General features: G+C 61.6%; 51 protein-coding genes and 5 pseudogenes (2 of these 56 running past the window's edge). 26 read left to right on the forward strand and 30 right to left on the reverse strand.

Translation table 11 applies throughout. From position 1 onward, the window contains the following. The 4 genes from ACZZZP_RS04650 to ACZZZP_RS04665 form a co-directional block, all read right to left on the reverse strand. On the reverse strand, positions 1–253 hold the start of the coding sequence (locus ACZZZP_RS04650) for a gamma-glutamyltransferase family protein (protein WP_463536301.1). The gene continues 1358 nt to the left of window position 1, outside the view; only the first 253 of its 1611 coding nucleotides appear in the window; its start codon is at positions 251–253; its stop codon lies beyond the left edge, outside the window. Between the two features lie 35 nt (positions 254–288). Then, complete coding sequence (locus ACZZZP_RS04655; protein ID WP_463381948.1) at positions 289–1395, reverse strand: polyamine ABC transporter substrate-binding protein; 1107 nt, start codon at positions 1393–1395, stop codon at positions 289–291. 121 nt (positions 1396–1516) lie between these two features. Beyond that, a complete protein-coding gene (locus tag ACZZZP_RS04660; RefSeq protein ID WP_463381949.1) occupies positions 1517–2188 on the reverse strand; it encodes a GntR family transcriptional regulator in 672 nt (223 codons plus the stop codon). A gap of 251 nt (positions 2189–2439) precedes the next feature. Then, complete coding sequence (locus ACZZZP_RS04665) at positions 2440–3843, reverse strand: adenosylmethionine--8-amino-7-oxononanoate transaminase (RefSeq protein WP_463381950.1); 1404 nt, start codon at positions 3841–3843, stop codon at positions 2440–2442. Between the two features lie 226 nt (positions 3844–4069). Here ACZZZP_RS04665 and ACZZZP_RS04670 point away from each other — a divergent pair. From ACZZZP_RS04670 to ACZZZP_RS04690, 5 genes and pseudogenes are all read left to right on the forward strand, one after another. Next, positions 4070–5560 (forward strand): annotated as a pseudogene (locus tag ACZZZP_RS04670) (flavin monoamine oxidase family protein); the annotation flags it as partial. Positions 5561–5864: 304 nt separating this feature from the next. Next, a pseudogene (gene katG, locus ACZZZP_RS04675) lies at positions 5865–8131 on the forward strand (catalase/peroxidase HPI). Between the two features lie 247 nt (positions 8132–8378). Next, positions 8379–8744 (forward strand): type II toxin-antitoxin system RelE/ParE family toxin, encoded by a 366-nt coding sequence (locus ACZZZP_RS04680; protein WP_122492662.1) that lies wholly within the window; start codon positions 8379–8381, stop codon positions 8742–8744. After that, the gene (locus tag ACZZZP_RS04685; protein ID WP_122492661.1) at positions 8737–9069 is read left to right on the forward strand and encodes an XRE family transcriptional regulator; all 333 of its coding nucleotides are present in this window, start codon (positions 8737–8739) and stop codon (positions 9067–9069) included. Before ACZZZP_RS04680 ends, ACZZZP_RS04685 begins: the two co-directional genes overlap by 8 nt. A gap of 144 nt (positions 9070–9213) precedes the next feature. Then, positions 9214–9537, forward strand: coding sequence for a helix-turn-helix domain-containing protein (locus tag ACZZZP_RS04690; protein WP_122492660.1), 324 nt, complete (start codon positions 9214–9216; stop codon positions 9535–9537). A gap of 3 nt (positions 9538–9540) precedes the next feature. Here ACZZZP_RS04690 and ACZZZP_RS04695 read toward each other — a convergent pair whose 3' ends face one another. Then, entirely contained in the window at positions 9541–11280 is a 1740-nt protein-coding gene (locus tag ACZZZP_RS04695; RefSeq protein ID WP_463381954.1) for an N-acyl-D-amino-acid deacylase family protein, read from the reverse strand. Positions 11281–11410: 130 nt separating this feature from the next. On the opposite strand from ACZZZP_RS04695, the gene ACZZZP_RS04700 reads away from it, so the two are divergent. Continuing rightward, the gene (locus tag ACZZZP_RS04700) at positions 11411–12406 is read left to right on the forward strand and encodes an AraC family transcriptional regulator (protein ID WP_463536302.1); all 996 of its coding nucleotides are present in this window, start codon (positions 11411–11413) and stop codon (positions 12404–12406) included. 62 nt (positions 12407–12468) lie between these two features. Here the strand turns inward: ACZZZP_RS04700 and ACZZZP_RS04705 are convergent. Further along, positions 12469–13300 (reverse strand): annotated as a pseudogene (locus ACZZZP_RS04705) (LysR substrate-binding domain-containing protein); the annotation flags it as partial. A gap of 113 nt (positions 13301–13413) precedes the next feature. On the opposite strand from ACZZZP_RS04705, the gene phnD reads away from it, so the two are divergent. The 5 genes from phnD (at position 13414) to phnX (ending at position 17944) form a co-directional block, all read left to right on the forward strand. Then, the gene (gene phnD, locus ACZZZP_RS04710; protein ID WP_463381957.1) at positions 13414–14280 is read left to right on the forward strand and encodes a phosphonate ABC transporter substrate-binding protein; all 867 of its coding nucleotides are present in this window, start codon (positions 13414–13416) and stop codon (positions 14278–14280) included. Then, positions 14277–15062, forward strand: a complete 786-nt coding sequence (gene phnC, locus ACZZZP_RS04715; protein WP_122492655.1) for a phosphonate ABC transporter ATP-binding protein — start codon at positions 14277–14279, stop codon at positions 15060–15062. The genes phnD and phnC overlap by 4 nt, the downstream gene beginning before the upstream one ends. Positions 15063–15090: 28 nt before the next feature. Then, the gene (gene phnE, locus ACZZZP_RS04720) at positions 15091–15909 is read left to right on the forward strand and encodes a phosphonate ABC transporter, permease protein PhnE (RefSeq protein WP_463381958.1); all 819 of its coding nucleotides are present in this window, start codon (positions 15091–15093) and stop codon (positions 15907–15909) included. A gap of 80 nt (positions 15910–15989) precedes the next feature. Next, the gene (gene psrA / locus ACZZZP_RS04725; protein ID WP_463381959.1) at positions 15990–17084 is read left to right on the forward strand and encodes an iron-containing alcohol dehydrogenase PsrA; all 1095 of its coding nucleotides are present in this window, start codon (positions 15990–15992) and stop codon (positions 17082–17084) included. A gap of 32 nt (positions 17085–17116) precedes the next feature. Continuing rightward, positions 17117–17944, forward strand: coding sequence for a phosphonoacetaldehyde hydrolase (phnX, locus tag ACZZZP_RS04730; RefSeq protein ID WP_463381960.1), 828 nt, complete (start codon positions 17117–17119; stop codon positions 17942–17944). Between the two features lie 39 nt (positions 17945–17983). Here phnX and ACZZZP_RS04735 read toward each other — a convergent pair whose 3' ends face one another. Beyond that, positions 17984–18838: a sterol desaturase family protein gene (locus tag ACZZZP_RS04735; protein WP_463381961.1), complete on the reverse strand. Its 855-nt coding sequence runs from the start codon at positions 18836–18838 to the stop codon at positions 17984–17986. A 77-nt stretch (positions 18839–18915) separates the two neighbouring features. Between ACZZZP_RS04735 and ACZZZP_RS04740 the strand changes: the two genes are divergently transcribed. Then, complete coding sequence (locus tag ACZZZP_RS04740) at positions 18916–19872, forward strand: AraC family transcriptional regulator ligand-binding domain-containing protein (protein WP_463381962.1); 957 nt, start codon at positions 18916–18918, stop codon at positions 19870–19872. 33 nt (positions 19873–19905) lie between these two features. Here ACZZZP_RS04740 and ACZZZP_RS04745 read toward each other — a convergent pair whose 3' ends face one another. Then, positions 19906–21216, reverse strand: coding sequence for a pyridoxal phosphate-dependent decarboxylase family protein (locus ACZZZP_RS04745; protein ID WP_463536303.1), 1311 nt, complete (start codon positions 21214–21216; stop codon positions 19906–19908). A 341-nt stretch (positions 21217–21557) separates the two neighbouring features. Between ACZZZP_RS04745 and ACZZZP_RS04750 the strand changes: the two genes are divergently transcribed. The 4 genes from ACZZZP_RS04750 to ACZZZP_RS04765 all read left to right on the forward strand — a co-directional run bounded on the left by ACZZZP_RS04750 (position 21558) and on the right by ACZZZP_RS04765 (position 25814). After that, a complete protein-coding gene (locus ACZZZP_RS04750) occupies positions 21558–22286 on the forward strand; it encodes a TorF family putative porin (RefSeq protein ID WP_463381964.1) in 729 nt (242 codons plus the stop codon). 19 nt (positions 22287–22305) lie between these two features. Then, positions 22306–24171, forward strand: a complete 1866-nt coding sequence (locus tag ACZZZP_RS04755; protein ID WP_463381965.1) for a CocE/NonD family hydrolase — start codon at positions 22306–22308, stop codon at positions 24169–24171. 5 nt (positions 24172–24176) lie between these two features. Continuing rightward, positions 24177–24728 carry a DUF3237 domain-containing protein gene (locus tag ACZZZP_RS04760; RefSeq protein ID WP_463381966.1) on the forward strand — a complete coding sequence of 184 codons (552 nt, stop codon included), beginning with the start codon at positions 24177–24179 and terminating at the stop codon, positions 24726–24728. 93 nt (positions 24729–24821) lie between these two features. Next, positions 24822–25814, forward strand: a complete 993-nt coding sequence (locus tag ACZZZP_RS04765; RefSeq protein ID WP_463381967.1) for an alpha/beta fold hydrolase — start codon at positions 24822–24824, stop codon at positions 25812–25814. 6 nt (positions 25815–25820) lie between these two features. Here ACZZZP_RS04765 and ACZZZP_RS04770 read toward each other — a convergent pair. The 5 genes and pseudogenes from ACZZZP_RS04770 to ACZZZP_RS04790 form a co-directional block, all read right to left on the reverse strand. Continuing rightward, positions 25821–26973: pseudogene (locus ACZZZP_RS04770) on the reverse strand (TIGR03364 family FAD-dependent oxidoreductase). 138 nt (positions 26974–27111) lie between these two features. Then, positions 27112–28131: a putative 2-aminoethylphosphonate ABC transporter substrate-binding protein gene (locus ACZZZP_RS04775; protein WP_463381968.1), complete on the reverse strand. Its 1020-nt coding sequence runs from the start codon at positions 28129–28131 to the stop codon at positions 27112–27114. A gap of 39 nt (positions 28132–28170) precedes the next feature. Continuing rightward, complete coding sequence (locus ACZZZP_RS04780) at positions 28171–29910, reverse strand: putative 2-aminoethylphosphonate ABC transporter permease subunit (RefSeq protein ID WP_463381969.1); 1740 nt, start codon at positions 29908–29910, stop codon at positions 28171–28173. Beyond that, entirely contained in the window at positions 29910–30965 is a 1056-nt protein-coding gene (locus tag ACZZZP_RS04785) for a putative 2-aminoethylphosphonate ABC transporter ATP-binding protein (protein WP_463381970.1), read from the reverse strand. The genes ACZZZP_RS04780 and ACZZZP_RS04785 overlap by 1 nt, the downstream gene beginning before the upstream one ends. A gap of 120 nt (positions 30966–31085) precedes the next feature. Then, positions 31086–31949 carry a LysR family transcriptional regulator gene (locus ACZZZP_RS04790; protein WP_463381971.1) on the reverse strand — a complete coding sequence of 288 codons (864 nt, stop codon included), beginning with the start codon at positions 31947–31949 and terminating at the stop codon, positions 31086–31088. Between the two features lie 224 nt (positions 31950–32173). Between ACZZZP_RS04790 and ACZZZP_RS04795 the strand changes: the two genes are divergently transcribed. Next, on the forward strand, positions 32174–32809 hold the full coding sequence (locus tag ACZZZP_RS04795; protein ID WP_463381972.1) for a hypothetical protein: 636 nt from the start codon (positions 32174–32176) through the stop codon (positions 32807–32809). 49 nt (positions 32810–32858) lie between these two features. Here the strand turns inward: ACZZZP_RS04795 and ACZZZP_RS04800 are convergent, their stop codons facing one another. From ACZZZP_RS04800 to ACZZZP_RS04825, 6 genes are all read right to left on the reverse strand, one after another. Then, the gene (locus ACZZZP_RS04800) at positions 32859–33404 is read right to left on the reverse strand and encodes a hypothetical protein (RefSeq protein ID WP_463381973.1); all 546 of its coding nucleotides are present in this window, start codon (positions 33402–33404) and stop codon (positions 32859–32861) included. A 107-nt stretch (positions 33405–33511) separates the two neighbouring features. Next, entirely contained in the window at positions 33512–33820 is a 309-nt protein-coding gene (locus tag ACZZZP_RS04805; RefSeq protein WP_463381974.1) for a DUF6482 family protein, read from the reverse strand. A 250-nt stretch (positions 33821–34070) separates the two neighbouring features. Further along, a complete protein-coding gene (locus tag ACZZZP_RS04810) occupies positions 34071–34607 on the reverse strand; it encodes a GNAT family N-acetyltransferase (RefSeq protein WP_463381975.1) in 537 nt (178 codons plus the stop codon). 32 nt (positions 34608–34639) lie between these two features. Beyond that, on the reverse strand, positions 34640–34927 hold the full coding sequence (locus ACZZZP_RS04815; protein WP_122492637.1) for a HigA family addiction module antitoxin: 288 nt from the start codon (positions 34925–34927) through the stop codon (positions 34640–34642). Positions 34928–34942: 15 nt separating this feature from the next. Next, on the reverse strand, positions 34943–35221 hold the full coding sequence (locus ACZZZP_RS04820; protein WP_463381976.1) for a type II toxin-antitoxin system RelE/ParE family toxin: 279 nt from the start codon (positions 35219–35221) through the stop codon (positions 34943–34945). A gap of 214 nt (positions 35222–35435) precedes the next feature. After that, the gene (locus ACZZZP_RS04825) at positions 35436–36356 is read right to left on the reverse strand and encodes a LysR family transcriptional regulator (protein WP_122492635.1); all 921 of its coding nucleotides are present in this window, start codon (positions 36354–36356) and stop codon (positions 35436–35438) included. Between the two features lie 115 nt (positions 36357–36471). On the opposite strand from ACZZZP_RS04825, the gene ACZZZP_RS04830 reads away from it, so the two are divergent. After that, positions 36472–36915 (forward strand): carboxymuconolactone decarboxylase family protein, encoded by a 444-nt coding sequence (locus tag ACZZZP_RS04830; RefSeq protein ID WP_463381977.1) that lies wholly within the window; start codon positions 36472–36474, stop codon positions 36913–36915. Positions 36916–36917: 2 nt separating this feature from the next. Next, positions 36918–37334: a cupin domain-containing protein gene (locus ACZZZP_RS04835; protein ID WP_463381978.1), complete on the forward strand. Its 417-nt coding sequence runs from the start codon at positions 36918–36920 to the stop codon at positions 37332–37334. On the opposite strand, the gene ACZZZP_RS04840 is transcribed toward ACZZZP_RS04835, so the two are convergent. The 7 genes from ACZZZP_RS04840 to ACZZZP_RS04870 all read right to left on the reverse strand — a co-directional run bounded on the left by ACZZZP_RS04840 (position 37335) and on the right by ACZZZP_RS04870 (position 43975). Continuing rightward, entirely contained in the window at positions 37335–38552 is a 1218-nt protein-coding gene (locus ACZZZP_RS04840) for an MFS transporter (RefSeq protein WP_122492632.1), read from the reverse strand. Between the two features lie 83 nt (positions 38553–38635). Continuing rightward, positions 38636–39265: a substrate-binding periplasmic protein gene (locus ACZZZP_RS04845; RefSeq protein WP_463536304.1), complete on the reverse strand. Its 630-nt coding sequence runs from the start codon at positions 39263–39265 to the stop codon at positions 38636–38638. Between the two features lie 200 nt (positions 39266–39465). After that, complete coding sequence (locus ACZZZP_RS04850; protein ID WP_463381979.1) at positions 39466–40425, reverse strand: quinone oxidoreductase family protein; 960 nt, start codon at positions 40423–40425, stop codon at positions 39466–39468. Positions 40426–40460: 35 nt separating this feature from the next. Then, complete coding sequence (locus tag ACZZZP_RS04855) at positions 40461–40634, reverse strand: DUF1427 family protein (RefSeq protein WP_122451872.1); 174 nt, start codon at positions 40632–40634, stop codon at positions 40461–40463. A 103-nt stretch (positions 40635–40737) separates the two neighbouring features. Further along, positions 40738–41508 carry an AraC family transcriptional regulator gene (locus ACZZZP_RS04860; RefSeq protein WP_463381980.1) on the reverse strand — a complete coding sequence of 257 codons (771 nt, stop codon included), beginning with the start codon at positions 41506–41508 and terminating at the stop codon, positions 40738–40740. Positions 41509–41511: 3 nt separating this feature from the next. Beyond that, a complete protein-coding gene (locus ACZZZP_RS04865) occupies positions 41512–42120 on the reverse strand; it encodes a LysE family translocator (protein WP_463381981.1) in 609 nt (202 codons plus the stop codon). Positions 42121–42310: 190 nt separating this feature from the next. Then, complete coding sequence (locus tag ACZZZP_RS04870) at positions 42311–43975, reverse strand: FMN-binding glutamate synthase family protein (protein WP_463381982.1); 1665 nt, start codon at positions 43973–43975, stop codon at positions 42311–42313. A 325-nt stretch (positions 43976–44300) separates the two neighbouring features. On the opposite strand from ACZZZP_RS04870, the gene ACZZZP_RS04875 reads away from it, so the two are divergent. The 3 genes from ACZZZP_RS04875 to ACZZZP_RS04885 all read left to right on the forward strand — a co-directional run bounded on the left by ACZZZP_RS04875 (position 44301) and on the right by ACZZZP_RS04885 (position 46302). Then, entirely contained in the window at positions 44301–45002 is a 702-nt protein-coding gene (locus ACZZZP_RS04875; RefSeq protein ID WP_463381983.1) for a Crp/Fnr family transcriptional regulator, read from the forward strand. Between the two features lie 185 nt (positions 45003–45187). Then, positions 45188–46069 carry a hypothetical protein gene (locus ACZZZP_RS04880; RefSeq protein WP_463536305.1) on the forward strand — a complete coding sequence of 294 codons (882 nt, stop codon included), beginning with the start codon at positions 45188–45190 and terminating at the stop codon, positions 46067–46069. Continuing rightward, positions 46066–46302 (forward strand): hypothetical protein, encoded by a 237-nt coding sequence (locus ACZZZP_RS04885; protein WP_463536306.1) that lies wholly within the window; start codon positions 46066–46068, stop codon positions 46300–46302. The genes ACZZZP_RS04880 and ACZZZP_RS04885 overlap by 4 nt, the downstream gene beginning before the upstream one ends. A gap of 86 nt (positions 46303–46388) precedes the next feature. Here ACZZZP_RS04885 and metR read toward each other — a convergent pair whose 3' ends face one another. Next, positions 46389–47312: a transcriptional regulator MetR gene (gene metR, locus ACZZZP_RS04890; protein WP_122492624.1), complete on the reverse strand. Its 924-nt coding sequence runs from the start codon at positions 47310–47312 to the stop codon at positions 46389–46391. 146 nt (positions 47313–47458) lie between these two features. On the opposite strand from metR, the gene metE reads away from it, so the two are divergent. The 4 genes from metE (at position 47459) to ACZZZP_RS04910 (ending at position 54018) form a co-directional block, all read left to right on the forward strand. Further along, a complete protein-coding gene (metE, locus tag ACZZZP_RS04895) occupies positions 47459–49753 on the forward strand; it encodes a 5-methyltetrahydropteroyltriglutamate--homocysteine S-methyltransferase (protein WP_463381984.1) in 2295 nt (764 codons plus the stop codon). Between the two features lie 786 nt (positions 49754–50539). After that, positions 50540–51529 carry an alpha/beta fold hydrolase gene (locus tag ACZZZP_RS04900; RefSeq protein ID WP_122492623.1) on the forward strand — a complete coding sequence of 330 codons (990 nt, stop codon included), beginning with the start codon at positions 50540–50542 and terminating at the stop codon, positions 51527–51529. Positions 51530–51674: 145 nt separating this feature from the next. Beyond that, positions 51675–52571 (forward strand): EamA family transporter RarD, encoded by an 897-nt coding sequence (gene rarD, locus ACZZZP_RS04905; protein ID WP_463381985.1) that lies wholly within the window; start codon positions 51675–51677, stop codon positions 52569–52571. A 112-nt stretch (positions 52572–52683) separates the two neighbouring features. After that, positions 52684–54018 carry a DEAD/DEAH box helicase gene (locus tag ACZZZP_RS04910; RefSeq protein WP_162998689.1) on the forward strand — a complete coding sequence of 445 codons (1335 nt, stop codon included), beginning with the start codon at positions 52684–52686 and terminating at the stop codon, positions 54016–54018. Between the two features lie 239 nt (positions 54019–54257). Here ACZZZP_RS04910 and ACZZZP_RS04915 read toward each other — a convergent pair whose 3' ends face one another. From ACZZZP_RS04915 to ACZZZP_RS04925, 3 genes and pseudogenes are all read right to left on the reverse strand, one after another. Continuing rightward, the gene (locus ACZZZP_RS04915) at positions 54258–55076 is read right to left on the reverse strand and encodes a zinc-dependent alcohol dehydrogenase family protein (protein ID WP_463536307.1); all 819 of its coding nucleotides are present in this window, start codon (positions 55074–55076) and stop codon (positions 54258–54260) included. After that, positions 55004–55237 carry a hypothetical protein gene (locus ACZZZP_RS04920; RefSeq protein ID WP_463536308.1) on the reverse strand — a complete coding sequence of 78 codons (234 nt, stop codon included), beginning with the start codon at positions 55235–55237 and terminating at the stop codon, positions 55004–55006. The genes ACZZZP_RS04915 and ACZZZP_RS04920 overlap by 73 nt, the downstream gene beginning before the upstream one ends. 59 nt (positions 55238–55296) lie before the next feature. After that, positions 55297–55981, reverse strand: a pseudogene (locus ACZZZP_RS04925) (S8/S53 family peptidase) (it continues 1107 nt past the right edge of the window).

A 55981-nucleotide genomic window follows, 5' to 3' on the forward strand; every position in this document is an offset into this window, starting at 1 on the left:
CCAAGCCGTGCAGTTGGTTCTTCACCCACACCAGGGCAAAGGCGTCGCCGCCGATGCCGCAGCCAGTGGGTTCAACGACGGTGAGCGCCGCCGCCGTGGCGATGGCGGCGTCGATGGCGTTGCCGCCGCGACGGAGCATTTCAATCCCCGCTTCGGCGGCCAGTGGCTGCGAAGCGGCGACCATGCCGCGCTTGGCGAACACGCTCTGGCGTTGCGAGGCGTAGGGGTATTCATGGGCAGAAAATTTCAACATGGGCAGAACTCATAAAAGGTAAAAACGGCGTCCGCTTATTTGCCGGACTTGATTCGTGTCCACTCGCGAGTGATGACGCGCTGAATCGCAGGCGGCAAATCGGCCGACACGAATAGCTTGGCAATCACTTCATCGCTTGGGTAAATGCCAGGGTTGTCGCGCACGGCAGGGCTGAGCAGGGCGGTCGCGTCCTTGTTCGGGTTGGCGTAGCCGACGTAGTCGCTAACCGGCGCAATCACTTCCGGGCGCAGCAAGTAATTGATCAGTGCATGGGCGTTCTTGGCGTTGGTCGAGTCTTTGGGAATGGCGATCATGTCGAACCACAGGTTGGCGCCTTCCTTGGGAATCACGTAGCGGATGTCGACGTTTTTGCCGGCGTCCTTGGCGCGGGTTTGCGCCTGCATCACGTCGCCGGAATAGCCGATGGCCACGCAGATGTCGCCATTGGCCAGGTCCGTGGTGTATTTCGACGAGCTGAAGTAGGTCACCGACGGCCGCAGTTTTTGCAGCAGCGCCGACGCTCTTTTGTAGTCGTCCGCGTTGGTGCTGTTGGGGTTCATGCCCATGAAGTGCATGGCTTGCGGAATGATTTTTACCGGCGCATCGAGCATGGCCACACCGCAGCTTTTCAGCTTGACCAGGTTGGCCGGGTCGAACACCAGCGCCCAGGAATCCACTGGCGCATCGGCGCCCAGGGCAGCGCGTACTTTTTCCACGTTGTAGCCGATACCCAGCGTGCCCCACATGTACGGCACGGCGTACTTGTTGCCGGGGTCGGCTTCTTCAAGGCGCTGCATCAGGCGCGGGTCGAGGTGCTTCCAGTTGGTCAGCAATTCACGCTGCAACGGCTGGTAGGCACCGGCGCGAATTTGCTTGGGCAGGAACTGGCTCGAGGGCACAACCAGGTCGTAGCCGGAGTGCCCGGACAGCAGCTTGGCTTCGAGCATTTCGTTGGTGTCGAAGACGTCGTATTGCACCGGCACGCCGGTTTCTTTTTCGAAACTCTTCAGCGTGTCCGGGCCCATGTAATCGGACCAGTTGTAGAAGCGAATGGTCTGCTCCGCCGCCTGGGTGGCGGGCAGAATCGCCAGGGCGCAGAACGCGCCCAGCAGTGTGCGTGAAACGGAAAGGCGCAGGCTCATGCGGGTAATTCCTTCTGTTACGACGAGGAGAAAAGCGGGCCGTAGGAGCGAGCTTGCTCGCGAAAGACGTTGTGCGATTCGGTGAAGAGCCGCAGCGCCTGCTTCGCGAGCAAGCTCGCTCCTACAGTGGGTTCATCTGTTCCAGAAACCGCGCCAGTTCCGGCACGGTGCCTTCGATGTGTTCACGCAATACCCGCTCGGACAGCGCGGCGTCGCCGCTGCGGATGGCGTCGAGTATTTCGCTGTGTTCTTCGCGGGCGCTGGGCGCTTGTGCATGTTGCAGCCACAGGCGCATGGGCGGTTCGATGACCGAATACAGCGCGCTGATTTGGCGCATCAGCCGCGGCCGCTCGCTGAGGCTGCACAGGTATTCGTGGAACACGCGGTGCCGGCCGACCCACTCGGCGCTGTCGTCGCGGCACTCGTCCATTTCATCGAGCAGGCGCTCAAGCCGGTTCAAATGGCGCTCGGTAATTTTCGGCACCGCCACGCGCAGCGCTAAGCCTTCGAGGGCGCTGCGCATGTCGAACACTTCGTGTATCTCGTCCAGGTTCAAGCCGCTGACCACGGCGCCGCGGTTAGGGCGCATGGTCACCAAACCCTCGGCCGCCAGGCGACGAAACGCTTCGCGCACAGGCATGCGGCTCATGCCGATTTCACTGGCGATTTCTTCCGACACCAGACGGTCGCCGGTGCGGTAGTGGCCGGTGCAAATCGCATTGAGAAGAAAGCTGTAAGCCTCTTCTTCGGCGGTCATGGGTTTGCGTTCGGCGTAGGAGGGGACGATGTGCATCGCGGTGCTCGCATGGTTTTTTGGATCCAATTATCCATAAAGCCAGGAAATGCAGGATGCGGGCCAGTGCGGGCTATTATCTGTATCTGACTGATTATTAAGGGTTAAAGCGAGGATGGAGCCGGGCGGTAGGGGAAGAGAGGTGTCACGTTTTGGAGCGGAGCTCTACGGGAGTGCGCAGTTTAGAAGCCAAACCCTCCCCCGCGAGCGGGTAGAGGGGGCGGATTGATGGTGGGTAGAGAATCGAGTTATTAACCCGGATCGCGGAAGTTGGGGTGACGGCCGCTGACGGGCACGGAGGTTTTGGTGGCGGTGGCGATATCGATGCCTTCGCTGGCAACTTCGGCGAGAAAGTCGATCTGCTCCGGGGTAATCACGTACGGCGGCAAGAAATACACCACGCTGCCCAAAGGCCGCAGCAAGGCGCCGCGTTCCAGCGCGTGCTGGAACACTTTCAAACCCCGGCGCTCTTGCCACGGGTAAGGCGTTTTGCTGGCTTTGTCTTGCACCATTTCAATGGCCAGCACCATGCCGGTCTGGCGCACTTCGGCCACGTGCGGATGGTCCACCAGGTGTGCCGTGGCGCTGGCCATGCGGGCGCTGAGGGCGCGGTTGGCTTCGATCACGTTGTCTTGCTCGAAAATATCCAACGTGGCCAATGCCGCCGCGCAGGCTAGCGGGTTTCCGGTGTAGGTGTGGGAATGCAGGAAGGCGCGCAGGGTTTGGTAGTCGTCGTAAAAACCCTGGTAAATCGCCTCGCTGGTGAGCACGGCGGCCATCGGCAAGTAGCCGCCGGTGAGCGCTTTGGACAAACACAGAAAGTCCGGCGCGATGCCCGCCTGCTCACAGGCGAACAGGGTGCCGGTGCGGCCGAAGCCCACGGCAATTTCATCGTGAATCAGGTGCACACCGTAGCGGTCGCAAGCTTCGCGTAGCAGCTTTAGGTACACCGGGTGGTACATGCGCATACCGCCGGCGCCCTGGATCAGCGGCTCGATAATCACGGCGGCGACGTCCTGATGGTTTTCGGCCAGCGCCTGTTCCATATGGCCAAACATCACCCGCGAATGTTCTTCCCAACTCACGCCTTCCGGGCGCAGGTAGCAGTCGGGGCTGGGCACCTTGATGGTGTCCATCAACAGGGATTTGTAGGTTTCGGTGAACAGCGCCACGTCGCCCACCGACATCGCCGCGATGGTTTCGCCGTGGTAGCTGTTGGTCAGCGTGACGAAGCGTTTCTTGCGCTCCTGGCCGCTGTTGCGCCAGAAGTGGAAGCTCATTTTTAACGCCACTTCGATGCCGGATGAACCGTTGTCGGCGTAGAACACACGGTCCAGGCCCGCCGGCGTGAGCTTGACCAGGCGCTCGGATAATTCAATCACCGGCTGATGGCTGAAGCCCGCGAGAATCACGTGCTCCAGTTGGTCGACTTGGTCTTTGATGCGCTGGTTGATGCGCGGATTGGCATGGCCGAACACGTTTACCCACCAGGAGCTGACGGCGTCCAGGTAGCGCTTGCCATCGAAGTCCTCGAGCCACACGCCCTCGCCACGCTTGATCGGCACCAGCGGCAATTGCTCGTGGTCCTTCATCTGCGTGCAGGGGTGCCAGAGCACCGCCAGGTCGCGTTGCATCCACTGATTATTCAGGCTCATTCGAAACTCCAGGCAGTCAAGACGGCTGTACAGACGCGGCCAGGCAAACGCTGGGCACGCAAAGCAGGACAGCAGCCTATGCAATGGCGCGCCGGTGAACAACTGCAAACCGCCCACACGTTTTCAAGGCGACGGACTTGGCTGGTTCCTGGGCGGGGGCGGCGTATTCTGCGCGCCATCTAAGAGGCGTTCCCGCTGCCTGCGGAACGGATGTAAGGAGTCGTTTATGTTGCGAACCGGTTTGCGCGCCTTGGCGCTGCTGGCAATGGGTGTGTTCAGCGTGGCGGCCACTGCCGCCGACAAGCCAGCGGCCACCAAGCAGCCCACGGCCATTGTGGTGGGCGCCGGGTTGGCCGGTTTGACCGCCGCGTACGAGCTGCAACAAAAGGGCTGGCAGGTCACGCTGCTGGAAGCCAAACCGAGCATCGGCGGGCGTTCGGGGCTGGCCACCAGCGAGTGGATCGCGGGCAAGAAAGTGCAGCCCACGCTCAACGGTTACATCGACACCTTTAAGCTGCAGACCCTGCCGGCGCCGGAGTTCGTGCGTAACCCCAGCTACCTGATTAATGGCGACTACTTCACCGCCGCCGACCTGGCCACCAAACAGCCGGAAACCGCCGAAGGCCTCAAGCGTTTCGACAAAAGTCTGGACGACCTGGCAGCGTCCATTGCCGACCCGATGAACCCGGCCGCCAACAACACCCTGTTCGCGCTCGACCAGATCACCGTCGCCAAGTGGCTCGACAAACTCGCGCTGCCGACCACCGCGCGCTTGTTGGTCAACCAACGGATTCGCTCGCGCTACGACGAACCGTCGCGCCTGTCGCTGCTGTATCTCGCCCAGCAAACCCGCGTTTACCGTGGCGTAGACGACCGTGACCTGCGCGCCGCGCGCTTGCCCGGCGGCAGCCAGGTGCTGGCGGCGGCGTTTCTCAAGCAAATCAAAACCATCAAAACCAACGCCAAGGTCTCGGCCATCAGCCAGGACAAAGACGGCGCCACCGTGAAAGTGGGCAGCGTCGGTTACAGCGCCGACTACGTGGTGCTGGCCGTGCCGCTCAAAGCCCTGGCGCAAATTCAGCTGACCCCGGCATTGGACGCCGCGCACCAGAGCGCCATCAAAGGTACCAACTACGGCTGGCGCGACCAGATCATGCTCAAGTTCAAAACCCCGGTGTGGGAGAGCAAGGCGCGGCTGTCCGGTGAAATCTTCACCGACCAGGGCCTGGGCATGTTGTGGATCGAGCCCGCGGTAAAAGGCGGCGCCAATGTGGTGATCAACCTGTCGGGCGACAACGCCCGCGTGCTGCAGGCATTTGGCGACAAACAGATGGTCGATCAGGTGCTGATTCGCCTGCACGCGTTCTACCCGAAAGCGCGTGGCGCCTTCACCGGCTATGAAATCAAGCGCTACAGCACCGACCCCTCCACTGGCGGTTCGTACCTGGCCTACGGCCCGGGCCAACTGACGCGCAACTGGCGTTTGTGGGAACAACCGCTGCAACGGGTGGTGTTTGCCGGTGAGCACACCGATGCGCTGTACCCCGGAACATTGGAAGGCGCATTGCGCAGTGGCCAGCGCGCGGCTAGCCAGGCGCAGAGTCTGTTGGCCGGCACCTTTGTCGACCCCACCAAGCCGGTGGTGGCCCAGGCCGCGCCTGAGAAGAAGCCTGCCAAAGAGGGCGACGACAAGCCCGGCTTCTTCTCCAAACTGTTCAACTGATGCACATCGCCCGCGCAAGGCGGCGACGGTAGCTTTGTCGGTCGGCATTTAATGCGCCTGACAGAGCCACGCTATCAACACAGCACATACGCTCTATTAGACCTCCTCCCATAGACGGCTAGTCTTGCACTGCGCCGTTTCGTTGCGGCGCCGTTTCACTGATGAGGGGACTCAGAGCCCTCACCCGCGCAGAGCGGTAACGACCCCAGGCCCGCCCCGATCACACTGACCTGTGTATCAGCGTTCGTAGCCACGTTGGCTGAAGCCGGATTACTCGACCTTATTAAGGAAGAACACCATGTCGACTGAATCAAAATGCCCGTTCAACCACGCCGCTGGCGGCGGCATCCACTAACCGTGATTGGTGGCCCAACCAGTTGAACCTGAAAGTGCTGCATCAACACTCGGCAAAATCCGATCCGCTGGGGGAAGACTTCAACTACGCCAGCGCCTACAAAAACCTCGACTTCGCCGCGGTTAAACGCGACCTCGAAGCCGTGATGACCAACTCTCAAGACTGGTGGCCGGCCGACTTCGGCCATTACGGCCCGCTGTTCGTGCGCATGGCCTGGCACAGCGCCGGCACTTACCGTACCGGCGATGGCCGTGGCGGCGCGGGTTCCGGGCAGCAGCGCTTCGCCCCGCTCAATAGCTGGCCGGACAACGTCAGCCTCGACAAAGCGCGTCGGCTGATCTGGCCGGTGAAGCAAAAATACGGCAACGCCATTTCCTGGGCCGACCTGATCGTGCTCACCGGCAACGTCGCGCTGGAATCGATGGGCTTTAAGACCTTCGGCTTTTCGGGTGGTCGGGCCGATGTCTGGGAACCGGACGAAGACGTGTACTGGGGCACCGAAACCGTGTGGCTCGGTGGTGACAAACGCTACGGTAAAGCCAGTAAAGAAGTGGAAGAGCCGGGCCAAGGCGACCTGGTGGCCGAGCCGGAAAAACGTCCGGAGCAAGAAGGCCGTGAGCTGGAGCGCAACCTCGAGAACCCGCTGGCCGCTGTGCAAATGGGCTTGATCTATGTGAACCCGGAAGGGCCGGAAGGCAATCCCGACCCGGTCGCCTCGGCCCGCGACATTCGCGAAACCTTCGCCCGCATGGCCATGGACGACGAAGAAACCGTGGCGCTTATCGCGGGCGGTCACGCCTTCGGCAAAACCCACGGCGCCGGCCCCGCCGATAACGTGGAGCCGGAACCGGAAGCCGCTGGCCTGGAAGAACAAGGCTTGGGCTGGCGCAACGCATTCGGCAGCGGTAAAGGCGGCGACACCATCACCAGCGGTCTGGAAGTGACCTGGACGTCCACGCCAACGCGCTGGAGCAACGAGTACCTGGAAAATCTTTTCGGCTTCGAGTGGGAACTGACCAAGAGTCCTGCCGGCGCCCATCAGTGGCAACCCAAAGGCGGCGCAGGCGCGGGCAAGATTCCAGACGCCCACGACCCGAGCAAACGTCGCGCACCGTCCATGCTTACCTCTGACCTGGCGCTGCGTTTCGACCCGGCCTGAAAAAAATCTCCCGCCGCTTCCTGGCAAATCCACAGCAATTGGCCGACGCATTCGCCCGCGCCTGGTTCAAGTTGACCCACCGTGACATGGGCCCGCTGGCCCGTTATCTGGGGCCGGAAACACCGCGCGAAGAACTGCTGTGGCAAGACCCGATTCCCGCGGTGAATCATCCGCTGGTCGATGCCAGCGACGTGGCGGCGCTGAAAGACAAAGTGCTGGCCTCGGGCTTGAGCGTGGCGCAACTGGTCTCCACCGCCTTGGGCCGCCGCGTCGACCTTCCGTGGTTCGGACAAACGGGGCGGCGCCAACGGCGGACGCCTGCGTCTGGAACCGCAGAAATCCTGGGCCGTGAACCAGCCGGCGCAGTTGGCGCAGGTGTTGGGCACGCTGGAGCGCATTCAGGGCGAATTCAACGGCGGCCAGGTCGGCGGCAAACGAATTTCCTTGGCTGACCTTATCGTGCTGGCCGGTAACGCAGGCGTTGAGCAAGCAGCTAAGGCCGCCGGGCAAACCGTCAGCGTGCCGTTCGCACCCGGGCGCATGGACGCCTCGCAAGCGCAGACCGACGTCGAATCGTTCGGCTTCCTTGAGCCCATCGCCGACGGCTTCCGAAATTATCTGAAGGGCAAATACACCGTGTCGGCGGAAACGCTGCTGGTGGATAAAGCCCAGTTGCTGACGCTCACCGCGCCGGAAATGACCGTGTTGGTTGGCGGTTTGCGGGTACTCGGGGCCAACGTCGAAGGCGCCCAGCATGGCGTGCTCACCACGCGTCCGGGCGTACTGACCAACGACTTCTTCAGCAACCTGCTGGACATGGGCGTGGAATGGAAACCGGCGTCGGCCACCACCTTCGAAGCGCGCGAGCGCAAGACAGGGCAGGTGAAATGGACCGGTACGCGCGTTGATCTGGTGTTCGGCTCCCACGCGCAGCTGCGCGCGATTGCCGAGGTATATGCCAGTGCCGACGGCCAGGCCCGTTTCGTTAAGGACTTCCGTTGCGGCCTGGACGAAAGTGATGAATCTGGATCGCTTCGACCTGCATAGCTGATCAAGCCTCCGCACCACCCGGTGCCCCCTTTGCTCTCGCGGCAAAGGGGGGCGTTTTTTTTTGCGCGCGAATGGCTGAATTCTGGCGCTGCGTCAGACGATGGCGCGGCGGTCTTCCACCTGACTGCGCGCCCCAGGCGCTCGTTTTTTTGGCTGCGCTTTGTCCAGGCTCAATCGCAGCTTTTACTGGTTTTTACTCAATAGAAAATATTCCATTGACGGAATATAAATAAAGGTGGAAAGTCGCCATGGCTTGGGATGTTGAATACACGGATGAGTTCGGCGCGTGGTGGCAGGGGTTGTCGCAAAAGCAGCAGGAGTCGTTGGACGCCTCGATCGGTTTACTGGTTGAGTGCGGGCCGTTTCTGGGCTTCCCCCACAGCAGCGGTGTGTCGGGCTCGCGCCACAAACACATGCGCGAACTGCGTACACAACAAGGCGGCAGGCCACTGCGCAGCTTGTATGCATTTGATCCCAGGCGGTGCGTCATCCTCTTGGTTGGCGGTGACAAAACAGGTGATAACCGCTGGTACGCCACGAACATTCCGCTGGCGGATCGGCTTTACGACAAGCACCTGCTTACGGTGAAAAAGGAGACCGCAACACATGGCTAACAAATACTCAGAACTGCGTAAAAACATGTCGCCCGAGGCGCGCGCTCGCGCCGAGGCGAAAACGCGCGAAATGCTCGCGCAAATGCCGCTACACGAATTGCGCCAGGCGCGTGGGTTGTCCCAGCAGTCGCTCGCCGAGCTGTTGAATGTTCAGCAACCCTCCATCGCGAAAATGGAGCGGCGCACAGACATGTACATTTCCACCCTGCGCAACCACATCGAGGCCATGGGCGGACAGTTGGAAGTGATTGCGCGATTTCCCGAAGGAGCCGTGCGCATCAGCAACTTCGCTGATCTCGATGACGGCTCGCTTAACCAGGCGTAACCCAGAGACGTCTCGTACGAATGAGGCCAGTTCATACACGACGGGGGCAGTGTTCCCACCTCACTACCGTCCGCGTGCACTCATGTTGACCTAGGGCGATGGGCTAGGCTCGCCGATCAATTCATTTCGCCTCGAGCCCGCTTCATGACCAGCAAGTATTCCACCCGCAGAACCAAGCTGCTGCCGCCCTCCCAGGCACGCGCCGAGGCCACGGCCAAAGTGATGCTCGCCATTGGCCAGTCGCAGCAGTCACTTACGAAAAACCTCGGGCTGCCCCCGGCGGCCGTGAACAAAATGGAGCGTTACACCGACATTTACCTGGCTACGTTGCGCCAGCATATCGAGGCCATGGGTGGCCAGTTGCAGGTGATCGTGCGCTTCCCAGAAGGCGCGGTGCGGCTGAGCAATTTTATCGACTTGGAAAACGAGGCCTACCAACCCGATGAGTCGAACCTGTCGTTTGGCTGACTATCAGCGTGCTCCCAGGAATTGCCCGTAACCCGGCGCAGTTCCTAATTGCGCGACAACCGCTTCATCGTCCACCGCCAGCCGGCCATTTATGAGCACATGGGACACGCAACCCGGATTGCGGCAGACCATGCGCTGAATCCCGAAGCCTTGCATGTCATCCCAGGTTTCATTTTCCAGATCCTGCTGCAACCCGTGGGGGTCGAGCACCACGATATCGGCTCGGTCGCCTTCGCGGATACGCCCGGCATCGATACCTAACCAGTCCGCCTGTTCGCCAGTCAGCCGGTGAATGGCCTGCTCGACGGCCATGATCGGCCGGCCTTCGTTGTGACTCTCCTGCACCAGTTTCAACAAACGCAGCGGCAAGTTGTAGAACGCCATGTTGCGCAGGTGGGCGCCCGCGTCAGAAAAGGTGATGAGCGTGTTCGGGTTGCAGACCATCTTGCGCAGTACGTCTTTGCGGTGATTGCCGATCACGGTGAACCAACGCAGTTGCGTGCCGTAGGCCACCACCATGTCGAGGAACAAGTCGACCACATGCAGGCCGCGCTCTACGGCCACGTCGGCGAAGTTGCGGCCGATCAGCTTTTCGTCCGGGCAGCCGAGAATCACCGCGTCGCCGAAGTCGCGTTGCCACACACGGGGCGAGAGTTTCTCGGCGTAGAACTTGCGAAAGGTGCGGCGATAACTTTCATCTTTCAGCAGTGCGTTGCGTGCCACGGCGTCTTTAAGATTCAGCGCCATTTCGCCGGCACCGAATTCCTCGAACAGCACCACGTCGATGCCGTCTGCGTAAATTTTGAAAGGCGTTGGCAACAACTGCCAACGAAAATCACCGCCCATTAAATTGGTAAACCAGGCTGACAGCCGTGCCATGGGTGCGATGGTCTTGTTGCCCTTGAGATCGAGCATGGAAATCAGCGTCGTCTTCAGCGGTTTGCGCAGCACTCCCATGGCTTGCCCGAGGTACTGCAATACTTGCAACGGGTTGGCCGCGTTCGGCGCGCCCTGATGAACGCGGCCACGCTGGCGCAGCAGAGTATTCAGGCGGCGGATCTCGCTCCAGTGCGCATAAGTGCTGGGCAGGCTTTTCGACCATTCGCGGTCGCCGTCAATTTTGTCCCACTTCAGGCTCATGGTGGACAGGCCGAGAAAGCCGACATCCAGCGCCTCTTCCATTACCCGTTCCATCTCCTTCATTTCCGCTTCACTGGGCCGCACCTGGCGATCGGTGGCACGGTGCAAACCCATCACTGCCACGCGCAAGTCGCTATGACCGAGAAAGCTCACCACGTTTGGCCCCAATGGCAGCGTGCCCATGAATTCGACCCATTGGCGCGGCGTGTTCCAGGTTTTGTGCGCGCGCAGAATCGGCAGCACCTTGTCGCGCGGAACAGTTTCTACACGGGTGAAAATGTCTGAAGCATCTTCCGGCGCTGAGCAGACCATGCTTAGCGAGCAACTACCCACCAACACGGTGGTCACGCCGTGGCGCACCGACTCGCTGAGACTTGGCGCCACAATCAGTTCGGCATCGTAGTGGGTGTGGCTGTCGATAAAGCCCGGCGTCACCCATTTGCCGTGGGCGGCAATCACGCGTTCAGCGAGGCTTTGGTCAAACGGCGTTGCACTGACGGCCACCACTTTGCCGTCCTTCACCGCCACGCTGCGAATGGCTGACGGTGCGCCGGTGCCGTCGAAATAGCGGCCGCCTTGAATCACGATGTCGTACATAGCCATGGATCACCTCGTTGCTTGTTTTTGTAGTTTTTGGGGAAGTGGTGATGCGAGAGTAGGGCGCTGAATGCACGTTTCCTTGTCATAACACGACAATTTCGGCATCGTCTTTTCACCGTTGCGGGAGCCGCCGATGACCATCCGTTATGAATTGCGCAGCGCCAGCCTGCTTGGCTTCGAAGAGGAAGTGGCCGCGTTGGGCGGTGATCTGGCGTCGCTGCTGGCCGACGTTGGGCTCAGCGTGACGCAGTTGCGCGAAGCCGATCGGCTGATCGGCAGCGAGCAGGTTATTCACCTGCTGGCCACCGCTGCCGAGCGCTTGGGTTGCCCGGATCTGGGCCTGCGCGTCGCCAGTCATCAAGGCATCAGCATGTTGGGCTTGCTCGGCACGTTGCTATGCGCCGAGCCCAATGTGCAGGCGGCTTCTGCGGCCGCGCAGCGCTATATCGCCTTGCACAACAAGGCCGAGCATTGGCGGTTGCAGCAGCACGCCGGGCGCGTGTATGTGCAGCGCATCGAGCATTTCTATGGCGCCGAACACGCCCAGCAATACCGGGAAATGGCGGTCGCCGCGTGCGCGCGCCTGGCGCGGGAAATCTGTGCCGGCGGCGATGTGCGGCCGTTGCGTGTGGAGTTCAGCCATAGCCCGGTGGCGGCGGTGAAAACCTACCGGCAGCACTTTGGCTGCGAGGTGCTGTTCAACCAGGAGCGCGATTGCCTGGTATTTGCCGAAAGCATCATGGCGCTGCCGGTGAAACCTTTATCCACCCAGGCACAGGCGCGAATCGACACTTACTTGCGCGAGCTGGTGAACGATCTGGACAGCAACCTGGAAATGCAGGTCCGCACCCTCATTACCCAAACCGTCGGCCTGCATTTGCATACGCTCGACCACATCGCCGCCTTGCTCGGCCTGCATCCGCGCACTTTGCAGCGCCGCTTGCGTAGCGAGCAGCTGAGCTTCAAGCAATTGGTGCTGGCGGTGAAAATGCAGCTGGCCAGTTGGCATTTGCACGCCTCGACCATGGACCTCACGCGGCTCGCTGATGCCCTGGGTTACAACGATTTGGCCGCGTTCTCCCGCGCCTTCAAAATCCCATCACGGCATCGCGCCTTCGCAGTGGCGTGAGCAGCATCGTGCGGTGCGGGTGCCTTATGTCGGTGCGCGTTGAATCGCGTCGAAGAACTGACAGAAATCAACCGGCTGCTGCGCCGTTCCGCCAGGCAATACACGTAGGTTTCGGTAAACACCGGGTCGCCCTCGATACGCAGCGCGTGCAGGCGCGGGTCGGGAATAAATTCGGCTTCGAGACACCGTGCCAATACCGATGCCCCGCACCACTGCTTCGCGCAGCGCTTCACGGCTGCCGATTTCCATGGACTTGCGCGGCGTGACGCCGGCCTCGGCCAGTGCGCGCTCCAGGGCCGAACGGGTGGTCGAGCCGGTTTCGCGCTGCAGCAGCGGCTGGTCTTCGAGTAGCTGCAACGGCACGCTTTCGCGCTGGGCGAACGGGTGGTTGTGGTGCACGAACAGAATGATGGCGTGGCGGGCGTAGTGCACCGCGCTGAGACTGGGATCGTCGTGGCGGCCGGCGAGCACGGCGATGTCGGTGGCGTATTGCTCCAGATCGGCCAGCACCTGCGCCGAGTTGCCGACCCGAATCGACACGTCGATGCGCGGGTAACGCTGGCGATAGTGGTCGACCATCTCGATTACATGGAATGGCCCCACCGCGCCCAGCTTCAGCTGGCCGCTGTCGAGACGGCCAGAGTCATGCAGCAGGTTGTTCGCTTCCAGTTCCAACAACGCCATGCGTTGAGCGATGGGCAGCAATTGCTGGCCGACAGCGGACAATTCAATGCGCCGCCCTTTGCGGTGAAACAGCTCGACGTCGTACTGGCGCTCCAGTTGTTGCACCTGGGTGGTCAGCGTCGGCTGGCTCAGCCCCAGCGCGCGGGCGCCCGCGCTGAAACTGCCGTGCCGCGCCACAGCCAGAAACGCGCGAATTCGAGCGGTAGACATCCATAGCCTCCATCAATAGTTACCGGGAAAAACCCATATTGAATTGATCGTATGACTGTCACGTGACGCTTCTAGCCTGTGCTCACTTCCCAACCACACGTGCTGGAAATGCCATGACTTCTATCGCTTCGCTGTTGCGTATTGCCGGGTTTGCGTTGCTGCCGTTGCTCGGTGCAAATGCCCAGGCGGCTGAAAAGCTGACCATCGGTTTGATTCCGTCCGAAGACTCCCAAGCCATGATCGAGAGCAGCAAACAGGTGCTCGAAGGGCTGGAGAAACAACTGGGCATGCCAGTCGAGCCGTTCGTGGCCACCGACTATAACGGCATTATCGAAGCCCTGCGCGCCGGCAAGCTGGACGTCGCTTACCTCGGCCCGTTCTCCTATGTGTTGGCGGCCTCGGTGGCCGACGTGGAAGCCTTCGCCGTAGCGGTCACCAAAAAGACCGGGCAGAGCGCCTACAAGAGTTTGATTCTGGCGCGCAAAGGCAGCGGCATTAACGACCTGGCTGACCTCAAAGGCCACACGTTTGCCTTCGTCGACCCAAGCTCGGCCTCGGGCCATTTGTTTCCCAAGGCCGGTTTGGAGAAAGCCGGTTATGACCCGGAAAAACTGTTCTCCCGGGTAATTTTCTCCGGCTCGCACGACGCCAGCATCCTCGCCGTAGCCAACAACAAGGTCGACGCCGCTGCCGTTGCTGACCGCATTCTTGCTGGCGCAGTGGCCAAGGGCATCGTCAAGAACGAAGACTTCCAATTGGTCTGGACGTCGCAACCGATTCCCGAATCGCCGATGGTCTGGCGCAAGGCTCTGGACCCAGCGCTCAAGCAGAAAGTCGCAGCAGCGTTGGCGTCGATGAAAGACGTGCCATGGGGTGACCAGGGGCAATTGGACGGTTTCCAGAAAACCGACGACGCCGCCTACAACGTGGTGCGTGAGACCGCCAAGGTGCTGAACCTCGACCTCAAGGGCATGAAATGATCCGCGCCCGCCAATTGACCAAGCAGTACGGCAGCAATGCCGTGCTGCGTGGCATAGACCTGGAGATTCAGGCCGGCGAGTTCGTGGTGATTCTCGGCCAGTCGGGCGCCGGCAAATCGACCTTGTTGCGCTGCATGAATCGCCTGGTTCAGGCCGATGCCGGCGAGCTGAGCGTGGCCGGCATGGACGCCGTCACCTGTCGCGACACCCGCGCCTTGCGCCAGCAAGTAGCGATGATTTTTCAACACCACAACGTGGTGCCGCGGTTGTCGGTGCTGAAAAACGTACTGACCGGACGCTTGGGCGCGGTATCGACCCTGGCCTCGGTGCTGCAGTTGTTTCGCCGCGAAGACATCGACCTGGCCATGCAGTGTTTGCAACGGGTCGAGTTGGCGCACAAAGCGCAGCAGCGCTGTGATGCGTTGTCGGGCGGGCAAATGCAGCGCGTCGGCATTGCCCGAGCCCTGGCTCAGCGACCGCAAGTGATTTTGGCCGACGAACCGGTGGCCAGCCTCGACCCGAAAACCGCGCGCCTGGTGCTGCAATACCTGCGCGACGCGACCCGTGAACTGGGCATTACCGTGGTGTGCAACCTGCACCAAGTGGATTACGCCCGCGAATTTGGCGACCGCATCGTCGGCCTGGCCCATGGCCGCATGGTGTACGACGGGTGTCCGCACGGCATGACCGACGCCGATCTGCACCGCATCTACCCAGGCCAAGAGCCCGAGCAACCGGCCGACGAGGCTGGTCAGGCGTTGCGTGTGCGCTATGCCAACTAACCGTATACCAACTGATCGGAGCGACGTCATGCAGGCGCGTAAATACCAGTGGACCGTCGATACGCCGCAGAGCGCGCGCGGCTGGTTAGTCACCGCCGCGATGGTGTTGGTCGCCGTGCTGGTGCTGAACTGGAGCGCCGAAGGCGCGCAACTGAGCGTGGCCGAACTGGCCGCCGGTTTGCCGCAAATCGGCGACTTTCTTGGCCGTACTTTTCCGCCGGACTTGAGCATTTTGCCGCGTCTTTGGGCGCCGGCCCTGGAGACCCTGCAAATCGCCTTGTGGGGCACGCTGCTGGGCGTGGTGTTGGCGGTGCCGATCTCGTTTCTGGCCGCGCGCAACCTCAGCCGCAACCCGGTGCTGTATCACCTCACTCGCCAGTTTTTGAACATTACGCGCAGCATCAACGAGCTGATTCTGGCGCTGATTTTTGTCTCCGCCGTTGGTCTTGGGCCATTCCCTGGGGTGTTGGCGTTGGCGGTGCATGGCGTCGGCATGCTCGGGAAATTCTTCGCCGAAAGCATCGAGGAAATCGACCAAGGCCCGATCGAGGCGTTGCAGGCCACGGGTGCGCGGCCGTTGCAGATCATCGTGTTCGGCGTACTTCCGCAAGTCGTCACCGCCTGGATCGCCGTGGTGCTGTATCGCTTCGAGGTGAATCTGCGTTCGGCCACGGTGCTGGGCATGGTCGGCGCCGGCGGTCTGGGCTTTGAGCTGGTCAGCAGCCTCAAGCTGTTCAAGTACCCGGAAACCGCCACCTGCATCATCGTCATCACCGTCATGGTGGTCGCCGCCGACACCCTGTCCAGCCGCTTGCGCAACGCCATCCAGCGCGGCGCCAGTCACTGATCGTTAGCCCTTTTTTTCGCCCGGCGCAGGTCGGGCGGGGCGGTGCGTTGCCGCCACGTTCATCACCTTCAGGAGTTTGTATGGTTTCGCGCTTCCATAACCCGGTCGATACCCGCTTTGGCTGGGGCAGCCTCGAACTGCTTGCCAGCCTTACCGAAGGGCAAACCGTGGCCTTGGTGATTTTTCCCGAGGCCCGCCAGTTGGGCGTGCTCGCGCGCATTCAGGCGCTGCTGGGCGAGCGCCTGGTGTATGTGATGGAAGACGTGCAGCCCAATCCGGATGTGGCGCAACTGCGTCAGGTGTACGAGCGCTTCTGGCAACAAGCGGGTCACTGCGAAACGGTGATTGCCGTGGGCGGTGGCAGCGCCATCGACACCGCCAAGGCGCTGATCGTCGGCACCGAGCAAGGGCGCTTTGATGAGTTGCTGGCGCTGTTGGCCAGTGGTCAACCGTTCGAACCGGCGCGCAGCAAGCGCCTGATTGCCGTGCCGACCACCGCCGGCACCGGCAGCGAAGTGACGCCGTGGGCGACGATCTGGGACGCCGCCGAACAGAAGAAATATTCGCTGCACCTGCCGTGCACCTGGCCCAGCGTGGCGCTGATCGACCCGCAGTTGATGGTCAGCGTGCCGGCCAGCGTGACGGTTTCCACCGGCCTGGATGCCTTGTCCCATGCGCTGGAAGCCATTTGGAATCGCAACGCCAATCCGCTTTCCGACACCTTCGCCATCGCCGCCATTGAAGACATTCTCGAGTGCTTGCCGGCGCTGCAAAACGACTTGGGCAATCGCGAGTTGCGCTCGCGCATGGCGCTGGCGGCATTGAAAGCCGGCATGGCGTTTTCCAACACCAAGACCGCGCTGGCCCATTCCATCTCCTACGAAATGACCCTGCAACACGGGTTGCCACACGGCATCGCCTGCTCGTTCACCTTGCCGCTGGTGCTGGGCCTGGCCTGGGGCCAGGACGCCGAGCGCGACCGCACCTTGCAACGCATTTTTGGCCCTGATCTGGCCAGCGCCCAGGCGCGCTTGCGGGGCTTTTTGCACAGCCTGTCGGTGAAAACCGATTTTGCCGATTACGGCGTCAGCGACGAACAAGCCAAAACCCTGCTGGAGGCCGCCAGCAAAGGCGCCCGTGGGCAGAACTTCATCGGCTCGGCTGCGCTGAGCTGAGCCTTATTTCACCCGACACCGGAGATCTACCCATGCACTACCAATCGCCTCGCCAACTCGCCGCCGTGGTTCTCGACTGGGCCGGCACCGTGGTCGACTTCGGCTCGTTCGCGCCGACGCAAATCTTTGTTGAGGCCTTCGCTGAATTCGGCGTGCAGGTATCGCTGGAGGAAGCGCGCGGCCCAATGGGTATGGGCAAGTGGGACCACATCCGCACCCTATGCGATCAACCAGCCATTGCCGAGCGCTTCGTTCGCGCGTTGGGTAAGCGCCCCACGGACGACGACGTTACCGCTATCTACGAGCGTTTCATGCCGCTGCAAATCGAGAAAATCGGCCTGCACTCAGCCTTGATTCCTGGCGCGTTGGAAACCGTCGCGCACCTGCGCGAAGCGGGTCTGGCCATTGGCTCGTGCTCGGGCTACCCGGCCGTGGTGATGGCGAAAGTGGTAGAGCTGGCGCGCCAGAATGGCTTTGTGCCCGACCACGTAGTGGCCACCGATGAAGTACCTAACGGCCGCCCGCACCCGGCGCAGGCGCTGGCCAACGTCATCGCCCTGGGCATCAATGACGTCGCCGCGTGCGTGAAAGTGGACGACACCTGGCCGGGCATTCTCGAAGGCCGCAGCGCCGGTATGTGGACCGTGGCGCTCAGTTGTTCTGGCAATGCCCTGGGCCTGACGTATGCGCAGTACCAAGCCTTGCCTGCCGCCGAGCTGGACGCCCAGCGCCAGCGCATCGGCGAGCTGTTCGCGCCGAGCCGCCCGCACTACATCATCGACACCATCGCCGAACTGCCGGAGGTGGTGGCGGATATCAACCGTCGCTTGGCCAACGGTGAAATGCCGCAGAGCAGCTAAGCCGTCCGCCGCTCACGGCAAACGGCTGGCGACCGCGGCTTACCGAGCCAAGGTTTTGTCAGGCGTTTGCTGAGGGCTGGCCTGGGGTTTGCGCACCACCGGCCAGAACAGTTCTTCCTGCCAGGACACCGGATTGAGGTCTTCGATGCCGTAGGCCTGTGGACGGCGGCGGGTGATCTTGGCGGTGCCGAACAGCACGTCCCACAGGAACAGCAAATTGCCAAAGTTGCCCTTGTAGTGGGTCACGCCGTCGTTGGCGTTCAGGCCGTGGTGGGCCGAGTGGGTCGAGGGCGTGGAAATGGTGCGCTCCAGCAACCACATCAGCGGGCGCAGCGCTTTTATCTCGTAGAGCTTGGCATCCCAAAGCACGCTGCTGTGGGCGCCGAAAATCACCAGCATCTTGAGCACCAGGTACGGGTAATACACCGGCGCCAGGCCCATGTAGATGAGCATTCCCGACAACCACAAACCAGGCATCAGCAGGTAATAGAAACTGTTGTTGCGGTACACGATGCGAATGCTCATGTACGGCGCCGAATGGTGGGCGCGGTGCAGCGCATACAGAAATGGCACCCGGTGAGTGAGGCGATGCCACCAGTATTGGGTCATGTCGTCGAACAGCAGAAACAAGCCGAAGCCGGCCCACCAGGGCAGGTTGGCCAGGCTGTCTTTTAACTGCGGCGCGGTGTGGCTGAGCAGGGCGGCGCTTAAGAACATCACCAGCGGAAAGGTGACGCCCAGCAGCAAGCTCGAACCGATCCACTCGATCAGCACATCACGGCGGCTACCGGCGGGTTGGCGAAAACAGGCGAAGGCCAGCTCCAGGGCGATAAACACAAAGAAGATGGCAGCGACGACGGCGATAGGGTTATTGGCGGTCATTGTTATATCCATGGCAATCTTTCGTCTGGCCCGGAACGGGCAGTGCCACCCTATGAGAAACCATGACCTCACCTGACAACAGGCGCGAAATGGACAGAAAACTGACCGAACTGGCCAATGCGCCGCACGCCCCCGGCCAACGCTTTCACCGTGGCCCGTTAGGCGGCGTGCTGGAGCGGTTTCTCAACAGCAAGCGCCCCGCCAAAGCCGACTACAGCGCGTTGGCGTTGGAACAGTTGTGGGACGAAGCCGCGCACCATGACCCGGCTGTTGGCTTGCACTTGTTTGGCCTGTTCAGTTCGCAAGACCGCCATGTGATTGCCTTGATGGCGCAGTACGCGGACACCGTTTCACAGGCCACCCACAACTGGGTGCGCTATGCCGGCTTGGCTTCGGACATGGATCGCCTGACGCGCGTGGAAGACGCCAATGGCATTGGTGTACAGGTGACCATCGACGCGCCGGCGAACCTGGCGCGTTATCTGGTGGAACACTATTTCGTGATGGCCCTGACAGTGTGCAGCGAAGGCGCGGGCCAGCGCGTGCTGCCGACGCGGGTGCAATTGGCGCACCCGCGCCCGGCCTATCACGCAGAATATGCGGCCTGGTTTGGCGAGCACGTCAGCTTCGGTTGCGGCCATAACCGCCTGTACTTCAGCGCGGCCAGCCTGGCGCTCCCGATGCGCAACCGCCATCCCGGCATGCTCGCCGTGTTGTGTGCCGAATTGGATCGCTGTCTGGCACGCCAGCAACAGCTCAGCGGTTGGGCGGGGAAGGTGGCGCAGAGCATTCGTCACAGTTTTGCCCGTGGCCAAACGCCCAGTCTTGATAGCCAGGCCGAGCTGCTGCATCAAAGCCCGCGCACGTTACGCAGACGCCTGGACGACGAAGGCATGACCTTCCGCCAGTTGCTCGACCTGGTGCGCGCCGACCTTGAGCAAACCCTCGAACTGCAGGGCGAAAGCCGCGCCGACATTGCGGCGCAACTCGGCTACAGCGACCTCAGCGCCTACCTGCACGCGCGCAAGCGCTGGCGCAGCGAATAGCCGATCAGGCGTTGAGGCGCGCCACCAGATCGATCAGCGCCTCGATATCGTCATCCCCGTCCGCCACGACGACACGCTGATGCGCAAGGCCGGGCGGCCTTGCCACACGGTGCCGCCGAACCACGCTTGCCCTGACGCTTGCACCGCCTCGCGGGTGGCGATGGTTTGCGCATCGCTGTGCGCACGAAATAGCACCTGATTGAGCACTACACGGTTGAGCACCTCATAACCTGCCGCGCGCAAGCCCTCGGCGACCCGCTGGGCCTGACGGCAATGGCGTTCCACTTGCTGCGCCACGCCCTGTCTGCCCAGGCTGCGCAATGCGGCCCACACCGGAATGCCACGCGCTCGCCGGGAAAATTCCAGGGTGAGGTTTTTCTGCGCGTCGGCGCTCGCGCTGGAGTAGGCAGCGTCGCTGTTCATGGCGCTGGCGAGCGCGTCGGCATCGCGGCAGATGGCCATGGCGCAGTCGTAGGGCGTGTTCAGCCATTTGTGCGCATCGGTGGTCCAGCTGTCCGCCTGTTCGATGCCCGCCGTGAGCGGCGCCAAGGCCGATGCGCGCGCCCACAGGCCGAAGGCGCCGTCGACATGCACCCAGGCGCCGGCTGCATGTGCCTTGGGAATCAGTCGGGCGAACGGGTCGAACTCGCCGGTGTTCACCTCGCCGGCTTGCAGGCAAACAATGGTGTGCGCGTCCAGCGCCGGTAAGCGCTCCGGGTCGACCTGGCCGAGGGCGTTAACCGGCGCGTAGATGATCTTCGCGCTGCCAAAGCCCAGCACACGCAGGGCTTTTTTCACGGTGATATGCGCAAGCTCAGACGCCACCACTTTGATTTCCGGCGCGCCGATCAACCCGTCGCGGTCGAAGTCCCAGCCGTGGCGCGCCAACAGCGAACGACGTGCAGCGGCCAGGCAACTGAGCGTGCAGGCGGTGGCGCTGGTGCCGAAACCCACGGCGCTGTCACGCGGCAGATCCAGCGCCTCCAGCACCCAGTGCGCGGCCGTGGCTTCCACCGTGGCGGCCACGGGGGCGTTGTCGAAGGTCGAGGCGCATTGGTCCCAGGCCAGCATCAGGCGCTCAGCGGCCGCCGCCACCGGCAACGACGCACCGATCACGAAACCGAAATAGCGCGGCCCGTTGGACACCACCGTCGCTGCGGAACCGCGCTCATCCAGAAGCTGCAATGTTTGTGCGGCGGGCAGCCCGAGCGCGGGCAATGGCTCGTCAAAGGCAGCCAGGCCGGCCAGTGCCTCGGCATCCGGGTACACCCGGCGCGTGGCCAGGCTGGCGGTGTAATTCAGGCCGCGCGCATCGGCGTCGGCGAGTAGTTCGACTTCGTTCATACGTCTTCCAGGCGTTGGTGCGCTGCAGTGGCGCGGTGCAGAAAGTATTCACTGACGCCGCTGCGAAGCAGCCGTACAGCCGCCTATTTCCTAAGCGCAGCAGTGGCCGCGCGATTTTCACTGTGTGCAGCACAGTTGGCCGAAAATATAGTTATGAGTGATAACTGGTTGCACCGTTGCGGTGCGGGGCGGTTTTCGCAAAGTGGATAGATAAAGCGCGGTTCGTAGTTCAAAAATGACATCGACGGTTACCTAGATTGTTAGGAACCAGATAACAGTAATAACCAATGAATCTCCTGCACTTCTGCCATTCAACAATCATAAAAATGGAGCGGAACCGCATGACCCGAACACCACTGTGCCTCGCCGCCGGCCTGCTTTGTTGCCTCGCGCTGCCGGCACACGCCGTTGAACTCAATGACGATTTCTCTCTGAGCCTGACGCTGACCGCGCTTAGCGACTACCGCACCGGCGGCATCTCGCAAACCGCCGGCGACCCGGCGTTGTGGACGGATGTCACCCTGACCCACAGCAGCGGCGCGTACGCCGGCGTGTTTTCCTCCAACGCCGACTTCGGCACCGACACCCGTCGCGAGTACGACTATTACGTCGGCTTCGCCCACGACTTCAGCGAGCAGTTGAACGTCAACCTGATGTACGTCGAGTACGACTACCCCAAGGACAGCGAATTTAACTACGGCGAGTGGATCGGCACCCTCGGCGCCTATGGCGCGACCTTCGGCATCAAGTACACCAACGAGGTGAAACCGTTCGACGATGACCGCAGCGTGATGTGGCTCGGTTACACGGTCGATCTGCCCTACGAAGCCGCGCTGGATCTGCGCTACGGCTACAGCGATGCCAAAGACGAGGTGTGGATTTCCAGCGACGGTTCCACACGCCATAGCTACTACGACTGGGAAGTGGGGCTGAGCAAAACGTTGTTCGGTTTTGACTGGCGTGTGGCGTACATCGACACCGATTTGTCGCAGGCCGAATGTGCCTCGGTAAACGGCTTCGACGATGTGTGCTCGGCCACGGTGGTCGCCCAGGTGGCGAAACGTTTCTGACCTTCTCAGGTATTAATCGATGAACCCAAAACACTTCATGCTCGCCGCCTGTGCGTTGCTATTTTCCCTCGGCGCCCACGCAGCCCAAGATGTGCCAGGCCAGGATGTCAGCAGCGCCCCGACGCGCACCTGGCAACCGTTCTGGGGCAAACGCCTCACCGGTTACCTGGCCGCACCAGACGGCACCGAACTGCGCTATTCGGTGTTGCTGCCCAAGGGCGAGGGCAAGTTTCCGGTGCTGGTGCGTTACAGCGGTTACGACAGCGGCAGCATCGGCGGCTCGGCCTATCTGGCGGACGACGAAACCTTCTCCGTCGACCTCGACAAGCAGCTGCTCGAACAGGGCTACGCCATCATGGGCGTGCAAGCGCGGGGCACCGGCTGCTCGCAAGGCACCTTCGATTTTCTCGGCCCGGATTACGGCAAAGACGGTCGCGCGGCCGTGGAATTTGCCGCCGGCCAAGGCTGGTCGAATGGCAATGTCGGCATGTTTGGTTGGTCGTGGGCGGGCATGTCCCAACTGATGACCGCCACCGAGCGTCCGGCCGGCCTCAAGGCCATCGCCCCCGGCATGGCTATGGGCGACGCACGCAGTGACAGCTGGGCGCCAGGCGGCGTGCCGGCACCGGAATTCGTGACCGGCTGGCATTGGTATTTGAGCCAGCGCTGGGCCGCCGTCAAAGCCAGCGCGCTAAGCGAGCAAGACCAACGCTGCCTCAAGCAAGTGGCGCAAAACGAAGTGGATGTAAAAAAGCATGCGCTGACTTACCAGATCATCCGCCACCCGCAGCGCGACGCCTGGACTGCGCAACGCAGCATTCGTGACCGCACTCAGCGCATTCAGGTGCCGGTGCTGTCCATGCAGGCCTGGCAAGACGAAGCCGTGATGGCGCGTGAAGGGTATTACCAGGAAACGCTTGATCCCGAGCAGCTGTGGCTGGTGCAAACCAACGGCCCGCACGACTTGTACGAGTCCACCCATTTCCGCAAAAAGCTGCAGGCGTTTTTCGATCACTTTGTGAAGGGCCTGGATAACGGCTTCGACAAACTGCCGCACGTGGAGATCTGGCAAGAAACCAGCAGTACCGGCTCCGTTAATGACCTGCATGGCCTCAACGAGCCGGCAAAGCCTGGCTGGACCATCACCCGCGAGCGTTTCCCGGTGGCTGTTAAACCGCTGAGCTTCGCCCTGGGCGCCAACCGCACGCTCGTCGAAGGCGGCAAAGCCAGCGGCGAGCCCGATGAATACAACTACCCGGTGGCCGGCCCGGACGTGAACACCTACGAGGTCGATAACGCCTGGGGCGAACTCAAGCACGGCTGGAAAGAAGGCAGCCTGGCGTACACCAGCGCACCGCTGAGCCGCGACCTGGTGACCTACGGCCCAGGCAGTGCCGACCTCTGGCTGGCCACGCCATTGGGCCCGGACATGGACGTGCAAGTGACGCTCACGCAACTGCGGCCCGACGGCCAGGAAGTGTATGTGCAGCGCGGCTGGCTGCGCTTGTCTGCTCGCGCGCTGGACCCACAAAAATCCACCGCCGTGCGCCCATGGTTGCTCGACACGCCGGACAGCCTGATGCCGCTGGAGCCCGATGAGCCGGTGCTGGGCCGGGTGGAGTTGCGCCCGTTTTCCCACACCTTCCGCGCCGGTTCGCGGTTGCGCATCTGGATCGACGCACCCGGCCGTACCGGCGGCTATGGCTTCGACACCTACGCCCTGGCCGCGCGCAGCAAGTTGCTGCACGACGCCGAGCACCCGTCGCAGCTGGTGCTGGGCGAGTTGCAAGGCGTGAAGGTGCCGGTGCCGCAACCGGCCTGCAACAGCCTGCTCAAACAGCCATGCCGTCCCGACCCGCTCCAGTCACCCATCGCTGAGGATTAACCACCATGAACACAGTTCGCACCGTATTGCTCGCCGCTTCACTGCTGGGCTTATCCAGCGTTCAGGCTGATGAGCTGAAAGAGCCGAAAGCCAACCGCGTGACCAACGAGTTGGTGATGCAGATTCACGTCAAGCTCGGCCCCGAGGAAGACATGGGCAAAGGCGCTGACGGCCACCGCATCAACTACCCCATTATCGGTGGCACGTTTGTCGGCAAAGGCATGAAGGGCATCGTGGTGCCCGGCGGCGCCGATATGTCAGTGGAACGCGCCGATGGCGTGACGCTGATCGAAGCGCTGTACCGCCTGAAAACCGATGACGGGCAGATCATCATCATTCACAACCCGGGCATCTGGCGGCCCAACGCCGACGGTTTGGCCAAGCAGGCCAAGGGCCAGGAATTGCTCGAAAACGATTACTACTGCCGCACCACCCCGAGCTTCAAAACCCAGCCCGGCGCCTATTCGTGGCTGAGCGATTATGTGTTTGTCGGCACCATCGATGACGTCAGCGAGGATGAGGTATTGATCGGCGTGTACCGCGTCGATGGCGCCTAAAGGTTAATAACATCCTGTATAGATTGGAGTCCTGTAAGGGCTGTGCCAGAGCGGTCGGCGGCGGCTGGGCTTTGAGCTTTTGGAGGATTATTCATGTTCAAACGCTCATGCCTGGCGCTGCTGTGCGCCGCGCCACTGCTGGCCAGCGCCGCCCCCGAATACGGCCAGCAACTGGAGGGTTTCGACTACCCGTATCCGGTTCAGCGCTTTACCTTCGAGTCGCAACACCAGGCGCTGGACATGGGCTACATGGACGTCGCGCCCACCGGCAAAGCCAACGGCCGTACCGCCGTGTTAATGCACGGCAAGAACTTTTGCGGCGCCACCTGGCAAGACAGCATCAAGGCGCTGAGCGCGGCGGGATACCGCGTGGTGGTGCCGGATCAAGTCGGCTTCTGCACCTCGACCAAACCTGAAAATTACCAGTACAGCTTTCATCAGTTGGCGGCTAATACCCATGCCTTGCTGAACAAACTTGGCGTGAGCAAGGCCAGCATCATCGGCCACTCCACAGGCGGCATGTTGGCCACGCGCTATGCACTGTTGTATCCGCAGCAGACCGACAAATTGGTCATGGTTAACCCCATCGGCCTGGAAGATTGGAAAGCCTTGGGCGTGCCATGGCGCAGTGTTGATCAATGGTACGAACGCGAGCTGAAGGTCACCGCCGAAGGCATTCGCAAGTACGAGCAGAACACCTACTACGCCGGACGCTGGAAACCCGAGTACGACCGCTGGGTCGAGATGCTCGCCGGCCTTAGCAACGGCCCGGGCAAACAGCGCGTGGCGTGGAACTCGGCGCTGATCTACGACATGATTTTTACCCAGCCGGTGTTCTACGAGTTCCCCAACCTCAAGGTGCCGACCGTGCTGATGATTGGCGATGCCGACACCACCGCCATCGGCAGCGACATCGCCAGCCCGGAACTGAAAGCCAAGCTCGGCCGCTACAGCGTGCTGGGCAAGCAGGTCACCGCCATGATTCCGGGCGCGAAGCTGGTGGAATTTCCGGGCCAGGGCCACGCGCCGCAGATGGAGGATCCGGTGGGGTTCAATCAGAAACTGGTCGAGCAGCTGAAGCTGTAAAAACCGCTACGCCGTTGGCCACGCCCCTTCGCCCAGCACAGCGGCGAGGGTGCGTTCGCCCAGGCCAAGGCCCACGCTCATGCCCAACCCTGTGTGCATGAGCACGGCCGTCACGCCGTCGGCAGCCGGCGTCACGCTAAAAGGCCCCGGCCCGCGCGCGCCATACACGCCTTGCCAACGCTCGATCACCTCAATGCCCATGCCGAGTGTCTGTTCAGCCAGTTCCAGCATGATGCGGTCGGTGCCTTCGGCATTGAACGGTGACGCGTCGCTGCCGTAGTCGTGGGAGTCACCGATGATCAGCTCGCCATAGGGCGTTGGGCTCATTAGCAAGTGAATGCCCAGCGTTTCCAGTTCCGGTTGCTCGCGACGAATCTGCGCACGAATGGCGTCGGCTTCCGGCAGGTCTGAAAAGGCACCGTAGTGGGTGCAGCTCAAGCCGGTGAGCAACGCATGTTTCAGCGCCAGCGGCTGGGCAGGGCGCACGCGCAGCATTTGCAGACGGCATACCTGCGGTTGCAGGCGGGCCATGTGCTCGGCAAGCAGGGTTTGGTAGTCGTGCCCGGAGCACACCAGAATGTGCCGCGCGGTAAAGCGCCCGGCGGTGGTGTTGGCATGACCGGATTGCACATCGCGCACCAGCGTCGAGAAGTGAAACGTTACGCCCAGTTCGCGGCGCAAAAACTCGATGATTTTTGGCAGCGCTTCGCGGGAATACAGTTGTTGATCGTCCAGACCGTGCAACGCTGCGCGGTGGTGGCTGAAGCGACCGTCATACAGGGCATTCAACCCCTCGCCGCGTAGCAGTTCGGTGCGATAGCCCAGCTCTTCGCCGCGCCCGTTGACGAAGGCATGCAGCAGCGCTTCCTCGGCTTCGCTGCGGGCGAACAGCAGCGAGCCTTGCCTGTGCAGGGACAGCCCGGCGGCCTGCGCCAGGTCTGCCCAGAGCTCACGGGACTGGCGCGCCAGGTTGAGCATGGCGCCGGGCGCCTGACCGCCCACCAGCGCCTGGCCGAAGTTGCGGATCGAGGCACCCAGCGGCGTATGGCTGCGTTCGAATACCTTGACCTTGAGGCCACGTTTAGCGCCTGCCCAGGCGTGGGCGAGACCCTAGAATGCCGGCGCCGACGATCAGCAGATCGCAGTCGTGTTCAGACATGTGTTGACTCCTGTATTCCACCGACCCGTAGGAGCGAGCTTGCTCGCGAAAAAGGCCACGCGGTTTTGCAAGAAAACGTCGTGGGGCAATTCGCGAGCAAGCTCGCTCCTACGAGTGCGGGGCGGGGGTGACGGCGGATTATTGGGGCAGCGGTTCGGATTTGCCGTCGTAGCGTTTGCGCCACTCGGCGAGAATTTTGTCGCGGTTTTCCGAGGCCCAGTTGAAGTCGTTTTTAATCAGGCGCTGCTCGTAATCGGCCGGCAATTCCTGGAAGCGTTCGGCAATGCCCGGCTGGGCCAGGACAGCGAAGTTGACCTTGTACAAGTCCATCGCTTCGCGGCTGGCGGAGAAGTCGGCGAGCTTTTTGGCAGCCGCCAGGTGGGCGGTGCCTTTGATGATGCCGGTGGCTTCAATTTCCCAACCCAGACCTTCCTTGGGCAGCACGATGTCCAGCGGTGCGCCTTTGCGCTTGAGCTGCACGGCTGGGTATTCAAAGGAAATACCAATCGGGAATTCGCCGGCGGCGGCGAGCTTGCAAGGTTTGGAACCGGAATGGGTGTACTGCCCGATGTTGGCGTGCAGTTTGTCCATATAGGCCCAGCCCTGGGCTTCGCCGAAGGTTTGCAGCCAGGCGCTGACGTCCAGGTAGCCGGTGCCGGAGGAGGCCGGGTTAGGCATGACGATTTTGTCTTTGTAGACGGGGTTCGTCAGGTCTTCCCATTTGGTCGGTTTGGGCAGGCCCTGCTTTTCGGCTTCCACGGTGTTGAAGCAAATGGTCGCGGCCCACACGTCCATGCCCACCCACGACGGCGGGTTGGCGGCGTCGCGGTAGTTGCCGCCAATCTTGTCGAGGTTGGCCGGTGCGTAGGCTTCGAGCATGCCTTGCTGTTTCAGGATCGCCAGGCTGGAACCGGCCAGGCCCCATACCGCGTCGGCTTGCGGGCGTTCTTTCTCGGCCAGCAGCTTGGCGGTAACGATGCCGGTGGAGTCGCGCACCCATTTGATTTCAATGTCCGGGTTCTGTTTTTCAAAGGCTTCTTTGTAGGCCTTGAGTTGTTCCACTTCGAGCGCGGTGTACACGGTCAGCTCAGTGTTGGCTTGAGCGTGAAATGCACAGGCAGCGAGCAGGCCGGCGGCCAGTGCGGTGCGTTTGAACATGTGAAGCTCCTTGGGTTGGCGTTGGTTGTACGGGATTGTTCAAAGGCCCGGCGCTGGCTGACGCCAGGCTTGGGAGCGGCGCAACAGGCCACGGGAAACTCCAGCCAGCAGCAGCGATACGCCGGCCGAGGTGAGCAGAATCAACGTGGACATGGCCGCCGCACCGCCGACGTTGCCGGCGTCGTCCATGTTCAACACGGCCACGGCGGCGAGCACGCTGTCGGGGCTGTAAAGGAAGATGGCGGCCGATACGGTGGTCATCGCCGACACGAACAGGTAGCGAATGATGTCGAGCAGCGCGGGTAAGCAGATGGGCAGGGTTACGCGGAAAAAATGACGTAGCAGGGGCACTTTCAGCGACAGCGCAGCGGCTTCGTATTCGCCGTCGAGTTGGCGCAGCGCAGCAGCGGCGGTCATCTGCGCCGTGGTGAAAAAGTGCGCGATGGTGCACAGCACCAACAACGTCAGCGTGCCGTACAAACCGCTCAGTGGATTGTTTGGCTGGTTGAAGAAAAACACGTAGCCCAAGCCAAACACCAACCCCGGTACCGCCATCGGCACGAAGCTGAGCAAACGCAACAATTGCGTCAGCGCGGTTTGCCGGGTTTTCTCAATCAGGTACGCGCCGGTAAAAATCACCAGGCTGCCAAACAGCGCGCTGCACCCTGCCAGAACCAGACTGTTGCGATACGCCAGCCAGCCGCCGGGCAGCTCCGAGAAGGCGTAGTGGTCCAGCGACAGCGATAAGTTGTACGGCCAGAACTTCACCAGCGAGGAATAAATGGCCATGCCGAACACTCCCAGCAAGGCCAGGCAAATCAGCACCGTGGTGCAGAGAAACGCCAGGTCGCGACCGCGCGATGGTCGTGGGTGATACACCTGGGCCCGGCCGCCCATGGCGTCGCGCTGGCGGCGGCGTAGCCACACATCGACGGCGAAACTCAGGAGCGCCGGCAGCAGTAGCACCATGCCGATCAACGCGCCGCGGCCGAATTGCTGTTGGCCCACCACCGCCTTGTAAGCTTCCAGCGCCAACACCTGGTAATCGCCACCGACCACCACGGGCACGCCGAAATCGGTAATGCACAGGGTGAACACCAGGCACAGCGCGGCAAATACGCCTTGTCGACTGCCCGACCAGGTGATGCTGCGAAACGCCCGCCACGGCGAAGCGCCCATGCTCGACGCTGCGTCGAACAGGCGTGCATCGGCGAGCGCCAAGGCCGATAGCAACACCATCAGGGCGTGGGGAAAGGTGTAAATGGCCTGGCCGATAACGATGCCCCAGAAGCCATAGATGTTGTCGCTCAACAGCCCACGCAACACGCCCTGGTTGCCGAACAGGTAGATCAGCGCAATGCCGGGCAGCATCGACGGCGCCAGCAACGGCAGCAGCGAAATACCGCGCCACAGCGGCTTGGCGCGAATGCAGGTGCGCTGCAAGGCGTAGGCGAATGCGTAGGCCAGCGGCACCACAATCAGCGCCACGGTGAGCGAGACTTTCAAGCTGTTGCCCAGCAACCAGCGGAAGTTGGCGCTGCTCAATAACGTCATCGCCGCCTGCATACCGCCGCCCTGGCTGGCATCACCGGCAATGCCTCGCCACAGCATGGCCGCCAGCGGAAACACCACGGTGAGCAGCAACAGCGCCAACAGCAACCATTGGCCGCCTTTGATAAACAGGCGGTCGGCGATCACGCCGTTGCTGGCCAGCGTGTCCTTTAGCTGCGGATTCAGCCGCGCTTGGCTCCCAGCCGAAACGGATGTTTCGGCCTCCATCACACAAACACCTGCAGGCTGCGCGGCGGCAGCGCCACCCACATGTCTGCACCGGTAAGCCTCGGCATGGCGTCGGGCTCAACTTCGGCGAGCAACGAATGGCCGGGCAGGGCATCGAGTTCAAAGCGCAGGCGGCAGCGATTGCCTAGAAAAGTCAGCTCGTGCAGGTGCGCGCTGAACAGGTTGTCTTCGTGCACCGGCGGGTTGACCACCACCGATTCGGGGCGACAGAACAGCCGCCCGCGCGACTCACCGGGCAAGCGAACGGGTAGGCGCACGTGTAGGCCACCGACCTGGGCATGGCCGTCGAGGCTGCGCTCGAAGGGCAGCCAGTTGCCTTGGCCGACAAACTCGGCCACGAACGGTGTAGCGGGGCTGCGGTAAATGTCCTGGGCGCTGGCGTATTGCTCAACGCGACCTTGGTTGATCACCGCGATACGGTCGGCCATGAGCATGGCTTCGTCCTGATTGTGAGTGACCATCAGCGTGGTGATGCCGAGGCGTTTTTGCAGCTCGCGCAACTCGCCGCACAGGTGTTCACGCACCCGCGCATCCAAGGCCGACATGGGCTCGTCGAGCAGCAACAACGACGGCGCCGGTGCCAGCGCGCGCGCCAGGGCGACGCGTTGCTGCTGGCCGCCGGAGAGCTGGCCGGGGTACTTCTTTTCACTGCCGGCAAGGCCGACCAATTCCAGCATTTGCGTAACCCGCGCCTTGATGGTGGCGCGGCTGTTGCCGTTCAGGCCATAGCCGATGTTTTGTTCAACGCTGAGGTTGGGAAACAGTGCATAGGACTGAAACACAATGCCGTAGTCGCGGGCTTGTGGCGGCAGATCGGAGACGTCGCGCGAGCCGATCACGATGGTGCCGCTGTCCTGCTTCTCCAGGCCGGCGATGCAGCGCAGCAAGGTGGTTTTGCCGCAGCCCGACGGGCCGAGCAGGCACACCAATTCGCCTGCAGCGATGTCCAGCGAAATGCCATCCAGGGCCTTGAATGCGCCGAAGCCTTTATGGATGTTGCGGACTTTCATGCTCACGGCGTAGGGCGTGGCCATCGGAAACCTCTAAGCGCGATTGGGCTAGACCAGGCTCATGCTAGAGAGGCCATGCGAAGGCTTTGTGGCAGGGAGGCAAAAGTTACCGATAGTGGTATCGGCATTCTTGGGTAGGGCGGGCTATTCGATGGCGCCGCTGCGCGCCAGGCTAAGGAACGCAGCGGGCAACCGCGCCTGGCGACGCTCTTTCAGGCAGTACAAGTACTCGGCCATCAACGGCGCACCTTCGAGCTCAACGACTTTGAGCTGCGGGTTATCAGGCACTTCGTGGCGCGCGATCAGGCTAATGCCAATGTTGCGCAGCACCGCTTCACGGATGGACTCACGGCTGCCGATTTCAAGCAGCGGACCCAGCGCCACGCCAGCCTCGTTCAACAGCTTTTCGCTGAGCTGACGCGTGGTCGAGCCAACTTCGCGCATCAGCAGGCAATGGCCAGCCAGTGCACTCAACGGCACGCGGTTGTGCATTGCGAGGGGATGGTTGCGGTGCACGGCGAGCACCAGGGGATCGTGGCCGAGCACCAGGCGCGTCAGACGCGCGTCTTCCACCAGTTGCGAGGAGGCAGCGAGATCGACGCGGTAGTCTTCCAGCGCTTCGAGCACTTCCTGCGAGTTGCCAATGGTCAGCGTGACCGTGCACTGGCTGAACTGCTCACGGAAACCGCGCACCAGATCCAGCACGTAGTAGGGCGCCGTGGCGCCAATGCGCAACGCGCCCTGAACCGACCCGCTATTGCGCAGGAAAAACTCGATGTCGGCCTCTTGCTGCAACAGCGTTTGCACCATGGGCAGCAGGCGTGCGCCTTCGTCGCTCAAGGTTAAGCGCCGGCCGCCACGGTAAAACAGTTCGACGCCGTATTGGCCTTCCAGGTGGCGGATTTGCGTGGTCACCGTTGGCTGGCTCAACCCCAGCTTTTTCGCCGCCTGAGTGATGCTGCCGAGGCGGGCCACCATGTGAAAGGATTTGAGTTCGCTGCAAAGCATAGGGAAGGGCCGCTGGGTGTCGGGACTACATGACGAGACGGCAACGGTATGAAAAAAATATGACGGTTAGATGATGGTTGTGGACGTTGGCGGGGCGTGCGCGACATTGGCCAATCTGCCCCCAGGGTTTTTTCCAAGCTGGCCTTTTACCATCGGCGGCTGCCCTCTAGAATCGGGCGCGCGCCTCCGGCGTTGGAGCGTTTAAAACACACAAGGAAGCTGCGATGCACAAAGGAGAGATTCTGGGGTTGGCTTTGGCAATGGCGTTAAGTGGTTGCGCCAGTTTTACCAAGGATGAAGTGGCCCCGGTGACGTTACCGTCGATGGCAAGCTACGCCAGCAAACCCAACGTATATGTCGATTTCGACTACTACGAAGGGTTACCGAGCAACCCTTCGGCGATTGAAGTTCCGCAAGTTCGCGACGTCTATAAAACCCAGCTGGAAAAGACCATTACCGATTCCGGTCTGTTCGGCCGCGTGACGTTCGACGAGTTTCAAAAGCAGCCCGGTGACTACGGTCTACGCCTGAAAGTGCATCACCATCCATTGCCGGGTGGGCAGATGGTTTGGGCATTTTTCAGCGGCTTTACCTTCGGCGTCATGCCGGCGATGGGCACTGACCGCTTTACCATGACCCTGGAAACGCTGGATGCAAACGGCCAGAAGTTAACCGATGCCAGCAACCAGGACGCGGTGAACACCTGGATCGGTTTGGTGTTCATTCCGATGATGGGCAATACCCCGGACGAGGCGGCTCGCGACACGTTCAATCGCCAGGTGAACGCGTTGCTCAAGCGCATGGTAGAAAGCAAAACCCTGCAATATTCCGCGCTGTCGGCTTACGAACCACGCGCGTAAGGCAAAAAAAGAGCCACAGCTGTGGCTCTTTTTTCGGTTCAGCGCAACGTTATTTAAGGGCTTGCACGAACAGTGGGTCGCTATACAGGTTGTGTAGCAACTCACGAACCAGCGGGTTGTAAGCATTGGCTGCGGCGGGAACGGCTACCGCACCGACGAAGCTGCTTTCCCACGTGCTGCTCGATTGTTGGGTGGCGTCGTACAGCACATCGCTGCCTTTGTGGACGGTGAAGCGAGCCGCCAACTTGCCGGAGCCGGTGCCCATGCCGGCGTCCAATTCACTGGTGACCAACACGACATCCAGGCTGCGGTCGGCTTTTTCATCGACCAGACCGGCCAGGCGCAGCTCTTCAGTAATGGCCGCCTGAATGTGTTGAGGAATATTGCCGTTAGGCGACTTGATCGGGTTGGCCCGAACCGACAGGCTGCTGAGCGAAGACGGGGCGGTAACTTGCGGGGAGGTTACAGCGTGCAACGGCAGGTCTTTTTTCAGCACCTGAACGTTGTCGAAGTTGGGTTCGTAGCGGGTCATGTTTACACCGCAGCCTTGAAGCAGCAGCGCAAAAACGGGGACGCACAGTAGCAGTTTTTTCACGAGCACTTTCCTTGTGTAGTTGCGTGGAGAGGCCGTGATTATCAACAGGTGCGTAGGGGCCGGCAACGATTATTTCCAAAATGCCACTATCGTTGATCGGCCGTCATTCACCACGCTGAACCGAGGGAAATACGCTCTCGCAGTGGCTCTTGCGGACCTTCGCTGAAGCCGCACATTTCGGTATGCACTTCGCTGTGCACCAAATGAAACGGCACGGTAATGGGCAAACCCTGCAGCAACTCGCGCGCATGGGTCACCGAGCGTAAACGCAGCATGGCGCCGTCGGGCATTTTGATGGAATGCACACGCCCTTCGACATGGGCTTGCAGCAGGTAAATTCCACCTTCGATAGAGATCAGTTCGAGCGCTTGCAAATCGCCGGTGGCGGCATTTTCGTAGACGTCATTGACGTTCATGTTCGCTCCCCTTCGTTTGAACCGAGTGGCGCTGTGTTCTGCCTGGACGAGGCGAACACAACAGGGCCAACCGCGAACCCGAAGGCGGGTACGGGGAAATCCGGGATGGCTGAGTTAACCCTAAGCCAGATTCGCCGTTTGTATAGGAAACAGCTCGCACATTTCGCCCGCAAAAGCCCGTTCTAGGGCGGTTGAGGCAAAAAATGTGATGGGATTGGCGTCAAAAGCGATGGCGTGTGTGCCACCGCGATTATTCAGGGCAAGCGAGGCGGGGCTTTGCCTGCGTTTCATAAATGAGACTGGCCGGCTGGCCGGGCACATCATCGAGCACGCCGGTGCGCTGCATGCCGATCTTTTCAAGCACTCGAATAGAGGCTACGTGGGTCGGCCGCACGATGGCAAAAACACGGGGTTGTTGCAGGTCTTCCAGGGCATAGCGAAGCGCTTGCACTGCCAGTTCGGTGGCGTATCCATTGCCCCACGCCGATGCTGCAAAGCGGTATCCCAAGTTGAGGCGCTCCACCTCACCGTAAAGGCGCTGGGCGATACCGCCGAAACCGATAATTTCCTCCGGTTCAGTGCGGCTGGCGACGGCCCACTGGCCGTAGCCGTGCAGTTGCCAATGGGCGAGCCAGGCGTTGAACAGCGTCTCGGCTTTGCTGCAATCGGTGAGCGGCCCTGCCGGGTTGAATTGGTTGGTAGCTGGGTCGGAATGAATGGCGAAGAACTGCTGGAAATCTTCCAGCACCGGGCGGCGTAGCAGCAGGCGAGCGGTGGTGATCGACATTAAGCGCTGCTCCTGGCAAAGCGGGTCGAGCATCAAGGCAATGCCGCGAAACGCTCGATGGCAGGCTGGGGTCGATTTCGCGCTTGCCACAGGTCGTAATCGATCTGCACGCTCATCCAGGTTTGCGCCGTGCCGATACCGGCAGCCTCCAGGCGCACCGCCAGGTCCGGACTGATGGGCGCATGGCCATGCAGGATGCGCGACAGGGTTTCGCGGGCAAAGCCCAAACGGCGCGCCAGTTCCGCGACGCTGATGTTCAGCTCGGGCAGCACGTCTTCTCGCAGCGTTTCGCCAGGGTGTGGCGGGTTGAAAATGCCCATGGTGCGGTTTCCTTTTCAGTGGTAATCCACGTAGTTGACCAGTTCGATATCGGAATCGACGAAGCGAAACACCATTCGCCAATTAGCGTTCACCGTGAGCGACCAGTATTGATCAAGCTCGCCCTTGAGCGGGTGCAGCCGCCAGCCAGGGATGTCGAGGTCGGCCGGTGCGACAGCGTGGTCCATAAACTGCAGCTGTCGCGCGAGGCGTTTGGCATGATCGGCTTGAATGCCGCGGGTACAGCCGTTTTCATGAAACTGGCGTAAACCCTTGTGCTGGAAGCTGAGGATCATGGGAAAGAAGTGTGATGTATTACATCACGGTTTGCAAGTGATAAAATCGCAGTGCGTGTACGCATTTGGAAATCCCTCTCCGTTAGTGCCGCCAAGGCCGCTGCCATGGCTGCAACGACACTAGGCCGCCGCGCCAGTTGCGTCTGGAGGAAGTAACGCACAGCAGCGTGGGAGAAAGCAGGGAGCGCGCGGCGCTATTGCCGCGTTCAGCCGCTCAGTCGTCCAGACGCCACATCGGGTCGTCGGCCATGGTCGCTGCCGCCCACGTGGTAAAGGCGCGAACCCGTGCCGAAAGGCGCCTGGCATAGGGATACACCACGCTGATAGGCATGCTCGGCAGGCTCCAGTCCGGCAGTAGTTGCACCAGCTCGCCGCTGACTAGCAGCGGTTGCGCTTCGCACAGCGGTACCGACACAAACCCCAACCCAGCCTGCGCTGCCGCGATATACGCACCGCCTGTGTTGAAGCGCATGGCCGGCGTCTGCTCAATGACCACGCTGTGTTCAGCGCGACTCAAACGCACCGGGTTCTGCCGCCCGGTCACCGGAAACACAAACGCCAAAAAGCGGTGCTGCGGTAGGTCGGCGGGCGTGCAGATGGTCGCTTTGCCGTGCAAGTAGCCGGGCGATGCGCACAGGACGAAGCGCATCTGGCCGATGGCACGGCACACCAAATCCGCGTCGGTGACGGTGCCGCCGCGAATGGCGCAGTCAACGCCTTCTTGCACCAGGTCGACCACGCGTTCGCTACAGCCGACGTCGAGTTGGATGTCCGGGTACTCAGCGACGAAATCCGGCAGGGCTGGAATCAGCAAAAAACGTCCCACCGGCGAAGGCATTTCTACTCGAACCTTGCCCCGTGCAACGGTGCGGGTTTGCGAGACGCTGGCTTCCAGTTCGTCGACATCTTCAAGCACGGTTCTGGCGCGCTCGTAATAGGCGGCGCCGTCTGTGGTGGGGGTTACCCGGCGCGTGGTGCGGTGCAGCAATTTCACCCCGAGTTGGCTTTCAAGCGCCTGAATCTGCCCAGACAGCGTGGTTTTCGCCACGCCCATGGCTTCGGCGGCGCGGGTGAAACTGCTCAGTTCCACGATGCGGCAGAACGCGCGCATTGCATCGATGCGGTCAAACGCCATGATTGTCCGGGAGTCCGTCTAATGTTTCCGGTTTCAGTGTATTTATCCGCGCAGAGCGGGAGCAATAGAGTGGTTTCACCCCGGCAAGCCGCCGGCCACCACTGAGGAAACGGACATGAACAATTCGCGCGTTAACTACGCTCAGGTCGCTCCCCACGCTTTCAAGGCTTTGCTGGGGCTGGAAAAAGCGATGGGCGAATCGTCGTTGGAAAAATCGCTGCACGAGTTGGTGAAAATTCGCGCCTCACAGCTCAACGGCTGCGCGTACTGCATCGATATGCACACGGCCGACGCCATCAAATTGGGCGAAACCCCGCGGCGTATTTTTGCCCTGTCGGCCTGGCACGAAACGCCGTTTTTCAGCGATCGCGAACGCGCCGCTCTGCTCTGGACCGAAACCCTGACCTTGCTGGCAGAGCGCGGCGCGCCGGAGGCGGTTTATAGCGAAGTGGCGAAGCAATTCAATGAGCGCGAACTGGCCGACCTGACCTTCGCCATTGCCACAATCAACGCCTGGAACCGTTTCGGTGTGGGCTTCGCCATGCAGCCGGGGTTGTGACCATGGGCACGCTCTTGCGCACCTCGGCATTGCTGTTAACGCTGTTCACTTCCCTGGCACATGCCCACGGCGGCGGCGCTGGCGACGAAACGGTAGCGCCCGTCGCCCATGCCAATTTGCCTGCTGTTGCCAGCTCTGATGCCACCGCACTGCGTGTGGAATTCGCCCCGGGCGCCACGTCCAAGCCGCACCGGCACCCCGGGCCGGTGTTTGTGGTGGTGGTCAGCGGCGCGGTTGAATCGTCGTTGGACGACGGCCCGCTGCACACCTACAAAGCCGGCGATGCGTGGTACGAGGCGCCCGGACAGGAGCATCGCGTGACCCGCAATGCCAGCCAGAGCCAGCCGGCCGTGTTAGTGGCGTGGTTGCTGTCCGACGGCAAGACGCCGTTGGTAAAACCGCTGGGTGGCGCCGAGTAATCAGCGCGTTGCTGCTTTCGGCTCAAAGCGCCAGGCCACGAAGAACACCATCAGACCGGCGAGCGCTGTGGCCGCGCCGATGTAGCCGGTGGACGTCCAGCCGAAACCGGCGCTGATCGCCATGCCGCCGAGCCAAGGGCCGAGCGCATTGGCCACGTTGAAGGCGGCGTGGTTGGAGGCGGCGGCGAGGGTTTGCGCGTCCTGAGCAACGTCCATCAAATGTGTTTGTAAAGGCGCGCCGAGCGATACCATGGAACCGACCGCGAACACGGCCGGCAACACGCTCCAGGGCGACAGCGCCGCCAGTGGGAATATCGCCAGCACCAGTGCACTCCACACCAACAGCCAGGCCACGGCTTTGAATTGCAGTTTGTCGAACAGCCAGCCGCCGACCATATTACCGACAATGCTGCCCAGCCCGAATGCGGCAAGGGCGAAGGGAATCCAGGCTGCTGACAGGTGGGTCACTTGCAATAACGTGGGCGCCATGTAGCTGAACACGCAAAACATGCCGGCAAAACCGACCGAGCTGATGGCCAGCGCCAACCACACTTGCGCACGGTTAAACGCGCGTAGCTCGCGCATCGGGTAGCTGCGTGGTTCGTTTTTATCCAGCGGCAAAAACCACGCAACCATCGCCACCGTGCTGAGGGCGATAACGCCGACCAGAGCAAAGGCATAACGCCAACTGGCCAACTGACCGAGCCAGGTGGCCAGCGGGTTGCCCACTAGAATCGCCACCGTAAGGCCCAGCATTACCCGGCTCACGGCCTTGGCCCGTTTGTGCGGCGGCGCCATGGACGCCGCCACCAGCATTGCCACGCCAAAATAGGCGCCATGGGGCAGGCCGGCGAAGAAGCGGAACGCCATCATCGAGTGGTAATCCGGTGCCAGCGCGGTGGCGAAGTTGCCGACGGCGAAAATCGCCATCAGCAGCAAGAGCAAATTACGGCGCGGCAGACGCGAACCCAATATCGCCAACAGCGGTGCGCCGACTACAACGCCAAGCGCGTAGGTGCTGATCACATGGCCCACCTGCGGCTCGGTGATGCCCAAGTCGGCGGCCACGTCTGGCATCAAGCCCATTATCGAAAACTCACCGGTGCCAATGGCGAAACCGCCCAGGGACAGCGCCAGTTCAATCAGCAAAATCGCGCGGGCCGACAACTGCTTGGCAATCGGTGCAGTGGGCGCCGCAGCGGGCAATACATCAGACATGGATACAGCCTCGAATCAGGTCGCTTGAACGGGTGAACGGATTCACCGGTGGGGCAGGTGAGAACAAATTCTTGCGGGAAGGTTTAGCGGTAACTGGCCAATATCTTTTCGAATTCGCCGTCGTTGCTCATTTGCACCAGCGCGCGCAGCAACGCCATGGTGGGCACGTCCGGCTCGTCGCGAACGATGCACGAGGCCAGGTCTGACGAGAGCTCTTGCAGCGCCTGCAACTTGTGCTGCGGCGCCTGGGTGCGGTTGAACCAGTTCAGCGTCAGTTCGCTGCTCACCGCGTAGTCGTTACGGCCGGCATCAAGCTTGAGCAGGGCCAATTCCTGGGTGCGGGCGTCGTCGCGCTGCAAGTCGCGGCTGTCGAACTTGCCCTGCAGTTGCGGGTACACATAGCCCAGCACGGTGCCGACCATCTGGCCGTGCAACTGTTCGAGGGTCATGTCCTGTTTGTTCCGGGCCACCAGCATGTCGCGCTGTTTCATAAACGGCACGCTCCAAATGTACTGATGGTGGGACTCGGTCATCCAGATCGGGTTCACGTAGCAGCGCACATCAATTTCGCCGCGAACCAGCATGGCCTGCACGCGCTTGCGTGGCAGCACGAGCATTTCAGCGCGCCGGCCGACCTTTTCGGCCAGGCGCATCTGCAAGTCGTAAATGATGCCGCCGGTGGCTTCGCCGTTTTCGACGCTGACCAGCGGCATGGCCCAGCTTTCGATCACCGAAAAACGCAGCGGGCGCTCTTCTGCTGCGCTGCAGGCGCAAAGCAACAGAAGGACAAGAGGCAGAAAAAACGCATGGCGATACCGGGTTGAGTCAGTCGCCCGGACGTGGTCAAAAGCAGGCCGGAAGCGGGCGAGGGCGGTCAAATCTAACCACAAAGCCCGCGCCCGTGTCGCCGCGATCAGGGCAGCAGAATGAATTTATCGCCGCTGCCGCCATTCACCGCGTGATAACTCGCCACGCCTTCGCTCAATGGCACTTCGCGCAGTTGCTCGGGCAGCGGCAACAAGCCCTGATCGAACAAACTGCCAAAGCCGTCGAGCATCGCTGCGCATTCTTGCGGGCTGTACAGCAACGAATTGACGCCCACCAGTACGCCGCCGCGCCGATACAGCGCCAGCGCCGGGAATTGCACGTTGCCGTCTACCGGCGCCGCGATAATGGCGATGCGCCCGAAGGTGGCCAAGGCTGGCACGGCGGCGGGAAGCCAGAAGCCGGTGGTGTCGAAGATCACCTCGGCACCGCCCGGAAAGTGGGCTTCAACCTGAGCCGGCAACGCTGCCGGATCGCTCAAAAGCAAGGCAGCAATGCCGCGCTGATTGAGGTTTTCCACCGCTTCCGGCCGGCGCACCGCTGCGAGTACCTGGGCGCCTCTGGCCTTGGCCAGGTTCACCGCTGCATCGCCGACGGCACCGTTGGCGCCTATCACCAGCAACGTGGTGCCGGCTTTTACCCCGCTGCGTTCCAGCGCATCCCAAGCGGTGGTGAACGGCACGCCGCAGCTGGCCGCCTGGGCAAAACTCAACGCCTGAGGTTTCAGCGCAACGGCAGCAGCCGGCAGGGCGATATGGCTGGCATGGCTGCCATCACGGGTAAAACCCAGGCCCTTGCCAGTGCCCCACACTGCTTGACCGAGCAAGTGACTTGGCCCTTCAACGACCACGCCGGCAAAATCGCGCCCCGGAATTCGCGGCACGGTGGTGTACGGAAAACGGCCGAGCACATTCTTGATGTCGCTGGGGTTCAAACCCGCTGCACGAATTTCCACCAGTACCTCGCCCTCGGCGACGGCAGGCGTTGGCACTTCAACGTGCTGAAGAGAGTTCAGATCGCCCGTGAGGGTAAATTGCAACGCGTGCATATGCGCTCCTTTTGCGAGGCAGATTGAAAGAAGAATCAGGACAACCAGTGGGCAATCAATTGGCGGCCGACCGGAATCAGTTGCTCGCCGGCCAACATGCCGAGCAAACCGACCAGGGCGATGGCGGGCGGCGCGGGCGAGCGCACATCCAGTACGTTGTAGATGACGCCGACCAGCAGCCCGGCGGCGAGAGAAATAAGGTAGTTCATGGGAGCCTCCTTTCCCGGAAGTGAGGTGGGAATGGGGCTCAGTCTACTGACGGGAAAACGCTGCTCAGGTCAAAGGCTTCTGTATATCGGCCAACCTGTGCGGCTATTGCTTCGCCACGTACTCGGAAGGCGCCACGCCGAGTTCGCGCCGGAACATGTCGCTGAAGCTGCTGGGCCGATAGCCGAGGTCGGCGGCAATACGACTTACCGGCGCACCTTCAATCAACGCGGCGACTGCCGTTGCCAACTGCACTTGCCGGCGCCAGTGGGCGAAGCCCATGCCCATGCTGTCTTGGAACAGCCGCGCCAGTGTGCGCACGCTGGCACCGGCGGCTGCCGCGTGCTGCTCGAACGAAAACGCCAGCGAGGGCGAGGCGATTACCGCTTGGCACAGGGTCAGCAAGCGCCGGTCGCTGGCATCCGGCAGCGGTACGCGCAAATACGAATGGTGGGCGCGCTGCAACTCCAGCACGGCCAGGGCGCTCAGGTGTTGGTAGTACTCGCTGTCTTCGGCGCCTTGCTGCTCCACCAAACCGAGAATCAGCTCGCGCAGCAGCGGCTTCACATCGACCACTCGCGTGGTGGTGGGCAAGGTATGCGGCTGGTCCGGGCGCAGGTAGATGTTGCGCATCTCCAGCTCCGAAACCACCCGAACCGCATGGGGCACATGGGCCGGCAACCACACCGCGCGCAACGGCGGAACCAATACCGCCTCGCCGGGCGTTTCCACCCACATGATGCCGCTCATGGCATACAGCAACTGACCCCAATCATGGGCGTGGGGCTCGATAAACAAACCGCGTGGATAGCTGCGCGCCACCGTGCGTAAAGCAGCGCCCGGGCGGTGCAGGTCGGGAGGAGCAGCGCGAGCCATGATTTAACGCAATGTCGGCAACGCCGCCCCCATCAGGGCGAACATACCGCCGCAGGCCCGGTTGAAGCCTTTGCCGGTGCGTTCCAGCCACGGTCGAATGCGATGTGCCATGCGCGCCAGCAAAATTTCCACCACCGCTTCAAACAACACGAAGGTCAGCACCAGAATCACAAATTGCAGCCACAGCGCGCGGCTTGGATCGAGGAACTGCGGCAAGAAGGCGCCGAAGAACAGAATCACCTTCGGATTCGAAACGGCGGACAACAGCCCCTGACGAAACAAGGTGTGGCCGGCTCGGTCCGGCCCGGTTTCCTCGGTCAGCGTAATCGGCGGCGCGCGCCATAGTTGAAAACCCAACCACACCAGGTACGCCCCACCTATCCACTTCAACACCGTCAGCGCATGCGCCGACGCCTGTAACAACGCGCCGATGCCAAACATCGATAGCGCCATCAGGAGCGTGAAACCAAGCATGCCACCTGCGATGGTAAACAGCGTTTTGCGCTGCCCATACAACGCCCCATGGCTGAGCGCCAACAACGCATTCGGTCCCGGCGTGAGCGACAGGCCGACGACGGCGAGCAAATAAACGAGCCAGGTATTCAAAGCCATGGAGGTGATCCGAAACGCGCGAGTGAGCGGCGAGAATAGCAGGGCGGCCCCGTGCATTTACATAGCGAAGCTTGGCTCGGTTTGGGGGGCAGGCTTCGCATCGAGGAAGTCCGCCAGCTCCACAGAAGGCGACCATCACTCAACAGAAAGTCACGGTTTCTGTAACTTTCCGTTGAGTGGACGGGGCGATCTAAACGCTTTCCACCGCATCCGGTTTTACCGGTGCAACGGGTTGGTGGTCCGGCTCAGGCGGCGCTGGGTCGAAGCTGTCGGCGCGGGCCATTTTCCACATGCGCTCGTAGAACTCGCCGCTCACCTTGCCGCTCAACAGCGCGCCGGGTTTGAGAAAAACGTGTTCCTGGGAAAACAGCTTGATCTCGGTATTGGAAATGCGCCGCACCAAGTGGCGTGCATCGAGTTGCGAAGGATGGCTCAGGCCGGCGGCCGCCAACATTTCGGCCAAGGCTTTGAGGGTGTTGCGATGGAAGCTGAGCACCCGCTCGGCTTTGTCTTCTACCACCAGCGCGCGTTGGCGCAGCGGGTCTTGGGTGGCGACGCCGGTGGGGCATTTGTTGGTGTGGCAGCTCTGACTTTGAATGCAGCCGATCGCGAACATAAAGCCGCGCGCGGAGTTGGCCCAGTCGGCACCGATGGCCAACACGCTGGCGATATCAAAGGCACTGACGATTTTGCCGCTGGCGCCGAGCTTGATGTGCTCGCGCAAATTCAACCCCACTAGCGTGTTGTGCACAAACAGCAGCCCATCACGCAGCGGTACACCGATGTGATCGGTGAACTCAACCGGCGCCGCGCCCGTGCCGCCTTCCTTGCCGTCGACGACGATAAAGTCCGGCAAAATTCCGGTTTCCAGCATGGCCTTGGCAATGCCCATGAACTCCCATGGATGGCCGAGGCAAAACTTGAACCCCACCGGCTTACCGCCCGACAGCTCCCGAAGTTGGGCGACGAATTGCATCAGTTCGGTGGGGGTGGAAAACGCGCTGTGGCGCGAGGGCGATACGCAGTCTTCGCCCATCGGAACGCCACGGGTTTCGGAGATTTCTTTGGTGACCTTGTGCTTGGGCAAAATGCCGCCGTGGCCGGGTTTGGCGCCTTGGCTCAGCTTGATCTCAATCATCCGCACCTGCGGGCTTTGCGCCTGTTTGGCGAAGCGCTCGGGGTCGAATAACCCCGTGCTGGTGCGGCAACCAAAATAGCCGCTGCCCAGTTCCCAGGTCAGGTCGCCGCCGTGCTCGCGGTGGTACGGGCTGATGCTGCCCTCGCCGGTGTCGTGAATGAAATTGCCAAGCTTGGCGCCTTTGTTCAGTGCGCGAATGGCGTTGGCGCTGAGCGAGCCAAAGCTCATGGCCGAGATGTTGAACAACGAGGCCGAGTACGGCTGCTTGCAGGCCGGACCGCCGACCATCACGCGGAAACTGTCAGGGTCGGTGAGCGCCGCCGGGCGCATGGAGTGGCCGATGAACTCGAAGCCGTTCTGGTACACGTCGATCAACGTGCCGAAGGGTTTATCGGCCCCCTCGTTCTTGGCCCGCGCATACACCAACGAACGCTGCGCGCGAGAAAACGGCAGCTTGTCGCCGTCGGCCTCGAGCAGGTATTGGCGGATCTCCGGGCGGATGCCCTCAACCAGGTAGCGGATGTTGCCCAGAATCGGGTAATTGCGCCGCACCGCGTGGCGCGTCTGCAGCAAATCGCCAATGCCCACCAACGTCAGCACGCCGGTTAACAGCGTGAACGGCCACAGCCATTCGTGGTGGTAGAAGGGCAAGCTGGCGAGGGTGAACACGAGACAGGCGACAAAAAACGCGTAACGGCTGAGTAGCGACAGGCTCATGCGAAATCCCTTGGGGCGGTGGCGGCAAGGGCTGAGAGTAGACGGGCCGGGCAGGGGAGTCGAGCGTCGGTTGTTGCCGACCCGTTCGTGCAAATGTTCGTGCTTTATCGGTTGCGCACCACGGCCGTGCCTTCGTGCTGGATGCGCGTCAGCAAGGCGGCCGTCCGCCGGTCAGGGCGGCTCTATTACGGCGCTTGGGCCTTCGCGGCATCGGTTTCAGGCAGCTAACCTGAGGCCCGACCTGCTCAAGCAGCAGCGGGATAAAAGGTGAGGGAAACCCATGCGCGACAGGGATTTTGTCGGCGCCTCGGCATTGAGGCGAACGATGTCCAATGAACACAGACGCACGGTGCTGGCAGCCTGCTCTTTGTTCTCTGGCTTGCAGCTCGATGCGCTGAACCGTCTCGTGGCGGTAGCGCAGGAAAGGCAAGTCACTGCGGGCTGCATATTGCTGCGCAAGGGCGAGCAAAGCAGCGGCTTGCAAATCATCGCTCGTGGCGCCGCCAAGCTTTATTTGTCTTCGGATGCCGGCAAGGAACTGTGCATCCGCGTGGCAGGACGCAGCAGTGCGATCAATGCCATCGGGCCGCCAAACCAGACTGCCTTGTTGCATGCCATAAGCACCGAGCCCAGTTGCGTACTCACCGTGCCAAGGGCGGTGATTGATGCAGTGATGGGTCGCGAGCACTGCCACATCGCCGCGTTGCAGCAACTGACAGAAGAGCTCGGTTTGTTCTCCGACGTGCTCGAAAACGTGGCGCTACACGGGCTTTGCGCTCGTGTCGCGCGGGTGCTGCATCGGCTGCATGTTCAATCGAAGCAAGACCCCGCTGCGCGCTTACACCGTGTAGACCAAGCAACCCTCTCCGCTATGGCCAATGGCAGCCGATCCAAAGTCAACGAGCAGTTGCACATTTTGCGTCGCCTTGGCGCCATCGATATCCAGGCCGGTGCAGTGGTTTTAAGGCGCCTCGACGTGTTGGAAAGCGCGATGAATCACGATCTCCCGTCCGAGTCTGCTCCCTAGGTAACACGTCCTCACGACCCGCTGGCCCATCGTGGCAACGCAGCCCAAGTAGTCATCCCTGGCTGCAACCCACCGCGACCTATGGCTGGCGGAAGTCTGCTATCACAGCACGGAAGCGCTTCTACTACCCGCACATGGACCTGGCTCAGGCCTCGCCATCTGCACGTTTGAGCAAGGATAAAACGATGGGCCAGATAACCATCTTGAACGGGACCAATACCCTGCTGAACAGCTGCGTCAGTGCCGGCGTTAATTACAGTTGGTGCAATAAGCTGCAGCCCCATACGTATTACCAACATGACGGAGCCGCCTCGGTATTAACCCTAAACACCCGCTATTGGATCGGCGAAAGCACCGAGTATTCCCATAGCGCGGCGGAAATAGGTTTATTTATCGCGGGCATGCTCATTGGCGTTGTGGGACTGGCACTCGTGCCATTAACCGGCGGCACCTCTGCTGTTGCCTCTGCGGCTCTGGCACAGGGCTTATTGGTTGGCGGAGCGGTGGCTTCGGGAGCGGGCTTGGCTATTTCCGGCATCTCGATAGCGGTCAAAGACTTTCAAAACACACCCACCAGTTGGACCAACATTCACGCCATACACAACCGCAAGTTCATTGCTGAGGCTGCGGTAAAGAGAGAAGTCACCCTTCAGCCTGACGGCAAAGCCTTAGCGACGTTTACCGAGATACCGGAAATCAAGTTGCGTGAGCTCACTGAGCAGGAGTTCCAGAACTACCTGAACGAAGGCACGTATACCCAGCATGATTCCAGTCCCCTTCTCGGTGAACTCGCCACGTCTGCGGTGTTGCACAAGGCTGGGTTAAAGAATGTCGCGGTCACGGTGCGCCCCGAGTGGGGCGGCGATGCCGCGTGGGAAATCGAAGATGACGACCCACGCGACGGTGGCCCTGTACAACTGTGGGCGCGGCCGGGTGAAAAAGAAGGCGCAATGGCGAATTCAGCCCGTCAACGATACGGATGGGAACGACGAGTTTTATCTGCTCAACCCCGTCTTGAATTGCTCCATCGGCAACGTAGCGACATTAGGGCGGGAAGGTTTCGGTGAAACCTGGCTTGAACTCGGGTGAGCGTTTCAAGCTGCTGAGGATTACCGACCCTGATTACCTCAACGCTGACAAAGGCCCGGACGGTGTCTGCTTTGCCGTTATTTCCGGAAAACATAAAAATCTGGTGTTCATTCCGGAAAATGGAAATTCGGGAAATAGCACGAAGTTGAAATACGGACCCTTGGTCACGCTCCATCCTAAGTGGGCCATTTGGAAATTCTTTCGCGCTTAGCGTGGGCTGATTTTCAGCGAGCCAGACGGCCCTTACGGGACGTCTGGTGCTCTGAACTCCGACATGTCCCGCGTTCCAATCCCCGTCTACTTTTCCTTCGCCGCGCTCACGCCTTCCAGCGTCGAGAACGACGTGTCTTTCGCAGTCAGCAGAAAATCGCGCATAAACGGCGCATCAAGCATGTCGGTGCGAATGCCGGCATACAACGTGGCGAACAAGCCCTTATCGCCCAGGCGCTTGGCCGTCACGTAACCGCGCGAGCTGTATTCGTGCAGCGCCCAGTTGGGCAGGCCGCACACGCCACGGCCGCTGGCCACCAGCTGCATCATCATCACCGTCAGTTCCGAGGTACGCACTTGCGCCGGTTCAATATCAGCCGGCTCCAGGAAGCGGGTGAAGATGTCCAGGCGATCGCGCTCCACCGGGTAGGTGATCAATGTTTCCTTGGCCAGGTCGCCAGGCACGATGTAGGGCTTGTTCGCCAGACCATGTTGGTTAGCCACGGCGAGCATGGCTTCGTAGGTGAACAGCGGCACGTAGGTGATGCCCGACAGCTCGATAGGGTCGGAGGTGACGACCAAATCCAAGTCACCGCGCGCCAGTGCCGGCAGCGGGGCGAAGGAGAAGCCGGAGGCCAGGTCCAGCTCGACCTCGGGCCAGGCGTCGCGGAATTGGTCGATGGTCGGCATTAGCCATTGAAAGCAGCTGTGGCATTCGATGGCCATGTGCAGCCGGCCTGCCGTGCCGCCGACCAAGCGCGCCATGTCGCGTTCGGCCGCGCGCAGTTGCGGCAGCAGCGAATCGGCCAATTGCAGCAGGCGCAAGCCGGCGCTGGTAAAGCGCACGGGCTTGGTTTTGCGCACGAACAGCGGCATGCCGAGGCGTTCTTCCAGTTCCTTGAACTGGTGGGAGAGGGCGGACTGAGTGAGGTGCAGGCGCTCGGCGGCGTCTACCAAACTGTCGGTTTCACGCAGCGCGTGCAGGGTTTTCAGGTGGCGCAATTCCAACATGGGCGTAGCTCTCGAAGCGGCTGACGGGCTGAACATGAGCGAAACTAACGTGAATGGATGTACGGATCAACTGGAAAACGTTGAATTTGTTTCATGTGTCGCCCCTCCCGACAATGTGCGCCATCGATTACCTGGAGCACATCGCAATGGCAGTGGCACACAACCTGGGCTTTCCCCGCATCGGTCGCGACCGTGAACTGAAAAAAGCGCTTGAGGCGTATTGGCAAGAAGATCTGGATGAAGCCGGCCTGCGCGCGGTAGGCCGTGATCTGCGTGCCCGCCATTGGCAGTTGCAAAAAGACGCGGGCATCGAGCTGCTGCCTGTCGGCGACTTCGCCTGGTACGACCAGGTGCTCAGCCATTCGCTGCTGTGCGGTGTAGTGCCCGAACGCTTCCGTCATGGCAGCCGCCTGCCGACGCTCGACACCTTGTTCGCCATGGCCCGCGGCAGCAGCGGCCACGGTGAAGGTTGCTGCGCTGGCGCCCATGCCGAAGAAATGACCAAGTGGTTTGATAGCAACTACCACTACCTGGTGCCTGAATTTAGTCACGACCAACAGTTCACCCTGAGCTGGGAGCAGCTCTTTGAGGAAGTAGCCGAAGCCCACGCGCTGGGCCATCAGGTGAAGCCGGTCATTCTCGGCCCGCTCACCTTTCTGTGGCTGGGCAAAGCCCGCCATGGCGACTTCGACAAACTCGACCTGCTCGACCGCCTGCTGCCGCTGTATGGCGAAATTCTTGGACGCCTGGCGGCGCAGGGCGTGCAGTGGGTGCAAATCGACGAACCGATCCTGGCGCTGGACCTGCCGCAGGCCTGGAAGAACGCCTTTGAGCGCGCCTACAACCTGTTGCAGTACTCGCCCACGCAAAAACTCGTCGCTACGTATTTTGGCGACTTGCAAGACAGCCTCGGCCTGGCCGCCAGCCTGCCGGTGCAAGGCTTGCACGTGGACCTGGTTCGCGCTCCGGAGCAACTGGCGGCGGTGCTCGACCGCGTGCCCACGTACAAAGTGTTGTCGCTGGGCGTGGTCAACGGCCGCAACGTTTGGCGCTGCGATTTGCAGCAGGCGTTGGTGCAATTGCAGGAAGCGCAGGCGCGTTTCGGCGACAACCTGTGGGTCGCCGGTTCGTGCTCGTTATTGCACAGCCCGGTCGACCTGAACCGCGAAGACCAACTGGACGAAGAGCTGCGCAGTTGGCTGGCGTTTGCCGTGCAGAAGTGCACTGAGATTGCCGTGCTGGCCAAGGCGTTGAACACGCCGCAAGACGCTGACGTGGTCGCCGCACTGGCCGCCAGCGCGGCGGTACAAACCAGTAGGGTTCATTCCACACGCATCCATAAACCCGAGGTGCAGGCGCGCCTCGCCGCCATCCAGCCGGCAGACAGCAAGCGCCAGTCACCCTTCGAGCAGCGCATCGACGTGCAACGGGCGCGCCTGGATTTGCCGCTGCTGCCGACCACCACGATCGGTTCTTTCCCGCAGACGTCGGCCATTCGTCTGGCGCGTCAGGCCTACAAGCGCGGCAAGCTGTCGGTGGGCGAATACACCGACGCCATGCACTGCGAAATTCGCCACGCCGTGCAGGTGCAAGAACGCCTCGGCCTGGACGTGCTGGTGCATGGCGAGGCGGAGCGCAACGACATGGTCGAATACTTTGCCGAGCAGTTGGACGGCTATGCCTTCACCCGCTTCGGCTGGGTGCAGAGCTACGGCTCGCGTTGCGTAAAACCGGCAGTGATAGTCGGCGACCTCAGCCGCCCGCGGGCCATGACCGTGGACTGGATCACCTACGCCCAAGGCCTGACCGACAAGGTGATGAAAGGCATGCTCACCGGCCCGGTGACCATGCTGATGTGGTCCTTCGCCCGCGACGACATTCCTCGCGAGCAACAGGCGCGACAACTGGCGTTGGCCATCCGCGATGAAGTGGTGGACTTGGAGCGTGCCGGAATCAAGATTGTGCAAATCGACGAAGCCGCCTTCCGCGAAGGGCTGCCGCTGCGCCAATCCCAGTGGGCGGCGTATCTCGACTGGGCGGTGGAAGCGTTTCGCCTGTGCGCCAGTGGCGTTGGCGATGCCACGCAGATTCACACGCACATGTGCTACAGCGAATTCAACGATGTGATCGAAGCCATCGCGGCCATGGATGCCGACGTCATCACCATCGAAACCTCGCGCTCGGCCATGGAGTTGTTGGATGCGTTCGAAGCGTTTGCTTATCCCAATGACATTGGTCCGGGCGTGTACGACATTCACTCGCCGCAGGTGCCGGACACGGCGGCAATCGTTGGGCTGCTGAGCAAAGCGGCTACGCGTATCCCGCTGGAGCGTCTGTGGGTGAATCCGGACTGTGGGCTGAAGACGCGGGGGTGGGTTGAGACGGAGGCGGCGTTGGTGAATATGGTGGCGGCGGCGCGGCAGATGCGGGTTGGTGGGTGATCGATGTTTTGGGCTCTAACTGCGTTCCCCACCCCAACACCGTCATTCCCGCGTAGGCGGCGGTCCGACGATTCGGAATCCAGAATCTCGGATGGTTTCGCGATGGACGTCCGCCACGCAACTCTGGATCCCCGCGTTCGCGAGGATGACGGAGGTTTGGGTTTCTAATTGCGTTCCCCGCCCAACACCGTCATTCCCGCGTAGGCGGAGGTTTCGGTTTGTACCTGCGTTCCCCAATGCAACACCGTCATCCTCGCGCACGCGGGGATCCAGAATCTCGGATGGGGCCGCGATGTATGTTCGCCACGCAACTCTGGATCCCCGCGTGCGCGGGGATGACGGAGGTTTTGGCTCTAACTGCGTTCCCCGCCCCAACACCGTCATTCCCGCGCAGGCGGCGGTCCGACGACTCGGAATCCAGAATCTCCGATGGGTCTTCGATGCATGTCCGCCACACAACTCTGGATCCCCGCGTTCGCGAGGATGACGGGGGTTTGCTGAGGTTACGCATTCACTCGCCTCAACACCGTCATTCCCGCGCACGCGGCGGTCCGACGATTCGGGATCCAGAATCTCGGATGGGTGCGCGATGTATGCCCGCCACAAAGTTTGGATCCCCGCCTGCGCGGGGATGACGGAGGTTTTTGGTTTGCACCTGCGTTCCCCACCCCAATCCACTACCGTTCAGCGCCCTTCATCAAACTGTCACGGTTATGTGGCAGCGCGCTCGCACAGATGTCAGCAGAATCCGCCCTTACTGGGGTTTTGCGTGTTGGTATTTTTCTTATGCGAGCGTTTCTTTTCTGGGCCGCCTTGTGGTGTGCCTTGCCGTCTTTTGCGGCTTCACGGTGTGATGTCACGGTTCCAACTCAACGGGCTGATCTGGGCGAGGTAAACCTTGCGTACCAGAGCATCGGCCGTGAGTCCGATCCGGCGTTATTGCTGGTCATGGGCCTGGGCGGACAGCTCATTCACTGGCCCGACGAAGTGGTGGTCGCCCTCTGCCAGCAAGGCTTTCGCGTGATTCGTTATGACAACCGCGACGTCGGGTTGTCGACCTGGGCCCACGCGCCGGAAACGGCCAATCTCACGTATGAAGTGCTGCGCTACAAACTCGGTTTTTCCGTTACCGCGCCGTATCACCTCACCGACATGGCGCAAGACGCACTCGGCTTGATGAACAGCCTGCACGTGACCCGTTTCCATGTGTTGGGCGCGAGCATGGGCGGCATGATTGCCCAGCACATGGCCGACATGGCGCCTGATCGGGTCGCCAGTCTTACGCTGATCATGACCAGCTCGGGCGCCCAGGGATTGCCGGAGCCCAAGCCGGCGTTGCTGGCCTTGTTGGCCCGCCGTGAAGCGCCGAACCGAGAGGTCGCCATCGAGCAACAGGCCGACTTGCTCGCCGCGCTGGGCAGCCCGACGGTGCACGACGACCGCGCCTTGCTCAAAGAACAGGCCGCCGTGGCCTACGACCGCGCATTCAACCCGGCCGGCGTGCAGCGGCAGATTCTCGCCATCCTCGCCGAACCGAGCCGCGTGGCGTTGCTGGATCGCCTGCGGGTGCCGACCCTGGTGGTGCACGGCACCGCTGATCCGCTGTTGCCGGTGATGCATGGCGTGCATGTGGCGGCGCATATCAAGGGCGCGCAGTTGAAGCTGATTCCGGGGCTGGCCCACCGCTTCCAGGAAGCCTTCAAAGCACCGTTGCTGGCCGCCGTGTTGCCATATCTGGCTGAGCATCGCCAGCCGGTCGGCCTGGCGCAGCTTTAAAGCGGGGCGGTCGGTTATCGCTGTCGCCCACGCACAACTGGACCGCGCTTCTGTCTCGCTGACGCTGAATTTTCTCCTCTACCCTCAAGACACAATCCGGCAACCGCGCTAAGGTCGCCGGCTATTTATTGGGGTGGGGAAAGGCATGAGGTTGTCCGGTCGCGGGGTGGCGCTGTCGGTGCTGGCATCGGTGTTGTTCGCCTTTATGCCAGGCTACGTGAACCAGCTGGCGCCGCTCGATGGCATTCAGATTTTCGCCCAACGCGTGCTGTGGTCCATTCCGATGGTGTTGTTGTTGGTGGCGCTGTCGCGGCAATGGGGGCTGTTGCTCGGCGCGCTGCAACGTCTACACCGCGAGCCGCTGCTGGTGCTGGCCTTGCCCGTGGCGGCGGCACTGATCGGCATCCAATGGGGACTTTTTCTCTGGGCGCCCCTGCAGGGCATGATGCTGGAAGTGACGCTTGGCTACTTCCTGCTGCCGCTGGCGATGGTGCTGGTGGGGCGCGTGTTTTACCGCGAACGATTAAGCCCATTGCAAGGCATCGCCGTCGGCCTGGCGCTGTTGGGCGTGCTGCATGAGTTGTGGCTGACCCGCGCGTTTTCCTGGGCCACGCTGGTGACCGCGCTGGGCTACCCACCGTATTTCATGCTGCGCCGCTGGATGCGTCTGGACTCGCTGTCCGGTTTTATTCTGGAAATGCTCGTGCTGGCGCCAGTGGCGGTTTGGCTGATCGTTGCCTACGGCCCGGATAACTTGTTCACCCAAGCCCCGCAAATGTGGTGGCTGCTGCCTGGCATCGGCTTGCTGGGCACGCTGGCCTTTGCCGCGATGATGGCCTCCAGCCGGCTATTGCCGCTGGGCGTGTTCGGCATTCTCAGTTACCTGGAGCCGGCATTGCTGTTTGCGGTGACCTTGTTGTTTCTTGGCGAGACCTTCAACCCGGCGCAGTTGTGGACGTATCTGCCCATTTGGTTGGCCATTGTGCTAACTGCCTGGGACAGCATTCACGTGCTGCGCAAGCAGGGCCGACAGCCGCTTTAACTGGGGCGAAACGGCGCGCCTGCGGTCGACCGCCTGCACAGACTGCGGGCGTTCCGGGGCAACAACCGGTAACCTATGCGGCTGTTTAGTGATCTTCGCCGAGGTAGCCCCTGTGTTTTCCCAATTCGCCCTGCATGAACGCCTGCTTAAAGCCGTGGCCGAGCTGAAGTTTGTCGAGCCCACCCCGGTACAAGTCGCGGCCATTCCGCCGGCGCTGGAAGGGAAAGACCTGCGGGTTACCGCGCAAACCGGCAGCGGCAAAACCGCTGCGTTCGTGCTGCCAATGCTCAATCGCCTGATGGGCGACGCCAAACCCCGCGTCGTAATTCGCGCACTCATCCTGCTGCCAACCCGCGAGTTGGCGCAGCAGACGTTGAAGGAAGTGGAGCGCTTCTCGCAATTCACCTTTATCAAATCCGGCCTGATCACCGGCGGTGAAGACTTCAAAGTACAAGCCGCCATGCTGCGCAAAGTGCCGGACATCCTTATCGGCACGCCGGGCCGTCTGCTCGAACAACTGAACGCCGGCAACCTCGACCTCAAGGCTGTGGAAGTGCTGGTGCTGGACGAAGCCGACCGCATGCTCGACATGGGCTTTGCCGAAGACGTGCAGCGCCTGGCAGGCGAGTGCAAAGGCGCGCACCAAACCATGCTGTTCTCCGCTACCAGCGGCGGCAACGGCTTGCGCGAGATGGTCGCCTCGGTACTCAAAGACCCGCAGCACCTGCAACTCAACGCCGTCAGCCAACTGAGCGACGGCGTGCGTCAGCAGATCATCACCGCCGACCACAACCAGCATAAAGAGCAATTGGTGTTCTGGTTGCTGGCCAACGAGACGTACCAAAAAGCGATCATCTTCACCAACACCCGCGTCGCCGCAGACCGCCTCTACGGCCGCCTGGTTGCAGCGGAGCACAAGGTGTTCGTGCTGCACGGCGAGAAAGATCAGAAAGACCGCAAGCTGGCCATCGACCGCCTCAAACAGGGCGGCGTGAAAATTCTGGTCGCCACCGATGTAGCCGCCCGTGGCTTGGACGTGGATGGCCTCGACCTGGTTATCAACTACGACATGCCGCGCAGTGGCGACGAATATGTTCACCGCATCGGCCGCACCGGGCGTGCCGGTAACGAAGGCTTGGCGATTTCGCTGATCTGCCACGGCGACTGGAACCTGATGTCCAGCATCGAACGCTACCTGAAACAGAGCTTCGAGCGCCGCGTGGTCAAGGAATTGAAAGGCACCTACGGCGGCCCGAAAAAGGTCAAAGCCTCGGGCAAAGCGGTCGGCGTGAAGAAGAAAAAGACCGACAAGAAGACCGACAAGAAGGCAGTCGCCAAAGCGCCAAGCAAACGCAAAACCGCCAATAAGCCGAAGAGCTCATTGGTGAGTGGCGATGGCATGGCGCCGTTGAAGCGCAAAAAGCCGGAAGCGCCGGCTGCCGAGTAATCGCTGCACACCGCAGTTTCTGTGGGAGCGGCTTTAGCCGCGATGCTGTTTTGCACCTTGAGATTCTGGATCCCGAAGAGGCGGTCCACCGCCTACGCGGGAATGACGGTGTAGAGGCGGGATACGCCGCACTCCTACACACCACCGTCATCCCCGCGTAGGCGGCGGTCCGGCGATTCGGGATCCAGAATGGTTCAGGAATCCGTGGTCGCGAATAAGCCGCGAATTCCCCAAAGCAACTACTTCGGCACCACCAAAATCTTCCCCTCACGCTCGCCACTCGCCGCCGCCTTCACCGCGTCCTTGATCTGACTCACGTCGTACGTCGCCGCAATGCGGGTTTTCAATTTGCCGCTGGCGATCAACTGCACCAACTCTCCGAACACCTTGCCCTGATCAGCCTGACTGGCGCTGCGGAACCATTTCGCCAGCCAGAAACCGCGCAGGCTGACGTCGCGGAAAACGATGGCCGACGGCGATACCTGGCACGGTTCGCCGCTCATCATTCCGTAGTTCACCACCACGCCGCCTTCGCCCAGGCACGCGGCGAGGTGGTCGGTGGCGGCGCCGCCCACGGCGTCGATGGCCAGACGCAGGGTGGCGCTGCCGGTGGCTTCGCGAACGCGCTTGGCCAGGTCCGGGCCGTCGACCAGAACCACGTCGCCGCCGTCTTGCTGGGTGGCGGCTACGGCTGAGTCACGGCGCACCACGTTGACGGTTTTAAAACCGCGCAACTTGGCCAACTGCATGATGTAGCTGCCAACGCCGGAGTTGGCGGCGTTCTGAATCAACCATTCGCCTGGCTGCAAATCTACAAACTGGCTCAGCAGCAACGAGGCAGTGGGTGGGTTGACGGTGAGCATCGCCAGCTGTTGCGGATCGGCGTCTGGCAGCGGGATGAGCTTGCTGGCGTCGGCGTTCAGGTGCGTGACCCAGGTACCGCTGCCAACCGGCAGCAAGACGATTTGGCCGACGCTGAGGTTGCTCACAGTGGCGCCCAATTCCTCGACCTTGCCCACGCCTTCGTTGCCGCCAATGGCGGGCAACGGCGGCAGCATGCCGTATTCGCCAGTGAGGGTGAGCACGTCGAGGGGTTGATCGGCGCGGCCAGCACTTTGACGCGCACCTGCCCGGCGCCAGGCGCCGGCAGTTGCAGTTCAACGGCTTCGATCACCTCATGCGGCACTTTGCTGCGGGTTTGGTATTGAGCTTTGAGCATGTCGATCTCCTGGCAGTTAAACGGACGCAGCAGTCTAGCTGCCTTGAAGCCTCGCTGCTTCAGCGCACGCGATCACGGCTTTTTACGGCTAGGTCGAGCGCCTTTTGCATGTCTAGCCGGGCCGAGCGGCCGACGTCTTTGTTGTTGAGATCGTAGTTGCGCTCGGAGGGCAGGAATTGGGGCGGTCAGGTCTTCGGCATCGGCGGGCTCGAAGTCGAATTCTTCGCCGATGGTCATGGCGCTGCGACGCAGCAGCATGCGCACCTGTTCGGGGTGCAGCTGCGGGTTGATCGACAGCACCGCAGCAACGATGCCGGTGACCATCGGCGTGGCATACGAGGTGCCGCAATGGGCATCGCCTGGCGCATCGGCCGCTCCCGTGGAGGCGTGGGCGCAGGCGGCGGCGGTGATGTCGACGCGCATGTCGCTGTTGGACGAACTGCGTTTGACCACATAGGCCGGATCGTCCACGGCTACGTCTTGGCGCTCGCTGCGCTGGTGGCCGCCGACGACGAACAGTTGATCGGTAATAAACGAAGAGGGCAGGCGGTATTCGTCGGCGCCGGAGAATGACGAACCGTTGCCAGCGGAATTCACCACGATCACATCCGGGTGCTTGGCGCGCAGCCAGAGGAAAAATTCTTCCAGCAGTTCCTCGTAGCCGTTCATGGCCAGGCCAGAGCGCACCAGCGAATCCACCTCGTCGCCTTGGATGTTTTTTGCGCCGACGCGGTGAATGCCCCA

This window comes from Pseudomonas sp. AC211, assembly GCF_979258055.1.

Excerpts from the sequence above, each read along its gene's own strand:
- phnD (WP_463381957.1), top strand. The coding sequence starts at position 13,414 with ATGACTTCTATCGCTTCGCTGTTGCGTATTGCCGGGTTTGCGTTGCTG.
- phnC (WP_122492655.1), top strand. The coding sequence starts at position 14,277 with ATGATCCGCGCCCGCCAATTGACCAAGCAGTACGGCAGCAATGCCGTG.
- ACZZZP_RS04855 (WP_122451872.1), bottom strand. The coding sequence starts at position 40,634 with ATGAACTACCTTATTTCTCTCGCCGCCGGGCTGCTGGTCGGCGTCATC.
- ACZZZP_RS04915 (WP_463536307.1), bottom strand. The coding sequence starts at position 55,076 with ATGCTGCCGCCGTTGCCCGCCATTGGCGGCAACGAAGGCGTGGGCAAG.
- ACZZZP_RS04760 (WP_463381966.1), top strand. The coding sequence starts at position 24,177 with ATGAACACAGTTCGCACCGTATTGCTCGCCGCTTCACTGCTGGGCTTA.
- ACZZZP_RS04865 (WP_463381981.1), bottom strand. The coding sequence starts at position 42,120 with ATGGCTTTGAATACCTGGCTCGTTTATTTGCTCGCCGTCGTCGGCCTG.
- ACZZZP_RS04815 (WP_122492637.1), bottom strand. The coding sequence starts at position 34,927 with ATGGGCATTTTCAACCCGCCACACCCTGGCGAAACGCTGCGAGAAGAC.
- rarD (WP_463381985.1), top strand. The coding sequence starts at position 51,675 with ATGAGGTTGTCCGGTCGCGGGGTGGCGCTGTCGGTGCTGGCATCGGTG.
- ACZZZP_RS04825 (WP_122492635.1), bottom strand. The coding sequence starts at position 36,356 with ATGGCGTTTGACCGCATCGATGCAATGCGCGCGTTCTGCCGCATCGTG.
- ACZZZP_RS04920 (WP_463536308.1), bottom strand. The coding sequence starts at position 55,237 with ATGCTCAAAGCTCAATACCAAACCCGCAGCAAAGTGCCGCATGAGGTG.
- phnE (WP_463381958.1), top strand. The coding sequence starts at position 15,091 with ATGCAGGCGCGTAAATACCAGTGGACCGTCGATACGCCGCAGAGCGCG.
- ACZZZP_RS04805 (WP_463381974.1), bottom strand. The coding sequence starts at position 33,820 with ATGAACGTCAATGACGTCTACGAAAATGCCGCCACCGGCGATTTGCAA.
- ACZZZP_RS04860 (WP_463381980.1), bottom strand. The coding sequence starts at position 41,508 with ATGGCTCGCGCTGCTCCTCCCGACCTGCACCGCCCGGGCGCTGCTTTA.
- ACZZZP_RS04700 (WP_463536302.1), top strand. The coding sequence starts at position 11,411 with ATGACCATCCGTTATGAATTGCGCAGCGCCAGCCTGCTTGGCTTCGAA.
- psrA (WP_463381959.1), top strand. The coding sequence starts at position 15,990 with ATGGTTTCGCGCTTCCATAACCCGGTCGATACCCGCTTTGGCTGGGGC.
- ACZZZP_RS04755 (WP_463381965.1), top strand. The coding sequence starts at position 22,306 with ATGAACCCAAAACACTTCATGCTCGCCGCCTGTGCGTTGCTATTTTCC.
- ACZZZP_RS04870 (WP_463381982.1), bottom strand. The coding sequence starts at position 43,975 with ATGAGCCTGTCGCTACTCAGCCGTTACGCGTTTTTTGTCGCCTGTCTC.
- ACZZZP_RS04745 (WP_463536303.1), bottom strand. The coding sequence starts at position 21,216 with ATGAACGAAGTCGAACTACTCGCCGACGCCGATGCGCGCGGCCTGAAT.
- ACZZZP_RS04795 (WP_463381972.1), top strand. The coding sequence starts at position 32,174 with ATGCACAAAGGAGAGATTCTGGGGTTGGCTTTGGCAATGGCGTTAAGT.
- ACZZZP_RS04735 (WP_463381961.1), bottom strand. The coding sequence starts at position 18,838 with ATGGATATAACAATGACCGCCAATAACCCTATCGCCGTCGTCGCTGCC.
- ACZZZP_RS04750 (WP_463381964.1), top strand. The coding sequence starts at position 21,558 with ATGACCCGAACACCACTGTGCCTCGCCGCCGGCCTGCTTTGTTGCCTC.
- metE (WP_463381984.1), top strand. The coding sequence starts at position 47,459 with ATGGCAGTGGCACACAACCTGGGCTTTCCCCGCATCGGTCGCGACCGT.
- ACZZZP_RS04880 (WP_463536305.1), top strand. The coding sequence starts at position 45,188 with ATGGGCCAGATAACCATCTTGAACGGGACCAATACCCTGCTGAACAGC.
- ACZZZP_RS04665 (WP_463381950.1), bottom strand. The coding sequence starts at position 3,843 with ATGAGCCTGAATAATCAGTGGATGCAACGCGACCTGGCGGTGCTCTGG.
- ACZZZP_RS04850 (WP_463381979.1), bottom strand. The coding sequence starts at position 40,425 with ATGCACGCGTTGCAATTTACCCTCACGGGCGATCTGAACTCTCTTCAG.
- ACZZZP_RS04790 (WP_463381971.1), bottom strand. The coding sequence starts at position 31,949 with ATGCTTTGCAGCGAACTCAAATCCTTTCACATGGTGGCCCGCCTCGGC.
- ACZZZP_RS04900 (WP_122492623.1), top strand. The coding sequence starts at position 50,540 with ATGCGAGCGTTTCTTTTCTGGGCCGCCTTGTGGTGTGCCTTGCCGTCT.
- ACZZZP_RS04830 (WP_463381977.1), top strand. The coding sequence starts at position 36,472 with ATGAACAATTCGCGCGTTAACTACGCTCAGGTCGCTCCCCACGCTTTC.
- ACZZZP_RS04765 (WP_463381967.1), top strand. The coding sequence starts at position 24,822 with ATGTTCAAACGCTCATGCCTGGCGCTGCTGTGCGCCGCGCCACTGCTG.
- ACZZZP_RS04690 (WP_122492660.1), top strand. The coding sequence starts at position 9,214 with ATGACCAGCAAGTATTCCACCCGCAGAACCAAGCTGCTGCCGCCCTCC.
- ACZZZP_RS04740 (WP_463381962.1), top strand. The coding sequence starts at position 18,916 with ATGGACAGAAAACTGACCGAACTGGCCAATGCGCCGCACGCCCCCGGC.
- ACZZZP_RS04785 (WP_463381970.1), bottom strand. The coding sequence starts at position 30,965 with ATGGCCACGCCCTACGCCGTGAGCATGAAAGTCCGCAACATCCATAAA.
- ACZZZP_RS04810 (WP_463381975.1), bottom strand. The coding sequence starts at position 34,607 with ATGTCGATCACCACCGCTCGCCTGCTGCTACGCCGCCCGGTGCTGGAA.
- ACZZZP_RS04655 (WP_463381948.1), bottom strand. The coding sequence starts at position 1,395 with ATGAGCCTGCGCCTTTCCGTTTCACGCACACTGCTGGGCGCGTTCTGC.
- ACZZZP_RS04660 (WP_463381949.1), bottom strand. The coding sequence starts at position 2,188 with ATGCACATCGTCCCCTCCTACGCCGAACGCAAACCCATGACCGCCGAA.
- ACZZZP_RS04695 (WP_463381954.1), bottom strand. The coding sequence starts at position 11,280 with ATGGCTATGTACGACATCGTGATTCAAGGCGGCCGCTATTTCGACGGC.
- ACZZZP_RS04840 (WP_122492632.1), bottom strand. The coding sequence starts at position 38,552 with ATGTCTGATGTATTGCCCGCTGCGGCGCCCACTGCACCGATTGCCAAG.
- ACZZZP_RS04835 (WP_463381978.1), top strand. The coding sequence starts at position 36,918 with ATGGGCACGCTCTTGCGCACCTCGGCATTGCTGTTAACGCTGTTCACT.
- ACZZZP_RS04685 (WP_122492661.1), top strand. The coding sequence starts at position 8,737 with ATGGCTAACAAATACTCAGAACTGCGTAAAAACATGTCGCCCGAGGCG.
- phnX (WP_463381960.1), top strand. The coding sequence starts at position 17,117 with ATGCACTACCAATCGCCTCGCCAACTCGCCGCCGTGGTTCTCGACTGG.
- ACZZZP_RS04845 (WP_463536304.1), bottom strand. The coding sequence starts at position 39,265 with ATGCCGCTGGTCAGCGTCGAAAACGGCGAAGCCACCGGCGGCATCATT.
- ACZZZP_RS04780 (WP_463381969.1), bottom strand. The coding sequence starts at position 29,910 with ATGGAGGCCGAAACATCCGTTTCGGCTGGGAGCCAAGCGCGGCTGAAT.
- ACZZZP_RS04875 (WP_463381983.1), top strand. The coding sequence starts at position 44,301 with ATGTCCAATGAACACAGACGCACGGTGCTGGCAGCCTGCTCTTTGTTC.
- ACZZZP_RS04775 (WP_463381968.1), bottom strand. The coding sequence starts at position 28,131 with ATGTTCAAACGCACCGCACTGGCCGCCGGCCTGCTCGCTGCCTGTGCA.
- metR (WP_122492624.1), bottom strand. The coding sequence starts at position 47,312 with ATGTTGGAATTGCGCCACCTGAAAACCCTGCACGCGCTGCGTGAAACC.
- ACZZZP_RS04680 (WP_122492662.1), top strand. The coding sequence starts at position 8,379 with ATGGCTTGGGATGTTGAATACACGGATGAGTTCGGCGCGTGGTGGCAG.
- ACZZZP_RS04820 (WP_463381976.1), bottom strand. The coding sequence starts at position 35,221 with ATGATCCTCAGCTTCCAGCACAAGGGTTTACGCCAGTTTCATGAAAAC.